Source organism: Kitasatospora sp. NPDC004240, from assembly GCF_053603215.1.
Window position 1 is genome coordinate 1 of the sequence record NZ_JBSGFD010000052.1, and the last position, 48,161, is coordinate 48,161.

Genomic DNA, 48,161 nt, shown 5'->3' on the forward strand with positions numbered 1-48,161 from the left:
GTGCGGCGGCCAGCGGCGGATCTGCGGGTCGTGCTCGACCCGGATGTCCTGGATGTCCAGGCGCTCCAGTCCGTGCTGGACGCCTGCGCCGCGGCCGTCACCGACGAGCGCGAGCGGGTGGACGCCGCCGCCCGGGCCTCGATGCGCGGTGCCACCTCCAAGATCCAGACGCTGCTGTACCAGATCCAGAGCCTGGTCCAGCAGGTGCAGCACGAGAACGACGACCCCCGGCTGCTGGAGGTCGACTTCCGCAACGAGCTCGCGCTGCGCCGCATCCAGACCATCGCGGTGCTCTGCGAGGCCTGGCCGGGTCTGGCCCGGACCGACTCGCCGCTGGCCGAGGTGGTGGCCGGGGCGCTGTCCCGGGTGCCCGGTTACGCGCGGATCAAGGTGGCCAACCACCTGCGGGAGTCCCGGCTGGCCGTGGTCGCCCGGGCCGCCGAGCCGCTGGCCATCGCGATCGCCGAGCTGATGGCCAACGCCACCGCGTACTCGCACCCGGAGACCGAGGTGCCGGTGACCGTCCAGCAGGGCGGCCGCAGCGCGCTGGTGATCATCGACGACAGCGGCATCGGCATGGAGGAGGACCAGCTCGGCCGGGCCCGACGGCTGCTGGCCGGCCCGTCCGAGGTGCTGCTCACCGAACTGGGCAACCCGCCGAAGACCGGCTTCGCGGTGGTCGGCAAGCTGGCCCGGCAGTACGGTTTCGCCTGCCACATCGAGCCCTCCCCGTACGGCGGCATGCGGATCATGGTGCGGATCCCGGCCGCGCTGCTGACCGTGGTGGCCGAGGAGCAGCCGCTGTCGGTGCTCAGCCCGCAGCCGCTGCGGGCCACCCCGGAACCCGCCGTCCCCGCGGCGATCGCGCCGCTCTCCCCGCCCGCGCCGCTCTCCCCGGCCACCCCTTCGAACGTCCACGCGATGCCCATCGGGCCCGCCGACGGCAGCGGCCTGCCCAGCCGACGCCGGCGCCAGCCCGTCCAGCAGCAGTCCCAGCCCCACACCACCACCCCCGAAAGCCTGCCCGGGCGCACACCCGACCGCACGCCCGAACAGGCGGCGGAGCGCTGGCAGGCGCTGCAGCAGGGCACCGGCTCCGGCCGGGCCGCCGTCGCGGAGGCCGAGCGGCACGCCGCCGCGGGCCCCGGCCCGGACCCCGCGACGGACGCAGCAGATCCCGAGGCCCCCGAAGGAGCACAGCAGTGAGCACCCCCAGCCGTACCGCCGCCGACGAGATCTCGTGGGTGCTGACCCCGCTGCTGGAACTGCCGGGGGTGCTGCACGCGGTCATCGCCACCGGTGACGGTCTCGTCGAGGGCGCCTCGGAGCGGCTCGGCCGGGACTCCGCCGAGCGGGTCGCCGCCATGACGGCCACCGTGCACGCCGCCGCCCGCGCCTTCACCACCGCCTTCACCGACGTCGAGCAGCCGAAGCTGTCCCAGACGGTGGTGGAGTCCGATCTGGGCTTCGCCGTCGTGGTGCCGGCGGGGGAGAACACCTCGCTCGCGGTGTTCACCACGCCGGAGGCCCAACTCGGCAACGTGGCCTACCAGATGCAGGTCCAGGTGGCCGCCCTCGCGCGCGCCATGGCCTCCCCCGCCCGGCACCAGGACAGCGCCGCCGCCCGGTCATGACCGGCGTCCCCCGTCGGCGGATGGTGCCGGCCTACCTGGCCACCGGCGGCCGCAGCCGGCCCAGCAAGGACAGCTTCGACCGGCTCACCGTGCTGTACGCGGCGGCGGCCGAGGCCCCCGCGGACCTCGGCGGTGAGCACCGCCGGCTGTGGGAGCTGCTGCGGCCGGGCGCGCTGACCGTGGTGGAGGCGGCGGCGCACCTGGGGCTGCCGGTCAGTGCCACCGTCTTCCTCGCGGCGGACCTGGTGGACGCGGGCTGCCTGCAGGCCCGTAGCCCCATCCCCCGCGCCCAGCAGACCGACCGCTCCGTCGTCGAGAGGCTCCTCGTTGGACTCCGTGCCCTCCGCTAAGCACATCGGGTACCTGCCCGACCGGGACCAGACCCTGATGAAGCTCGTGGTGGCCGGCCCGTTCGGGGTCGGCAAGACCACGCTCATCAGGACGCTGTCCGAGATCGCCACCCTGCACACCGAGGAGGCGATGACCGAGGCCGGCGCCCCGGTGGACGACAACGCCGGGCTGCCGGACAAGTCCACCACCACGGTGGCGGTGGACTTCGGCCGCCTCACCCTGCCCGGCAACGTGGTGCTCTACATGTTCGGCACCCCGGGGCAGCGCCGGTTCTTCCCGCTCTGGCACGACATCGCGCGCGGCGCCCTGGGCGCGCTGGTGCTGGTGGACACCCGGCGGCTCGGCGACTCCTTCGAGATCATGGACATGGTGGAGGAGCGCGGCCTGCCGTACGCGGTGGCGGTCAACCGCTTCCCCGACGCGCCCGAGCACTCGCCCGAGGTGCTCCGCGCCCACCTCGACCTGCACCCGGACACCCCGCTGCTGCTCTGCGACGCCCGCGAGCGCGAGGCCAGCCTCGACGCGCTGATCGCGCTGGCCGAGCACGTCCTGGACCGTCTGCCCACCCCTCAGGAAGTGTCATGACCTCCCCGGGAACCACCCTGCCCGCCGACGGCGGCACCCGTCCGACCCAGCTCTACGGGCCGCTCTTCGCGGCCGACCCCCGGCTCGTCTACGAGCGGCTGCGCAAGCGCCACGGGGCCGTCGCCCCGGTGGAGATCGCGCCCGGCGTCGAGGCGTTGCTGGTCGTCGACTACCAGGCCGCGCTGGACCTGCTGAAGGACACCGACACCTTCTCCAAGGACTCCCGGGAGTGGCAGCGGACGGTCTCGCCGACCAACCCGGTGCTGCCGGTGCTCGGCTACCGGCCGACCGCCTTCTTCAGCGACGGCGACGTGCACGCCCGCTACCGCAAGGTGATCACCGACGGGCTGGCGCTGATCGAGCCGCACGTGCTCCAGCGCCGGGTGACCGAGGTCGCGCACGCGCTGATCGACCGCTTCGAGGGCACCGGCAGCGCCGACCTGATCGCCGAGTACGCGCGGCAGCTGCCGGTGTTCGTCTTCAACACCTGGTTCGGGGTGCCGGAGGAGCACGCGGACCGGCTGGTGGCCGGCATCTCCGGGATGATCGAGTCCACCGAGAAGGCCGTCGCCGCGTACGGGGACCTGGTCGCGGTGGTCACCGGGATGGTCACCGAGCGGCGCGAGCGGTCCCGGCGGGACCTGACCTCCTGGTTCGTCGACCACCCGGCCGGGCTGGACGACGACGAGGCGGTCCGGCAGATCACCCTCACCATGATCGCCGGGCACGAGCCCACCACCAACCTGATCGGCAACGCCCTGCTGCGGGTGCTCACCGACGCCCGGTACGCGGGCTCGCTGTTCGGCGGCGCGATGACGGCGTACCAGGCGATCGACGAGGTGCTCTGGCACGAGCCGCCGATGGCCAACCTCTCCGCCCACTACCCGCGTTACGACCTCACCTTCCACGGCCGGGAGCTGAAGGCGGGCCAGCTGGTGCTGGTCTCGTACGCGTCCGCCAACGCCCAGGCCGCCCCCGACCCGGAGACCGTCCAGCGGCAGAGCGGCGCCAGCGCCCACCTCGCCTGGGCGGCCGGGCCGCACGCCTGCCCGGCCCGGGACCCCGCGCTGCTGATCGCCATCACCGCGATCGAGCAGTTGACCAGCCGGCTCACCGACCTGGGGCTCGCCACCGCGGCGGAGGAGCTGCTGTGGCGGCCGGGCCCGTTCCACCGGGCCCTGGTGCACCTGCCGGTGAACTTCGCGCCGGTCCGGCGGTGACCGCCCGCCGGTGAGAAAGGGCCGTCGCCCGCCGGTGACGAGAAGCCGTCGCCCGCCGACGACGAAGGGCCCGGGACGGATCCCGGGCCCTTCCTCGTGCGCGGACGCTACTCGGCCGGCCGCAGCGTCAGCGAGACGCTGTTGATGCAGTACCGCTGGTCGGTCGGGGTGCCGTAGCCCTCGCCCTCGAAGACGTGCCCGAGGTGCCCGCCGCAGCGCGCGCAGCGGACCTCCACCCGGCGCATGCCGAGCGAGGTGTCCTCGATGTACTGCACCCGGTCCTCGGCCAGCGGCGCGTAGTACGAGGGCCAGCCGCAGTGGCTGTCGAACTTGGTCTCCGAGCTGAACAGCTCCGCCCCGCAGGCGCGGCAGCCGTACACGCCCACCGTCCTGGTGTCGGTGTACTCACCGGTGAACGGGCGCTCGGTGCCGGCCTCGCGGAGGACGTGGTACTCCTCGGGGCTCAGCTGGGCGCGCCACTCGGCGTCGGACTTCTCGATCTCGTAGCTCATGGTCGCTCCAGGGACGACGAGGACGTCTCGGACGACGTCTCAGACGTTGGTGGCAACGTTCGCGAGGCGGCCCAGAATTTCGGGGCCGAGGTTGGTGACGTCGCCGGCGCCCATGGTGAGCAGCAGGTCGCCCGGGCGGGCCAGCGAGGCCAGCAGGGCGGGGGCGGCGGCGAAGTCGTGCTCGGCGGTGACCTCGGCGCCGGCCCGCTTCGCCGCGTCGATGATCAGCTCGCTGGTCACGCCGGGGATCGGGTCCTCGCGGGCCGGGTAGATGTCCAGCACCACCGAGGCGTCGGCCAGCGCCAGGGCCTGTCCCATCTCCTCGGCCAGCTGCTGGGTGCGGCTGAACAGGTGCGGCTGGAAGACCACCAGCACCCGGCCCTCGGCCGCCTCCCGGATCGCCTCCAGGTCGGCCGCCATCTCGGTGGGGTGGTGGGCGTACGAGTCGATCACCTGGACGCCGGCCGCCTCGCCCTTGAGCTGCAGGCGCCGGCGCACGCCGGTGTACGCGCCGATCGCCTTGGCCAGGTCGGAGGCGGGCACGCCCAGCGCCACGCCGGCGGCCAGCGCGGCCACCGCGTTGTGCGCGTAGTGGCGGCCGGGCACCGAGACCGTGAAGGCCAGCTCGACGCCGTCCAGCAGCACGGTGACCTCGCTGGTCATGCCGCGGGCGGTGACCGAGAGCACCCGGAGGTCGGCGTCCTCGGCGGCGCCGACGGTGACCACGTTCAGGCCCTCGCGGCCGGCCAGCCGGGCGGTCAGCTCGCGGGCGCCGTCGTGGTCGGCGGAGATCACCAGGGTGCCGCCGGGGACGATCCGGCCGGCGAAGACCTCGAAGGACTCGTAGATCTCCTCGATCGAGGCGTAGTTGGCGTGGTGGTCGAGCTCCACGTTGAGCACGATCGCCACCTCGGGCGCGTACTTGTGGAAGCTGCGGTCGCTCTCGTCCGCCTCGGCGACGAAGATCTCGCCGGTGCCGTGGTGGGCGTTGGAGCCGGGCGCGTCGAGGTCGCCGCCGATCGCGTACGAGGGGTCCAGGCCCAGCTCGCCGAGGGCGACGGCGAGCATGCTGGTGGTGGTGGTCTTGCCGTGGGTGCCGGCCACGGCCAGCGCCCGGCGGCCGCCCATCAGCGCGGCCAGCGCGTCGGAGCGGTGCACCACCGGGATCCCGCGCTCGCGGGCGGCGGCCAGCTCCGGGTTGTCGGCGCGGATCGCGCTGGAGACGACGATGCTGCTGGCACCGTCCGGGACGTGCTCGGCGGCGTGGCCGATGTGCACCCGGGCACCGAGGGCGCGCAGCGCGAGGACGGTCTCGGACTCCTTGGAGTCACTGCCGGAGACCGTGGCGCCGCGCACCGCGAGGATCTTCGCCAGTCCGGACATGCCGGCCCCGCCGATGCCGATGAAGTGCGGGGCGTGCAGGTCGTGCGCGGCGTCGTTCAAGGCGGGGCTCCGTACGGGCGGGGACAGGCGAGGGGTACTGCGGGGTACTGCGAACCGTCCTCGCGGCCGCGCGGACGCGCGGGCACGTGGACCCCCGGCCGGGCCGGGGCGGACCGAGCCGGGCCCAGACGGACCGGGACGAACCGCAAGGACGATTCTGCACCACCGGCGACGGGCCCCTCGCCTCCCGCCTCCGGCCGGGAGGCGCCCCCGGCCCGAGGGCGGGCGGGGAGGCGGGCCCCAGGCCCCCGCCTCCGGCCGGGAGGCGGGGGGAGAGGGTCAGGAGTCGCTGGCGAACAGCCGCAGCACCGGCACCCCGACCTTGTGCCGGGCCTGGGAGGCCCAGTCGCGGTGGAAGAACTCCTCCACGAAGTGCGGCGAGGTGAGCACCACCACCTCGTCGGCGTCGTGCTCCTCGACCACCGACCGCAGACGGTCCAGCGGTTTCTCCTCGACCAGTTCGCCCACCGCCTCGGCCCCCGCCTGTCGCAGGTGGCGCAGGCTGTGCTCCAGCGACTCGCCGGCCACCGTCGGGCCGGTCCCGGTCTCGTCGTGCTCGTGCACCACCTTGTCCAGGTGGCCGAGGGCGACGTCGTCGAGGGCCCGCAGCAGCTCGTCCTGCTTGCCGCGCGGCTGCATCAGGACGACGAAGGAGACCTTCTCCTCGCTGTGGAGGGTGGTGACCAGCTCCACGTCGGCGTCGGAGAGCGCCTTTTCGATCATCAGTACCGTCTTGAACACGTGAGTCCCTTCCAGTGGCCGGCCCCCGGGCCCGGCTTCGGATCCCATACTGCCCAGCGGAAGCTTTCCGCACGCTGCGCACACGGCACTCGGGCCACACCGGCACCGGCGGCGGGTGGGAGCGGGATCAGGGTCCGGAGGGGACCGGCTGACGCAGGTAGCGGGTGAAGAGGAATCCTTTCTGCTCGATCAATGAGACCAGTCGCATCCGCTGCACGTCCGGCATGTGCGCCTCGTGGACGATGCGCGGCGCGTCGCCGGCCGTGATCAGAGGGGCGACCGACAGGCACAGCTCGTCCACCAGCTCCGCGGCCGCCAGCTGCCCCAGCAGCCGCGGCCCGCCCTCGGTCAGCAGCCGGGTCCAGCCGCGCTCCGTCAGCGCGGCCACCGCCGCCCGCAGGTCCACCGAACCGCGGCCCGCCGTGATCACGTCCGCCACCTCGGCCACCGCGGCCACGCTCGGCCCCGGCGCGTCCTCGGTCGTGATCACCACCGTCCGCACCAGCGGCTCGGTGAACAGCGGCGCCGCCAGGTCCAGGCCCAGCGACCGGGTGACGATCGCGATCACCGGCACCGGCGCCCGGCCGGCCGCCGCCCGGGCCGCCGCGAACTCGGCCCTGACCCGCGCCGGCCGGTACCCCTCGGCGCGGACCGTCTCCGCGCCCACCAGCACCACGTCCGCCAGCGCCCGCAGCACCCCGAAGATCCGCTTGTCGGCCTCCGAGGAGAGCCCCTCCGACAGGCCGTCCAGCCGCGCGCCGCCGTCCAGCCCGGCCACCATGTTGGCCCGCAGCCACGGCCGCCCGTGATTCACCTGGTCGGGGTACGCGTACACGGCCGCCAGCGACTCCAGCGAGGCCGGATCGTCGACGGGATGGCCCAGCGGGCTGATCAACTGCTGCATGCCCCCAGTGTTCCACCGGGGCCTCCACCAGGGCTTCCGGCCGGGCGGCCCCGCGGCAGGCGTACCCTCTACTACCGTGCCCGCAGCCCCACGCCCCGACTCCATAGCGACCGTGACCGCCACCCCCGTCGCGCTCACCGACCGCAGCCCGGTCGTCGCCCCCGAGCGCCTGGTCGCCGAGATGGTCCCCCCGCCGCGCTTCTCCGACGTCAGCTTCGGGACGTACATCCCGGACAGCGGCCAGCCCAGCCAGTACGAGGCCGTCCAGGTCCTCGAACAGTTCGCCGGCACGCTCAACGGCGGAAACGGTTCGGCGCCCAGGCGCAGCTGGTTCCGCCGCGGCGCCCCCGCGCCCACCGGACCGGCCGGCGTCTACCTCGACGGCGGCTACGGCGTCGGCAAGACCCACCTGCTCGCCTCGCTCTGGCACGCCGCCCCCGGCCCCAAGGCCTTCGGCACCTTCGTCGAGCTCACCAACCTGGTCGGCGCGCTCGGCTTCCAGCAGGCCGTCGTGACCCTCTCCGGGCACCGGCTCCTGTGCATCGACGAGTTCGAGCTCGACGACCCGGGCGACACCGTCCTCGTCTCCACCCTGCTCGGGCGCCTCGTCGAGAACGGCGTCAAGCTCTGCGCCACCTCCAACACCCTGCCCGAGAAGCTCGGCGAGGGCCGCTTCGCCGCCGCCGACTTCCTGCGCGAGATCCAGGGCCTGTCCGCGCACTTCCGCCCGCTGCGCATCGACGGCCAGGACTACCGCCACCGCGGCCTGCCCGACGCCCCGCCGCCGTACGCCGACGCCGAGGTCGACGCGGTCGCCGCCCGCACCCCGGGCGCCTCCCTGGACGACTTCGGCGCCCTGCTCGCCCACCTCTCCGCCGTCCACCCCAGCCGCTACGGCGCGCTGCTGGACGACGTCACCGCGGTCTGCCTGCGCGGCGTCCAGCAGGTCCAGGACCAGTCCACCGCGCTGCGCCTGGTCGTCCTCGCCGACCGGATGTACGACCGCGAACTGCCCGTCACCGCCTCCGGGATCCCCTTCGACCAGGTCTTCCCCGAGGAGATGCTGCGCGGCGGCTACCGCAAGAAGTACCTGCGGGCGGTCTCCCGACTGGTCGCCCTCGCCCGGGACAGCGCCAAGTAGGCCACCCGTGTCAGTGGTGGGTCGTACGGTGGACACGTGCGACCCATCACGAGCATTGAGCGGTCAGTGGCGCCCTTCGAGGTCGTCAGCCCCTACCAGCCCAACGGCGACCAGCCGGCGGCCATCGCCGAGCTGGAGCGCCGGATCCGGGCCGGCGAGAAGGACGTCGTCCTGCTCGGAGCCACCGGCACCGGCAAGTCGGCCACCACGGCCTGGATGATCGAGAAGCTCCAGCGCCCCACCCTGGTGATGGCGCCGAACAAGACCCTGGCCGCCCAGCTGGCCAACGAGTTCCGCGAGCTGCTGCCCAACAACGCCGTCGAGTACTTCGTCTCGTACTACGACTACTACCAGCCCGAGGCGTACGTCCCGCAGACGGACACCTACATCGAGAAGGACTCCTCGATCAACGAGGAGGTCGAGCGGCTGCGCCACTCCGCCACCAACTCGCTGCTCACCCGCCGCGACGTGATCGTGGTCGCCTCCGTCTCCTGCATCTACGGCCTCGGCACGCCGCAGGAGTACGTCGACCGCATGGTGCGGCTCAAGGTCGGCGAGGAGATCGACCGCGACGCCCTGCTGCGCCGCTTCGTCGACATCCAGTACACCCGCAACGACCTCGCCTTCACCCGCGGCACCTTCCGCGTCCGCGGCGACACCATCGAGATCTTCCCGGTCTACGAGGAGCTCGCCGTCCGGATCGAGATGTTCGGCGACGAGATCGAGGCGCTCTACACCCTGCACCCGCTCACCGGCGAGATCATCAGCCAGGACGACTCGGTGTACGTCTTCCCCGCCTCCCACTACGTCGCCGGCCCCGAGCGCATGGAGCGCGCGGTCAACGACATCGAGAAGGAGCTGGAGCAGACCCTCGCCCGCATGGAGAAGCAGGGCAAGCTCCTGGAGGCCCAGCGGCTGCGGATGCGCACCACGTACGACCTCGAGATGCTCCGCCAGATCGGCACCTGCTCCGGCGTCGAGAACTACTCGATGCACTTCGACGGCCGCGAGCCGGGCTCCCCGCCCAACACCCTGCTCGACTACTTCCCGGAGGACTTCCTCCTGGTGATCGACGAGTCGCACGTCACCGTGCCGCAGATCGGCGCCATGTACGAGGGCGACGCCTCCCGCAAGCGCACCCTCGTCGAGCACGGCTTCCGGCTGCCCTCCGCCATGGACAACCGCCCGCTCAAGTGGGAGGAGTTCCTGGGGCGGATCGGCCAGACCGTCTACCTCTCCGCCACCCCCGGCAAGTACGAGCTCTCCCGCGGCGACGGCCAGGTCGAGCAGATCATCCGCCCCACCGGCCTGATCGACCCCGAGGTCATCGTCAAGCCCACCGAGGGCCAGATCGACGACCTGGTGCACGAGGTCCGCAAGCGCGTGGAGAAGGACGAGCGCGTCCTGGTCACCACCCTGACCAAGAAGATGTCCGAGGACCTCACCGACTACATGCTCGGCCTCGACATCCGGGTCCGCTACCTGCACAGCGACATCGACACCCTGCGCCGGGTCGAGCTGCTGCGCGAGCTGCGCGCCGGCGAGTACGACGTCCTGGTCGGCATCAACCTGCTCCGCGAGGGCCTCGACCTCCCCGAGGTCTCCCTGGTCGCCATCCTCGACGCCGACAAGGAGGGTTTCCTGCGCTCCGGGACGTCCCTCATCCAGACCATCGGCCGCGCCGCGCGCAACGTCTCCGGCCAGGTCCACATGTACGCCGACCGGATCACCCCCGCGATGGAGCTCGCCATCGAGGAGACCAACCGCCGCCGGGCCGTCCAGCAGGCCTACAACGAGGAGCGCGGGATCGACCCGCAGCCGCTGCGCAAGAAGATCGGCGACATCCTCGACACCCTCACCCGCGAGGACCTCGACACCGACGAGCTCCTCGCCACCGGCTACCGCGGCCAGGGCAAGGGCAAGGCGCCCGTCCCGGCCCTCGGCAAGGAGCGCAAGGCGCCCACCAGCATGCCGGCCACCGAGCTCGCCGACCTCGTCCAGTCCATGACCGAACGCATGCACGCCGCCGCGGCCGACCTCCAGTTCGAGGTCGCCGCCCGGCTGCGCGACGAGATCAAGGAGCTCAAGCGGGAGCTGCGCCAGATGCGCGAGGCCGGCCTGGCCTGACGGCCCGGTCGTCGGGACGCGGTGCGGCGGCGCGCCGGGCTTGGCCGGATCCGGCACCGGTCAAGCCCGGGGGTGTCTCAGCCTTGCCACAAACGGGTACGCCCGCGACGAAGTGCCGCCGTCCAGGCCCTAGGCTGGCCTGCGGATGCGGCTCCACCGAGGAGCCGAGAGCATCAGGGGGGCCTCAGCCGGGGGACGGCAACGGGGTGTTCCACCGTGTGTTCCACCGTGGAGCCGTCGCGGGGCCGATCGCGCGGCCGGACTGAGAGGAAAGCACCAGTGTCGGTGAACCTGGCCAAGGGCCAGCGGGTCAGCCTGCAGAAGGGTTCGGGCGAGTCGCTGACCGTCGTACGGATGGGACTCGGCTGGAAGGCGGCGCCCAAGCGCGGCCTGTTCGGCAGCCGGACCCGGCAGATCGACCTGGACGCCTCGGCGCTGCTCTACGCCGAGAGGACCCCGTCCGACGTGGTCTTCTTCCAGCACCTGGAGAGCAACGACGGCTCCGTGCGCCACACCGGGGACAACCTGGTCGGCGGCGCGGGCGCCGGCGGCGACGACGAGTCCATCCTGGTCGACCTGGCCCACGTCCCCGACCACATCACGCAGATCGTCTTCACCGTCAGCTCCTACACCGGCCAGACCTTCGCCGAGGTGCAGAACGCCCACTGCCGTCTCGTCGACGAGTCCACCGGCACCGAACTCGCCCGCTACGAGCTCGCCGGCGGCGGCCCCCACACCGGTCAGATCATGGCCAAGGTCTTCCGCGAGCCCGAGGGCGGCTGGGGCATGCAGGCCATCGGGGCGCCCGCCCGCGCCCGCACCTTCCAGGACATGCTGCCCGCCATCGAACCGTTCCTCTGATCCCCCGGCGGCGCGCCGCCGCGGTCCAGGGCCTGTCCGGGGAGGGCGTCCCGTCCACCGGCAGGCCCTTCTCGTCACCGCTACGGTTCCTGTACGAACCATCGGCGGTCGGATGATCTCCGGACCGCCGCCGACCGGGTGTGCCCTTTACCTTCTTTACCTTCTCTTGGGCTGTCTGTTATTGTCGACGGGAGCGGAGGGGAGTATTCCCTCGCAGTTGTCCCGTCATCACGGACGTCCTCGAAGCGACGTCCCGGGGCGCTGGTCCGTCGGCCCCGGTGGGTCCGGCGGGCGGAAGAGACCTCCGGCAGTGACGATGAACTGTCTCGCCTACCTGCCGGAGGAGCAGTAGTGGACGTTTCCGTAAGCCTGTGGGTCGGCACGATCGGGGTGCTGGTCGCACTGATCGTGGCCGATTTCTTCATCGGCGGACGCAAGCCGCACGAGGTCTCGATCAAGGAGGCCGGGATCTGGACCGCGGTCTGGGTCGCGCTCGCGCTGATCTTCGGCGGGTTCCTCTGGTGGCACTCGGGCGGCACGCCCGCCGGTGAGTTCTTCGCCGGGTACATCACCGAGAAGTCGCTCAGCGTCGACAACCTGTTCGTGTTCATCCTGATCATGGGCAAGTTCGCGGTGCCGAGGGTGTACCAGCAGCGGGTGCTGATGTTCGGCGTGATCATCGCGCTGGTGCTGCGCGCGGTCTTCATCGCCGGCGGCGCCGCCCTGGTCTCCAACTTCTCCTGGATCTTCTACTTCTTCGGCGCGTTCCTGGTGTGGACGGCCTGGAAGCTGATCAAGGAGGCCCGCGCCGACGAGGAGGAAGAGGAGTTCGAGGAGAACCGCCTGCTCAAGTCCATCGAGCAGCGCTTCCCGTCCACCGACGTCTACCACGGCACCAAGCTCTTCATCCGGGAGAACGGCCGCCGGCTGATGACCCCGATGCTGATCGTGATGCTGGCGATCGGCACCACCGACGTCCTGTTCGCCCTGGACTCCATCCCCGCGATCTTCGGCCTCACCCAGGACCCGTACATCGTCTTCACCGCCAACGCCTTCGCCCTGATGGGCCTGCGCCAGCTGTACTTCCTGATCGGCGGCCTGCTGAAGAAGCTGGTCCACCTCTCGTACGGCCTGTCGGTGATCCTCGGCTTCATCGGCGTGAAGCTCGTCCTGCACGCGCTGCACGAGAACGGCGTGCCGGTCCCCGAGATCTCCATCCCGGTCTCGCTGGGCGTCATCGTCGTGGTCCTCGCCGTCACCACGGTCACCAGCCTGATGGCCTCCCGCAAGCAGTCCGAGGAGCCCGAGCCGACCCCCGAGCGCATCGAGGCCTGACCGCCCTCCCGCACCCCACGAGCGCCCGGCCGGAGCCCCTCCGGCCGGGCGCTCGCGCGTCCGGGGTCGGGCGGGGCTCACCAGCCGCGGTCGCGCCAGGTGGGGAGGTGGGGGCGTTCGGCGCCGAGGGTGGTGTCATTGCCGTGGCCGGGGTAGACCCAGGCCTCGTCGGGGAGGACGTCGAAGATCTTCTCGTTGACGTCGCGGAACAGGCTGTCGAAGGCGGCCGGGTCGCCCCAGGTGTTGCCGACGCCGCCGGGGAAGAGGCAGTCGCCGGTGAAGACGTGCGGGTGGCCCTGCGGGTCGTCGTAGACCAGCACGATCGCGCCCGGGGTGTGGCCGACCAGGTGCCGCACGGTCAGCTCGACCCGGCCGACGGTGACGGTGTCGCCGTCGTCCAGCGGCAGGTCGGTCGCCACCTCGATAGCCTCGGCGTCGATCCGCCCGGCGGCGGTCCGGGCGCCGGTGGCCGCGACCACCTCGGCCAGCGCGCCCCAGTGGTCGTGGTGGCGGTGGGTGGTGACCACCGTGGCGAGGCTCTCGCCGACGGTCTCCAGCAGCACCGGCGCCTCGGCCGCCGCGTCGATCAGCAGTTGCTCGTCGGTGGCCCGGCAGCGCAGCAGGTAGGCGTTGTTGTCGTACGGGCCGACGGCCACCTTGGTGACGATCAGGTGGGCCAGCTCCCGGACGTCCGGCGGTCCGCCGACCTTCACCGCTCCGTGGTACGTCATCCGTGCGCTCCTCGTGGTGTGGGTGTGCTGGGGCCCTCCAAGCATCGTCGCGCGCTCAGCCCAGCGGGGGAAGTCGGGGCAGTGCGGCGCGGGCGTCGGCGAGCTGGACGCCGCCCCGGTGGACCTGGAGGCCGTCGCCGCCGGAGCGGCCGGAGAGCCAGGCGGTGAGCTCCCGCAGCGGGCCCCGCGCGGTGAGCGCGTCCGCCGCGTCACCGCCGCCGATCAGGGCCCGGTGGGCGGTGTCCTCGGCGACCAGCTCGACCGCGGGCAGGTCGGGGGAGTCGGCCAGCCGGGCCGCCAGGCGGCGGAACTCGGCCGCCGCGAACCCCTCCGGCCAGTGCGCCGGGGTGTAGCCGGCGGCCAGGTCGACGTGGTGGTACTCCAGCTCGGCGTAGCGCTTCCAGGGGATCTCGGAGGCCTCGAAGACGTACCCGCTGCGGTGGCGCACCGGGGCCGTCCAGGCCTCGTCCGGCAGCAGCGCGGCGGCCGCGGTGAAGCGTGCGTCGGAGTCCCGCAGGTCGGCGAGCTGGACCTCGACCGGGCGGGGCGCGCCGGCGTCGATGTCCCCGTCGCGGGCGGCGTCGGAGGCGTACTGGGGGATGTCGGTGCCGGTGCGGGCGCCGTCCAGCAGGTTGACCAGCGAGTCGGCGTTGCGGGCGAGGTGGGCCAGTACGTGGCCGCGGGTCCAGCCGGGCAGCGGGGAGGGCTCGGCGACGGCCCCGGGCTCCAGCCCGGCGACGGTGTGCAGCAGCCGCCCGGTGGCCGCGGCGACCTCGCGCAGCCGTACGGTGGCGACGGCGGACGCGGCCGCGGCGGCCTCGTCGGGGGTCCTGGACTCGGTCATGCGCTCTCCCGGCGGAGGGTGGGGGACGTCGGGCGGCGCCGGGGCGTTGCCCCGGCGGGGGCTCGTTCGTTGACGTGGTGACGCTATCGCCGATCCCCGGCCCGAGCAGGGGCTTTTCCGGATCGTTCGAACGGCCGTCGGGGCGGGCCCTCACTCGTTCGGGTGGTCTCCACTGGACGAGCTCGATAATCGAACGCCTGAGCTATAGGCTGGCTGCCGCATCCTGGAAGAAGCACGCATCACTTTCGCAAGCCGTCTCGCACCGGAGAAAGGCGCCAGAAGCAGTGGCCGACCGCCTCATCGTCCGCGGTGCTCGCGAGCACAATCTCAAGAACGTCTCGCTCGACCTGCCCCGCGACTCCCTCATCGTCTTCACGGGCCTCTCCGGCTCCGGCAAGTCCTCGCTGGCCTTCGACACGATCTTCGCCGAGGGACAGCGCAGATACGTGGAGTCGCTGTCCTCCTACGCCCGCCAGTTCCTGGGCCAGATGGACAAGCCCGACGTGGACTTCATCGAGGGCCTCTCCCCGGCCGTCTCGATCGACCAGAAGTCCACCAACCGCAACCCCCGTTCCACCGTCGGCACCATCACCGAGGTGTACGACTACCTGCGCCTGCTGTTCGCCCGGATCGGCAAGCCGCACTGCCCGCACTGCCGGCGCCCGATCGCCAAGCAGTCCCCGCAGGCGATCGTCGACAAGGTGCTGGAGCTCACCGAGGGCACCCGGTTCCAAGTGCTCAGCCCGGTGGTGCGCGAGCGCAAGGGCGAGTTCGTCGACCTCTTCGCCGACCTGCAGTCCAAGGGCTACGCCCGCGCCCGGGTGGACGGCGCGACCGTCCAGCTCACCGAGCCGCCGAAGCTCAAGAAGCAGGAGAAGCACACCATCGAGGTGGTCATCGACCGCCTCACCGTCAAGGAGAGCGCCAAGCGCCGCCTGACGGACTCGGTGGAGACGGCCCTGCGGCTGAGCGGCGGCATGGTCGTGCTCGACTTCGTCGACCTCCCCGAGGACGACCCGGAGCGCGAGCGGATGTACTCCGAGCACCTCTACTGCCCGTACGACGACGTGTCCTTCGAGGAGCTGGAGCCGCGTTCGTTCTCCTTCAACTCCCCGTTCGGCGCCTGCCCGGACTGCTCGGGCCTGGGCAACCGGATGGAGGTGGACCCGGAGCTGGTGATCCCCGACGAGGAGCGCTCGCTGGACGAGGGCGCCATCCACCCGTGGTCGGGCGGTCACACCAAGGAGTACTTCCAGCGGCTGATCGACGCGCTGGCCGGGGAGCTGGGCTTCCGCACCGACATCCCCTGGGCGGGGCTGCCGGCCCGCGCCAAGAAGGCGCTGCTGTACGGCCACAAGCACCAGGTCGAGGTCCGCTACCGCAACCGCTACGGGCGCGACCGCTCGTACACCACGGGCTTCGAGGGCGCGGTGCCGTTCATCCAGCGCCGGCACACCGAGGCGGAGAGCGACAGCAGCCGCGAGCGCTTCGAGGGCTACATGCGCGAGGTGCCCTGCCCGACCTGCGAGGGCACTCGGCTCAAGCCGGTGGTGCTGGCGGTCACCGTCGAGGACCGCTCGATCGCGGACGTCTCGGCGATGTCGATCAGTGACTGCGCCGAGTTTCTCGGGGCGATGCGGCTGAACGACCGGGACAAGCAGATCGCCGAGCGGGTCCTGAAGGAGGTCAACGAGCGGCTGCGCTTCCTGGTCGACGTCGGCCTGGACTACCTCTCGCTCAACCGCGCGGCCGGCACCCTGTCCGGCGGCGAGGCCCAGCGCATCCGGCTCGCCACCCAGATCGGCTCCGGCCTGGTCGGCGTGCTCTACGTGCTGGACGAGCCCTCCATCGGCCTCCACCAGCGGGACAACCACCGGCTGATCGAGACCCTGGTCCGGCTGCGGGACATCGGCAACACCCTGATCGTCGTCGAGCACGACGAGGACACCATCAAGACCGCCGACTGGGTGGTCGACATCGGCCCCGGCGCCGGCGAGCACGGCGGCAAGGTGGTGCACTCCGGGTCGCTCAAGCAGCTGCTCACCAACAAGGAGTCGCTGACCGGCCAGTACCTGTCCGGCAAGCGCAGCATCCCGATCCCGGCGGCCCGCCGCCCACGGGACCGCAAGCGCCAGCTCACCGTGCACGGCGCCCGCGAGCACAACCTCAAGGACGTCACGGTCGGCTTCCCGCTGGGGACCTTCACCGCGATCACCGGGGTCTCCGGCTCCGGCAAGTCCACCCTGGTCAACGACATCCTCTACACCCACCTCGCCCGGGAGCTGAACGGCGCCCGCAGCGTGCCCGGCCGGCACACCCGGATCACCGGCACCGACCTGGTGGACAAGGTGGTGCACGTCGACCAGTCGCCGATCGGCCGGACCCCGCGGTCCAACCCGGCCACCTACACCGGGGTGTTCGACCACGTCCGCCGGCTCTTCGCGGAGACCCAGGAGGCCAAGGTCCGCGGCTACCTGCCCGGCCGGTTCTCCTTCAACGTCAAGGGCGGCCGCTGCGAGAACTGCTCGGGCGACGGCACCATCAAGATCGAGATGAACTTCCTGCCGGACGTCTACGTCCCGTGCGAGGTCTGCCACGGCGACCGGTACAACCGGGAGACCCTGGAGGTCCACTACAAGGGCAAGTCCATCGCCGAGGTGCTGAACATGCCGATCGAGGAGGCGCTGCACTTCTTCGAGGCCGTCCCGGCGATCGCCCGGCACCTGCGGACGCTCAACGACGTCGGCCTCGGCTACGTCCGCCTCGGCCAGTCGGCGCCGACCCTCTCCGGAGGCGAGGCCCAGCGCGTCAAGCTCGCCTCCGAGCTGCAGAAGCGCTCCACCGGCCGCACGGTCTACGTGCTCGACGAGCCCACCACCGGCCTGCACTTCGAGGACATCAGCAAGCTGATCAAGGTGCTCTCCGGCCTGGTGGAGAAGGGCAACACGGTCATCGTCATCGAGCACAACCTCGATGTGATCAAGACCGCCGACTGGATCGTCGACATGGGCCCCGAGGGCGGCTCCGGCGGCGGCACCGTGGTCGCCGAGGGCACCCCGGAGGAGGTCGCCGCCGTCCCGCAGAGCCACACCGGCAAATTCCTGCGGGACATCCTGCCCGGCGACTTCGCGGACGCCCCGGTCGTGCCCGCCCCGGCGAAGACCCCGCGCAAGCGGGCCGCCGCCAAGCGGTAACGGGCTCCTCCTCCGCCCGGCCGTACCGTTCCCCGGTACGGCCGGGCGGCCGCCCCGTAGACTGCCGCAGTCGTACGACCCCGCCCGCCCCGGGCGCCGACCCCCAGGAGCAGCCACCGATGTCCGAGGCCCCCGACAGCCCTGTCGCCTCCCGTCGCACCGTGCTCTGCGGCGCCGCCGCCCTCGCCGCCGCCGGCGGGACCGCGGCGCTCTCCGGCTGCGCCTCCAGCAGCCCGTCCGGCACGGGCTCGGCCGGTTCCAAGCCCGCCGCCAGCCCCAAGCCGCCCGTGGTCGTCGGCCCGGCCGCCGACGTGCCGGTCGGCGGCGGCAAGGTCTACCGCGAGCAGAAGATCGTGGTCACCCAGCCCACGCAGGGCCAGTACGAGGCCTTCAGCGCGGTCTGCCCGCACGCCGGCTGCGTGGTCGACAAGGTCGAGGACCAGCTGATCAAGTGCCCGTGCCACGGCAGCAACTTCAACTTCTCCACGGGTGCCCGCGTCGAGGGCCCGACGGTCAAGCCGCTCCCCGAGTACCAGGTGGTCGTCGAGGGCGCGGACCTCAAGGTCACCCCCCGCTGAGCGTGTCGGGTCCCGCGTGTTGATCTCCGCCCCACACCGTCGGTGCGACTCGGTACGGTGGACCCATGGCTGACCCGTCCACCTACCGACCGTCCCCGGGAGCGATTCCGACCTCGCCCGGGGTCTACAAGTTCCGCGACGCCCACGGGCGGGTCATCTACGTCGGCAAGGCCAAGAGCCTGCGCCCCCGGCTCTCCTCCTACTTCCAGGACATCGCCAACCTCCACCCGCGCACCGCGACGATGGTCACCACCGCCGCCTCGGTGGAGTGGACGGTGGTGGCCACCGAGGTCGAGGCGCTCCAGCTGGAGTACTCCTGGATCAAGGAGTTCGACCCGCGGTTCAACGTCAAGTACCGCGACGACAAGAGCTATCCGGAGCTCGCGGTCACCCTCAACGAGGAGTTCCCGCGCGTCCAGGTGATGCGCGGGGCCCACAAGAAGGGCGTGCGCTACTTCGGCCCGTACGGGCACGCCTGGGCGATCCGCGAGACGGTCGACCTGCTGCTGCGGGTCTTCCCCGTCCGCACCTGCTCCAACGGCGTCTTCAAGCGCGCCCAGCAGGTCGGCCGGCCCTGCCTGCTCGGCTACATCGGCAAGTGCGCGGCCCCCTGCGTCGGCAAGGTCGATGCCGAGGAGCACCGCGAACTCGCCGAGGAGTTCTGCGACTTCATGGCCGGGCGGACCGGCAACCACCTGCGCCGCCTGGAGCAGCAGATGCAGGACGCGGCCGCCGAGATGGAGTACGAGAAGGCCGCCCGGCTGCGCGACGACATCGGGGCGCTCAAGCGCGCGATGGAGAAGAACGCCATCGTGCTCGCCGACGCCACCGACGCCGACCTGCTCGCCCTCGCCGAGGACGAACTGGAGGCCGCCGTCCAGATCTTCCACGTCCGCGGCGGCCGGGTGCGCGGCCAGCGCGGCTGGGTCACCGACAAGGTCGAGGACATCGACACCCCGGCCCTGGTCGAGCACGCCCTCCAGCAGCTGTACGGCGCCGGCGAGGGGGTGCCCCGCGAGGTGCTGGTCCCCGCGCTGCCCGAGCCCGCCGGGCCGGTCCGCGAGTGGCTCACCGGGCTGCGCGGCGCCCAGGTCGACCTGCGGGTGCCGCAGCGCGGCGACAAGAAGGACCTCATGGCCACCGTGCAGCGCAACGCGCAGCAGGCGCTGGCCCTGCACAAGACCAAGCGGGCCTCCGACCTCACCACCCGCAGCCGCGCCCTCCAGGAGATCGCCGACGCCCTGGAGCTGGACTCGGTGCCGCTGCGCATCGAGTGCTTCGACATCTCCCACCTCCAGGGCGACGACGTGGTCGCCTCGATGGTGGTCTTCGAGGACGGCCTGGCCCGCAAGGGCGAGTACCGCCGGTTCCAGATCAAGGGTTTCGAGGGCCAGGACGACGTCCGCTCGATGCACGAGGTGATCACCCGGCGCTTCCGCCGCTACCTCCAGGAGCGCGAGCGCACCGGCGAGTGGGCCGTCCCGGAGGCGGACGACCCGGCCGCCGCGGTGGACGGCACGGTACCGGTGGACGGCACGGTACCGGCCGACGGAACCACCCCGACCGGAACCGCCCCGGTCGCCACCGCCGCCGAAGACGCCGACGCCCCGGCCGGCCCCGTCGACCCGGAGACCGGCCGTCCGCGCCGCTTCGCCTACCCGCCGCAGCTGCTGGTGGTCGACGGCGGCCAGCCCCAGGTCGCCGCCGCCAAGCGGGCGCTGGACGAGCTCGGCATCGACGACGTGGCGCTCTGCGGCCTCGCCAAGCGGCTGGAGGAGGTCTGGCTGCCCGGCGAGGACGACCCGGTGGTCCTGCCGCGCAGCAGCGAGGGCCTCTACCTGCTCCAGCGGGTCCGCGACGAGGCCCACCGCTTCGCGATCACCTACCAGCGCGCCAAGCGTTCCAAGCGACTCACCGCCGGGGAGCTGGACTCCGTCCCCGGCCTCGGCGAGACTCGCCGGCAGGCGCTGCTCAAGCACTTCGGCTCGCTGAAGAGGCTGCGGGCGGCCACGGTCGACGAACTCTGCGCGGTCCCCGGCATCGGCAGGCGGACGGCGGAGACCGTTGCGGCAGTGTTGTCGTCCCGTACACCGTCCGCACCGGCCGTGAACACCGCCACGGGGGAGATCATCGAGGACGACGTCGTCGACGATGCCGCCGTGACCGGCGCGGTACCCCCGCCCGGCGCGCAGGCGCCGGCGGACGCCGTCCCGTCGCCGGGCGGCCGGGAGCCACGCGCCCGGGAGCCACGTGCCCCAGAGCCACCGACCGCAACGCCCCTGGAGACGCCATGACGGCCGACGCCGCCCGTCAGCCGGCGCGCCCCCGGTTCGCTCGTCCGAGTGAGCGGGGGAAGCGCCGCCGCGCCGCGCGCGTTCTCCTCAGCAGAACCACCGAGAGCGGGGAACCGAAGTGACCATGTCCGAATACGGCGGCGCCTCCCGGCCGGAGGCCGGGGCGGAGAACGCCCCGGAGCTGGTGATCATCTCCGGCATGTCCGGAGCCGGCCGCTCCACCGCGGCCAAGTGCCTGGAGGACCTGGGCTGGTTCGTGGTGGACAACCTGCCGCCGGCCCTCATCCCGACCATGGTCGACCTCGGCGCCCGCTCCCAGGGCAACGTCGCCCGGATCGGCGCCGTGGTCGACGTCCGCGGCCGGCAGTTCTTCGACGACCTGCTCACCTCGCTCGACGAGCTGGAGAAGCGGGGCGTGCGGCTGCGGGTGGTCTTCCTGGACTCCTCGGACGACGCCCTGGTGCGCCGCTTCGAGAGCGTCCGCCGCCCCCACCCGCTGCAGGCGGACGGCCGGATCGTGGACGGCATCGCCCAGGAGCGCGACCTGCTGCGCGACCTCCGCGGCGAGGCCGACCTGGTGATCGACACCTCCAACCTCAACGTCCACCAGCTGCGCGCCAAGCTCGACGCCCAGTTCGCCGGGCACGACGAGCCCGAGCTGCGGGCGACCGTGATGTCCTTCGGCTTCAAGTACGGGCTACCGGTCGACGCCGACCTTGTGGTGGACTGTCGCTTCCTGCCGAACCCGCACTGGGTCCCCGAGCTGCGCGCCCGTACCGGCACCGACAGCGATGTCGCCGACTACGTGTTCGAGCAGCCCGGGGCCAACGAGTTCCTCAACGGTTACGCGGAGCTACTCCGGATCGTGACCGAGGGGTACCGCCGCGAGGGGAAGCGGTACATGACGCTTGCCGTAGGCTGCACCGGTGGCAAGCACCGCAGCGTGGCGATGTCCGAGCGCCTGACGAAGCGTCTCATCGCGGACGGCGTCGAAACGGTGCTCGTCCACCGTGACATGGGACGGGAGTAGCCGCCGACCCCTGCCGGGACCGCCGGTGGAGGCCGGCGGCGGGTAAGAGGAACGCGAGGTAGGTGTGACGGGATTCGTGCCCGGACGGCAGCTCCAGAACAAGGCCGACCGGTCGGTGGTCCCGTCCTTGCCCTCACGCGCCTCGGCGCCGGGCAGAGCACGCGGCGGCGGCAGGCCGGCGCCCAGGATCGCCGCGCTCGGCGGCGGCCAGGGGCTGTCGGCCTCGCTCTCGGCGCTGCGCCGGCTCACCACCGACCTGACCGCCGTGGTCACGGTCGCCGACGACGGCGGCTCCAGCGGCCGGCTCCGCGCCGAGCTGGGCGTGCTGCCGCCGGGCGACCTGCGCAAGGCGCTGGCCGCGCTCTGCGGGGACGACGACTGGGGCCGCACCTGGTCCGAGGTGATCCAGCAGCGCTTCTCCGGCAGCGGCGAGCTGGGCGGCCACGCGGTCGGCAACCTGCTGATCGTCGCGCTCTGGGAGAAGCTGGGCGACCCGGTCACCGCCCTGGACTGGGTCGGCCGGCTGCTGAACGTCCAGGGCCGGGTGCTGCCGATGTCGGCCGTCCCGCTGGACATCGAGGCCGTGGTCCGCGGCCACGACCCGGCGCGGCCCTGCGAGCTGAGCGCCGTCCGCGGCCAGGCCAGCGTGGCGGTCACCCCCGGCACCGTCCAGTCGATCCGGCTGCTGCCGGACGGTCCGCCGGCCGTGCCGGAGGCGGTCACCGCGGTGCGGGAGGCGGACTGGGTGGTGCTCGGCCCGGGCTCCTGGTTCACCAGCGTGCTGCCGCACCTGCTGGTGCCCGAGCTGGCCGCGGCGCTCGTCGAGACCCGCGCCCGCCGGCTGCTCACCCTGAACCTGGCCCCCCAGCCCGGGGAGACCGAGGGCTTCACCCCCCAGCGTCATCTGGAGGTCATCGCCGACCACGCCCCCGGGCTCGCCGTGGATGCGATCCTGGTGGATGAGCGGGCCGTCACCGGCGGGGCCTTCGGGCAGGCCGACCTGGACGGTCTGGAGAAGGCCGCCGCGCGGATGGGCGCCGCCCTGGTCCTCGGCCGGGTGGCCCGCACCGACGGTACGCCGCGACACGACCCGGAGCTCTTGGCTGCCGCGTACGACCGGATTTTCCGGACACATGGAAGGATCGGGGCATGGCGATGACTCCAGCGGTTAAGGACGAAATCAGCCGGCTCCCGGTCACCCGGGCCTGCTGCCGCAAGGCGGAGGTCTCGGCGATCCTGCGCTTCGCGGGCGGGCTGCACATCGTGAGCGGCCGCATCGTGATCGAGGCGGAGCTGGACACCGGAGCGGCGGCACGCCGACTGCGCAAGGACCTGCTGGAGATCTTCGGACACTCCTCGGACCTCGTCGTGATGGCTCCCGGCGGCCTGCGCAGGGGCAGCCGCTACGTGGTCCGCGTGGTCAAGGACGGCGAGCTGCTGGCCCGCCAGACCGGTCTGGTGGACGGCCGCGGCCGTCCGATCCGCGGGCTGCCCCCGGCGGTGGTCTCCGGGGCGACCTGTGACGCCGAGGCGGCCTGGCGCGGGGCGTTCCTGGCCCACGGCTCGCTCACCGAGCCGGGCCGGTCCTCCTCTCTGGAGATCACCTGCCCCGGTTCCGAGGCGGCCCTCGCCCTGGTCGGCGCGGCCCGCCGGCTCGGCATCCCGGCCAAGGCGCGCGAGGTCCGCGGCGTCGACCGGGTGGTCATCCGGGACGGTGACGCCATCGGCGCGCTGCTGACCCGGCTGGGCGCCCACGAGTCGGTGCTGGCATGGGAGGAGCGCCGGATGCGGCGCGAGGTCCGCGCCACCGCCAACCGGCTGGCCAACTTCGACGACGCCAACCTGCGCCGCTCGGCCCGCGCCGCGGTCGCGGCCGGCGCCCGGGTGCAGCGCGCGCTGGAGATCCTCGGCGAGGAGGTGCCCGAGCACCTGGCGGCCGCCGGCCAGCTGCGGATGCAGCACAAGCAGGCCTCGCTGGAGGAGTTGGGCGCGCTCGCCGACCCGCCGCTCACCAAGGACGCGGTGGCCGGCCGGATCCGCCGGCTGCTCGCGATGGCCGACAAGCGCGCCTCCGAGCTCGGCCTGCCCAGCACCGAGGCCAACCTGACCGACGAGATGGCGATGAACTGAGCCGACGGCGGCCGACCGGAAGGGTGTCACGGGCGTCCCACGAAGCGCCCCGCGTCCCATCCGTCTCATCCGTTGAACGACCGGCGTCCTGGATGGCGGACGCCGGTCGTTCCGTGTCCGAACCCAGTCGTCGGCCGGCGGCTCCGGGGGAGCCCGTCAACTCCCTCCGAGGGCAAGGACGGAAGGCCTGATCAGGCCGTATTACCGCGCCACGCCGGGGCTTGCGGCGGTGGACGGATGTGCTCCGGCGGGCCCAGGAGGGGTAGGGTCGGACCTGGTCGGGGAAAGCCCAAATTCCAACCCCGTCGGCAATAGCGCCGGCGTACCTACATGAGGAGATCGGTTTCGTGACGATCCGGGTAGGCATCAACGGATTCGGCCGCATCGGTCGCAACTTCTTCCGAGCGGTTCAGGCCCAGGGCGCGGACATCGAGATCGTCGGTGTCAACGACCTGACCGACACCAAGACCCTGGCTCACCTGCTCAAGTACGACTCGATCCTGGGCACCTTCCCGGGCGAGGTCTCGCACACCGAGAACAGCATCACCGTCGACGGCAAGACCTTCAAGGTCATCGCCGAGCGCGACCCGGCCAACCTCCCCTGGGGCGAGCTGGGCGTCGACATCGTGATCGAGTCGACGGGCATCTTCACCAAGGCCGAGGCGGCCAAGAAGCACGTCACCGCCGGTGCCAAGAAGGTCATCATCTCGGCGCCCGCCAGCGACGAGGACGTCACCATCGTCATGGGCGTCAACGACCACAAGTACGACCCGGCGAACCACACGGTCATCTCCAACGCCTCCTGCACCACCAACTGCGTGGCGCCGCTGGCGAAGGTGCTGAACGAGAACTTCGGCATCGTCAAGGGTCTGATGACCACGGTGCACGCCTACACGAACGACCAGGTCACCCTCGACTTCCCGCACAAGGACCTGCGTCGCGCCCGCGCCGCGGCCCTCAACATCATCCCGACCTCCACCGGTGCCGCCAAGGCGACCGCGCTGGTCCTGCCCGAGCTGAAGGGCAAGCTGGACGGCACCTCGCTGCGCGTCCCGGTCCCGACCGGCTCGATCACCGACCTGGTCGTCACCCTGGAGCGCGAGGTCACCGTCGAGGAGGTCAACGCGGCCTTCCAGAAGGCGGCCGAGGGCGACCTCAAGGGCATCCTGCAGTACACCGAGGACCCGATCGTCTCCTCCGACATCGTGAACTCGCCGTTCTCCACGATCTTCGACTCGCTGATGACCATGGCCCAGGGCAACCAGGTCAAGGTCTTCGGCTGGTACGACAACGAGTGGGGCTACTCCAACCGACTCGTCAACCTGACCACCCTCGTCGGTGGCCAGCTCTGACGCAGCGGGAGCTGACGTGAAGTGAGGGGGAGGGGCCCGGAAGGCGGTCGAGCCGTCCGGGCCCCTTCTCTGCGCACCCTCGAACGTGACTCCCCGGGTGGCCCGCCGGTGTGCCGCCCACAGCCGCCCTTCTTGGGGCGCGCCCCGCGCGGTACCTTTCGTGGCCGCCTTCTCTTGAGCAACGCCTCTCCCCGGGAGACCAGAAGATCGTGAAGACCATCGAAGACCTCGACGTCGCCGGCAAGCGGGTGTTCGTCCGAGCCGACCTGAACGTCCCGCTGTCGGACGGCAGGATCACCGACGACGGCCGCATCCGCGCCGTCGCGCCGACCATCGCCAAGCTGGTGCAGGCCGGCGCCAAGGTCGTCGTCGCCTCCCACCTGGGCCGTCCCAAGGGCGAGCCCGACCCGCAGTTCTCCCTCGCCCCGGTGGCCGTGCGCCTCGGCGAGATCCTCGGCCGGCCGGTCGCCTTCGCGACCGACACCGTGGGCGAGAGCGCGAAGGCCACCGTCGCCGCCCTGGCCGACGGCGAGGTCACGCTGCTGGAGAACCTGCGCTTCAACGCCGGCGAGACCAGCAAGGACGACGCCGAGCGCGGCGCCTTCGCGGACGAGCTGGCGGGTCTGGCCGACCTGTACGTCGGCGACGGCTTCGGCGCCGTGCACCGCAAGCACGCCTCGGTGTACGACCTGCCGGCCCGCCTGCCGCACGCGGTCGGCGACCTGATCGCCGCCGAGGTGGGCGTCCTCAAGCGCCTCACCGAGGAGGTCGAGCGCCCGTACGCGGTGGTGCTCGGCGGCTCCAAGGTCTCCGACAAGGTCGGCGTGATCGACAACCTGCTCGGCAAGGCCGACCGCATCCTGATCGGCGGCGGCATGGCGTACACCTTCCTGTACGCGCTGGGCCACGAGGTCGGCATCTCGCTGTTGCAGAAGGACCAGGTCCCCACCGTCCTGGAGTACCTGGAGCGGGCCAAGGCCAACGGCGTCGAGTTCGTGCTGCCGGTGGACGTCGCGATCTCCGCGAGCTTCCCCGACACCAAGACCCACGCCCCGGTCCTGGACTACGAGGTCGTCGACGCGGACGCCATCCCGGCGGACAAGGAGGGCCTGGACATCGGCCCGAAGACCCGGGCGCTGTTCGCCGAGAAGCTGGCCGACGCGAAGACGGTGTTCTGGAACGGCCCGCTGGGCGTGTTCGAGCACCCGACCTTCGCCGAGGGCACCAAGTCCGTCGCCCAGGCCCTGCTGGACAGCGACGCGTTCACCGTGGTCGGTGGCGGCGACTCCGCCGCGGCCGTCCGCATCCTGGGCTTCGACGAGACGAAGTTCGGGCACATCTCTACCGGCGGTGGCGCGAGCCTCGAGTACCTGGAGGGCAAGACCCTCCCCGGTCTCGCCGCCCTGGAAGGCTGAAAGCATGAGCGAGCGTCTCCCGCTGATGGCGGGCAACTGGAAGATGAACCTCAACCACCTTGAGGCCATCCAGCACACCCAGAAGCTGGCCTTCGCGCTGGCCGAGAAGGACTACGAGGCCGTCGAGGTCGCCGTCCTGGTGCCGTTCACCGACCTGCGTTCGGTCCAGACCCTGGTCGACGGCGACAAGCTGAAGATCAAGTACGGCTCGCAGGACATCTCCAAGCACGACTCCGGTGCCTACACCGGCGAGATCTCCGGCCCGATGCTGGCCAAGCTGAAGTGCACCTACGCGGTGATCGGCCACTCGGAGCGCCGCCAGTACCACGGCGAGGACGAGGCGATCGTCAACGCCAAGGTGAAGGCCGCCTACCGCAACGGGATCGTCCCGATCCTGTGCATCGGCGAGCCGCTGGAGATCCGCAAGGCCGGCACCCACGTCGAGTACACCCTGGCCCAGCTCGACGGCGCCCTGGAGGACGTGTCGGCCGGCCTGGCCGAGTCCGTCGTGATCGCCTACGAGCCGGTCTGGGCGATCGGCACCGGCGAGGTGGCGACCCCCGAGGACGCCCAGGAGGTCTGCGCCGCGATCCGCAAGCGGCTCGCCGAGCTGTACGACGCCGAGCTGGCCGGCAAGGTCCGCGTGCTGTACGGCGGCTCGGTGAAGTCCTCCAGCGCGGCCGGCCTGATGGCCAAGCCGGACGTCGACGGTGCGCTGATCGGCGGTGCCTCCCTGGACGCCGAGGAGTTCGTCAAGATCGTGCGCTACCGTGAGCAGGCAGTAGGCTAACGCCGCCGCAGCAACGTAGGCTTTGGGGCCGGACCGCTTCGTCGTGGTCCGGCCCCTTGGCCGAAGATAACGAGAGAGTTGGTCCCGTCGTGGTTATCGGGTTCTCGATTGCCCTGATCATCTTCAGCATGCTGATGATCCTCCTTGTGCTGCTGCACAAGGGGAAGGGCGGCGGCCTGTCCGACATGTTCGGCGGCGGCGCGATGTCGACCGGCGGCGGTTCGGCGGTGGCCGAGCGCAACCTGGACCGCATCACGGTCGTCGTGGGCGTCGGCTGGTTCGCCTGCATCATCGTGCTCGGCCTGGTGATGAAGTACCAGGGTGTCGAGTAAGCCTGACACCCCGTAGCCCGGCGGCCTATCCTGGTGCGGTCCGGGGCGGAGGCGGTGGGTGGCGCAACCTTAACTCCTGCTTACACTAGGACGACTTTCGCCACCGACGCGCACCGCGGCGGGTCGGCGCACCAGCACGCAGGGAGTCAGACCGTGGCAAGTGGCAACGCCATCCGTGGCAGCAGGGTCGGAGCGGGCCCGATGGGCGAGGCGGAGCGCGGCGAGTCCGCCCCGCGCAACCGGATCTCCTTCTGGTGTGCCAACAAGCACGAGACCCGCCCGAGCTTCGCCGCCGAGGCCGTCATCCCGGACACCTGGGACTGCCCGCGCTGCGGATTCCCGGCCGGGCAGGACGAGCACAACCCGCCCGCCCCCTCGCGCAACGAGCCGTACAAGACCCACCTCGCCTACGTCCGTGAGCGGCGCACCGACGCCGACGGAGAGGCGATCCTCGCCGAGGCGCTCGCCAAGCTGCGCGGCGAGATCTGAGCCCCCGCGGAGGCTCACCGGTCCTGAGCGTGTAAGCCGAAGGGCGTCACCGTCATCGCGACGGTGACGCCCTTCGGCTTACCCGTGCCTCAGGCCGAGGCGGGAGGATACAGCTGCGGGGGGATCCGCTCCGCCGCGGCGCGGTCCAGCAGCCACAGGGTGCGGGCCCGGCCGTACGCGCCGGAGGCCGGGGCCTGGAGCTCGCCGGGGCCGGACAGGGCCAGCGCGACCGCGCCCGCCTTGTCCTCGCCGGCCGCCAGCAGCCAGACCTCGCGGGCCGAGCGGATCGCCGGCAGGGTCAGCGAGACCCGGGTGGGCGGGGGCTTGGGCGCACCGCGCACCCCGACCACGGTCAGCTCGGCCTCCCGGACGCCCGGGTGCTCGGGGAAGAGCGAGGCGACATGGGTGTCCGGGCCGACGCCGAGCAGCAGCACGTCGAAGGTCGGCACCCCGAGCCGGTCGCCCGGCCCGGCGGCCTTGGCCAGTTCCTCGGCGTAGCGGGCGGCGGCCGCCTCCACGTCCGAGCCGTCCACCCCGTCCGAGGCGGGCATCTCGTGCACCCGCGCCGGGTCCAGCGGGACGGCGTCCAGCAGCTCCGCGCGGGCCTGGACGACGTTGCGCTCCGGGTCGCCGGAGGGCAGGAAGCGCTCGTCGCCCCACCAGAGGTCCAGCCGGGCCCAGTCGACCGCGTCCCGCGCCGGGGAGGCGGCGATGGCGGCCAGCAGGGCGTTGCCGTTGCGCCCGCCCGTGAGCACCACCGAGGCGGTGCCGCGGGCGGCCTGGGCGTCCACGATCCGGGTGATCAGCCGGGCCGCGGCGGCCTGCGCCATCAGCTCCTTGTCGCGGTGGACGACCAGCTGCGGAGTGGCCGCGGTCATGCGCCGGCCTTCCCGCCGGCGCGCTTGGCGGGCGCCTTCTTCGCCGGGGCCGCCTTCCGGCCCGCCTTCGCGGCGGAGTCCTTCCGGGCGGCGTCCTTCTCGGCCGTGGCGGCGTCGGCGGGCAGCTTGGCCGTCACCCGGGCCGGGTTGGCGACCGCGGCCTCGACCACGGCCGGGCTCGCCGGCTCGGAGAGGGGCTCGGAGACCGGCTCGGGCGCGTGCCCGGCCGGGGAGGCCTCGACGGCGGGCTCGCGCAGCCGGTCGACCGGGGTGCGGACGGCCGTCGCGTAGATGTCGTCCGGGTCGAGCCGCCGCAGCTCCTCGGCGATCAGCTCGGACGTCTCGCGGCGCTTGAGCGCCACCTGGCGGTCCGGGGCCTCCGGCATGGACAGCGCGCCCATCAGGCCGTCCGGGCGGTCCAGGGTGATGTCCCCGTCCGCGGTGCGCAGCCGCACCGCGGTGATGCCGGGGCCACCGGTGACCACCCGCTCGACCGGGACGTGCAGCCGGGTGTACAGCCACAGGCCGAGCAGCTCGACGCTGGGGTTGTAGGATTCGCCCTCGACCACCGCGGAGGTGATCGTGGCGGGCCGCTGGTCCAGCGCGGCGGCCAGCATCGAGCGCCAGCCGGTGATCCGGGTCCAGGCCAGGTCGGTGTCGCCGGGGGTGTAGCTCTGCGCCCGCTGGGCGAGCTGGCCCACCGGGGACTCGGCGGTGACCGCGTCGGTGATCCGGCGCTGGGCGATGGCGCCCAACGGGTCCTGGCCGGGGTGCAGCGGCGCGTTGTCCGGCCACCAGACGACCACGGGGGCGTCCGGCAGCAGCAGCGGCAGTACGACCGACTGGGCGTGCGCGGCCAGCTCGCCGTGCATCCGCAGGATGACCGTCTCACCGGAGCCGGCGTCGGAGCCGACCAGGATCTCGGCGTCCAGGCGGGTCTCGGCGCGGGCCCGGGGCGAGCGCCCGGCGCGCTTGATGACCGCCAGGGTGCGCGAGGGGTGCTCGCGGGAGGCGTCGTTGGCGGCCTTGAGGGCGTCGTAGGCGCTGCCCTCGTCGGTCACGATCACCAGCGTGAGCACCATGCCGGCGGCGGTGGCGCCGCTCGTCCGGCGGGCCTCCATGAGCGCGGCGTTGATCTTGCTGGAGGTGGTGTTGGTGAGGTCGATCTTCATGGCCGGCGCCAGCTCCTGCCGTCTCGTGCGAGCATCTCGTCCGCCTCCACCGGGCCCCAGGTGCCGGCCGGGTACTGCGCCGGCTTGCCGTGGGTGTCCCAGTACTTCTCGATCGGGTCGAGGATCTGCCAGGAGAGCTCGACCTCCTGGTGACGCGGGAAGAGGTTGGCGTCGCCGAGCAGCACGTCCAGGATCAGCCGCTCGTACGCCTCCGGGGAGGACTCGGTGAAGGACTCGCCGTACGCGAAGTCCATCGTGACGTCCCGGACCTCGAAGGAGGTGCCCGGCACCTTGGAACCGAACCGCACGGTGACGCCCTCGTCCGGCTGGACCCGGATGACCAGGGCGTTCTGCCCGAGCTCCTCGGTCGCGTAGGAGTCGAACGGCAGGTACGGGGCGCGCTGGAAGACCACCGCGATCTCGGTGACCCGGCGGCCCAGGCGCTTGCCGGTGCGCAGGTAGAACGGCACGCCCGCCCAGCGGCGGTTGTTGATCTCCAGCTTGATGGCCGCGTAGGTGTCGGTCTTGGAGTCCGGGTTGATGCCGTCCTCGTCGAGGTAGCCGCCGACCTCCTCGCCGCCCTGCCAGCCGGCCGCGTACTGGCCGCGCACGGTGTGCTCACCGAGGTCGGCCGGGAGCTTGACGGCGCTGAGCACCTTGAGCTTCTCGGCCACCAGCGCCTTGGGGTGGAAGGACGCCGGCTCCTCGATGGCGGTGAGCGCCATCAGCTGGAGCAGGTGGTTCTGGATGACGTCCCGGGCCGAGCCGATGCCGTCGTAGTAGCCCGCGCGGCCGCCGATGCCGATGTCCTCGGCCATGGTGATCTGCACGTGGTCGACGTACGAGCGGTTCCAGATCGGCTCGAACATCTGGTTGGCGAAGCGCAGCGCCAGGATGTTCTGGACGGTCTCCTTGCCCAGGTAGTGGTCGATCCGGAAGACCTCGTCCCGGGGGAAGACCTCGTGGACGATCCGGTTCAGCTCCTGGGCGCTCTCCAGGTTGTGGCCGAAGGGCTTCTCGATGACGGCGCGCCGCCAGGAGCCCTTGGGCGGGTCGGCCAGGCCGTGCTTCTTCAGCTGCTGGACGACGGTGGGGAAGAACTTCGGCGGGACGGACAGGTAGAAGGCGAAGTTGCCGCCCGTGCCCTGCGCCTTGTCGAGCTCGTCGATGGTCTCGCGGAGCTTGTCGAAGGCGTCGTCGTCGTCGAAGGTGCCCTGGATGAAGCGCATGCCCTTGGCGAGCTGCTGCCAGACCTCCTCGCGGAAGGGGGTGCGGGCGTGCTGCTGGACGGCGTCGTGCACCTCCTTGGCGAAGTCCTCGTCCTCCCACTCGCGGCGGGCGAAGCCGACGAGCGAGAAGCCCGGCGGCAGCAGGCCGCGGTTGGCCAGGTCGTAGATGGCCGGCATCAGCTTCTTGCGGGACAGGTCGCCGGTGACCCCGAAGATGACCAGGCCCGACGGCCCCGCGATGCGCGGGAGCCGTCGGTCTGAGGGGTCACGGAGCGGGTTGACGGGCGCCGGCGGGGGGTCGCCCGCGTCCGATTCGGCCGTCAACTCGGGGAATTCAGTGCTCACTGAAGGTGGCTCCGCTTTCGTGCGCTGAACTGTGTGAGCAGGGGGTCACTTCTCGTCGGCGTGCGCGGCCAGCGAGGCGGTGACGGTGTCGAGCAGCTCGTTCCACGACTGCTCGAACTTCTCGACGCCCTCGTCCTCCAGCACCTGCACCACGTCGTCGTAGTCCACGCCGGCGGCGGCGATGGCGGCCATGACGGCCTCGGCGTCGGCGTAGTTGGGGACGATGGTGCCGCCGGTGACCACGCCGTGGTCGCCGGTGGCGTCCAGGGTGGCCTCGGGCATGGTGTTCACGGTGCCCGGGGCGACGAGCTCGGTGACGTACAGGGTGTCCGGCAGGGCCGGGTCCTTGACGCCGGTGGAGGCCCACAGCGGACGCTGCGGCTTGGCGCCGGCGGCCTCCAGGGCCTTCCAGCGGTCGCTGCCCGCGCTCTTGCCGTCGACCGTGCCGAAGACCTCCTCGTACGCCTGGTAGGCGAGGCGGGCGTTGGCGAGGGCGGCCTTGGAACGCAGCTGCTTGGCGTCACCGCCGATCTTGTCGAGACGCTTGTCGATCTCGGTGTCCACGCGGGACACGAAGAAGGAGGCGACCGACTCGATCTGGGAGAGGTCCAGGCCCTTGGCCTTGGCGGCCTCCAGGCCGGTCAGGAAGGCGTCGATGACGGCCTTGTAGCGCTCCAGCGAGAAGATCAGGGTGACGTTGACGCTGATGCCCTTGCCGATGACCTCGCTGATCGCGGGCAGGCCGGCCTTGGTGGCGGGGATCTTGATGAACACGTTGGGGCGGTCCACCAGCCACCACAGCTGCTTGGCCTCGGCGACCGTCGGGGCGGTCCTGTGGGCCAGGCGCGGGTCGACCTCGATGGAGACCCGGCCGTCGCGGCCGTTGGAGGCGTCGTAGACCGGGCGCAGCACGTCGGCGGCGTCGCGCACGTCGGAGGTGGTGATCATGCGGATCGCCTCGTCGGTGGTGACCCCGCGGACGGCGAGGTCGCGCAGCTGGCCGTCGTAGGAGCTGTGGCCGCCGCCGATGGCCTTCTGGAAGATGGTCGGGTTGGTGGTGACGCCCACCACGTGCTTGTTCTGCACCAGCTCGGCGAGGTTGCCGGTGTTCAGCCGCTCGCGGCTGAGGTCGTCCAGCCAGATCGCCACGCCTTCGTCGCTGAGGCGCTTCAGTGCGTCGGTCATGGTGCTTCAGTCCTTCTTCTTCTGTTGCGGTGAGGTCTGCGGGGCGGGGCCGCGCGCCCGCGTGCGGGCGGGGTGCGCGGCCCCGGGGCCGTCAGCGGTTGACGGCTTCGAGCGAGCGCAGGGCGTTGTGGGCCTCGGCGACGACCCGCTCGGCGGTCAGGCCGAACTCCTCGAAGAGCACCTTGTAGTCGGCGGAGGCGCCGAAGTGCTCCAGCGAGACGATCCGGCCGTGGTCGCCGACCAGCTCGCGCCAGCCCTGGGCGATGCCGGCCTCGACCGAGACGCGGGCCTTGACGGTGGGCGGCAGGACGCTGTCGCGGTACGCCTGGTCCTGCTCCTGGAACCACTCGAAGGACGGCAGCGAGACCACGCGGGTGGCGATGCCCTCGCCCTCCAGCACCTCGCGGGCCTTGACGGCCAGCTGCACCTCGGAGCCGGTGCCCAGCAGGATCACCTGCGGGTCGCCGTTCGAGGCCTCGGCCAGCACGTAGCCGCCCTTGGCCGTGCCCTCGGCGGAGGCGAACACCTCGCGGTCGAAGGTGGGGACGTTCTGGCGGGTGAGCGCCAGGCCGACCGGGCCGGGGTGGGTGGTCTGCCGCTCCAGGACGGTGCGCCAGGCGACGGCGGTCTCGTTGGCGTCGGCCGGGCGGACCATGGCCAGGCCCGGGATGGCGCGCAGCGAGGCCATGTGCTCGACCGGCTGGTGGGTCGGGCCGTCCTCGCCGAGGCCGATGGAGTCGTGCGTCCACACGTAGGTGACCGGCAGCTTCATCAGCGCGGCCAGGCGCACGGCCGGGCGCATGTAGTCGGCGAAGACCAGGAAGGTGCCGCCGAAGACCCGGGTGCGGCCGTGCAGGGCGATGCCGTTCATGGTCGAGCCCATGGCGTGCTCGCGGATGCCGAAGTGGATGGTCCGGCCGTACGGGCTCGCCGTCTTGAGGGGGTTGCCCTCGGGGAGGAAGGAGCTGTCCTCGTCGATGGTGGTGAGGTTGGACTCGGCGAGGTCGGCCGAGCCGCCCCACAGCTCCGGGATGACCGCGCCGAAGGCCTTGAGGGTCTCGCCGGAGGCCTTGCGGGTGGCGACCTCCTTGCCCGGCTCGAAGACCGGCAGGGCCTTCTTCCAGCCCTCGGGCAGCTCGCCGGCCTGGATGCGGTCGAACTCGGCGGCGCGGTGCGGGTGGGCCGCGCGCCAGGCGGTGATCTCGCGGTCCCAGGCGTCACGGGCAGCCTTGCCGCGCTGGATGACCCGGCGGGAGTGCTCGATGACCTTGTCGCTGACCTCGAAGGTCTTCTCCGGGTCGAAGCCCAGGACCTTCTTGGTGGCGGCGATCTCGGCGGCGCCGAGCGCGGAGCCGTGGGCCTTGGCGGTGTTCTGGGCGTCCGGGGCCGGCCAGGCGATGATCGTGCGCATAGCGATCATCGACGGGCGGGAGGTCTCGGCGCGCGCGGCCTCCAGGGCCTCGGCCAGCGCGGCGACGTCGATGTCACCGTTGGACTTCGGGACGACCCGCTGGACGTGCCAGCCGTACGCCTCGTAGCGCTTGAGCACGTCCTCCGAGAAGGCGGTCTCGGTGTCGCCCTCGATGGAGATGTGGTTGTCGTCGTACAGGGCGACGAGGTTGCCCAGCTTCTGGTGGCCGGCCAGCGAGGAGGCCTCGGCGGAGATGCCCTCCTCCAGGTCGCCGTCGGAGACGACGGCCCAGACGGTGTGGTCGAACGGGCTCTCGCCGGCCGGGGCGTCCGGGTCGAACAGGCCGCGCTCGAAGCGGGCGGCCATCGCCATGCCGACCGCGTTGGCGATGCCCTGGCCGAGCGGGCCGGTGGTGGTCTCGACGCCGGCGGTGTGGCCGTGCTCGGGGTGGCCGGGGGTGCGGCTGCCGGCGACGCGGAAGGCCTTCAGATCGTCCAGCTCCAGGCCGTAGCCCGACAGGTAGAGCTGGGTGTACAGGGTCAGGCTGGTGTGCCCGGGGGAGAGGACGAACCGGTCGCGGCCCGGCCAGGACGGGTCGGTCGGGTCGTGGCGCAGGAAGCGCTGGAAGATGAGGTAGGCCGCGGGGGCCAGCGACATGGCCGTCCCGGGGTGTCCGTTACCGACCTTCTGGACCGCGTCCATGGCCAGTACGCGGGCGGTGTCGACCGTGCGTTCGTCCAGCTCGGACCACTCGAATGGCGTGCTCACCCTGTCTCAGGGCTCCTTCCGTTGTGAAGAGTGACCCCGTGAATGGGGACCGGGTCGGCCACGTCGCTGTGGCCCGACGCTTGGGTGGTGCCGGTCACGGAGGGTAGATCCCGCTTCTGCACGGGAGCCTACCGCTCGGGCAGGGGCTCACCCTTCGTGCTTGGACAACCCGTCTCCTCCGAGCCTGATTCCCCCTGGTTGATCCCACGAGGGGATCACTGGAACTTTTGTCCCACCCTCTCCTGGTCCGAACGGGTTTGCCCGCCCGGTGGTCAGGACGGGGGAGCGGGGTCGCCCGAGGTCAGCTTCGTCGGTTCACCCAGGGGTGTGCGTTCCGCCCCGCCGGGGGACCCCGGAGCCGGTGGGGAGATATGGAGCGTCTAAGGTGGCGTGGTACGCGCAGAGCGGACGAATCGGGGAGCTCCGTTCCCGTGGTCGCCTGCGAAGCTTCATCTTCAGTTGGGGTGTTAGTGACCGCCGTCGAATCCCGTCCCGCCGGGGTCACCGGGGCGACGCCTGCGCACCGGCCGTTCGGGGCCCGTGTCGGCGCTTTCGTCGCACTGACCAAGCCTCGGATCATCGAGCTGCTGCTGATCACCACCGTGCCGGTGATGTTCCTGGCACAGCGCGGTGTCCCGGACCCGCTGCTGGTGCTGGAGGTCGTGGTCGGCGGCTACCTGTCGGCCGGCGGTGCCAACGCCCTCAACATGTACATCGACCGGGACATCGACGCGGTGATGTCGCGCACCGAGCGCCGTCCGATCGTCACCGGGATGGTCTCGCCGCGCGAGGCGCTGGTCTTCGGCATCGCGCTGGGCGTCGGCTCGACGATCTGGCTGGCCTACCTGGTCAACCCGCTGTCCTCGCTGCTGGCGCTGACGGCGCTGCTCTTCTACGTGTTCGTCTACACGCTGGGCCTGAAGCGGCGCACCGCGCAGAACATCGTCTGGGGCGGCATCGCCGGCTGCATGCCGGTCTTCGTCGGCTGGGCCGCGGTGACCAACTCGGTGTCCTGGTCGGCGCTGGTGCTCTTCCTCGTCATCTTCTTCTGGACGCCGCCGCACTACTGGCCGCTGTCGATGAAGGTCCGCGAGGACTACGCCCGGGCCGGCGTGCCGATGCTGCCGGTGATCAAGGGCAACCTGGCGGTCGCCCGCCAGATCGTCGCCTACTCCTGGGTCATGGTCGGCGTCTCGCTGCTGCTGTGGCCGCTGGCCGAGACCAGCTGGCTGTACCCGGTCTCCGCGGTGGTGCTCGGCGCGGCCTGGCTGAAGGAGGCGCACGGGCTGCACGCCCGCGCCAAGGCCGGGGTCGTGGGCGCCAAGCTCAAGGAGATGCGGCTGTTCCACTGGTCCATCACCTACCTGACGCTGCTGTTCGTGGTGATCGCGGTGGACCCGTTCGTGAAGTAGCGGCACCCGTCGTCGCAGGGGCCCCGGTCTTCGGACCGGGGCCCTTCGCGTTCCCCGAGCCGCTACCGGCGGGGCGGCAGCCCGCTCGGCCCGACGTGGTCGTCCAGCCAGTCCCTGAGCGGCTGGGAGGCCCGCAGGAAGTCCGTGATCCGCCGGTACGCGGTCCGGGTGCCCAGCCACTGCGCCGGGGGCCACTCCTGCCAGGCGACCAGGCCCTTGTGCCGCAGCAGCTCGATCCGGGGGTGGTCCTTGGGCCAGCCGCGCGGGGCGCTCCTCAGGGAGTCCCGGCCGACCACCTGCGGGCCGTCCGCGCGGACGGCGGCGATCACCCGCTCCAGCTCCGCGCCGGAGACGTCCTCGGCGACCGCGGCCCGGTAGCGCTCCAGCTGGTCGCTCGCCAGCCGGTACATCCCGTTGCCGCAGGCCAGGCCGTCGGCGGAGAGCTGGACGTAGCCGCCGGCCTCCAGATGGGCGCCGATGTGCGTCTTGTACGGGGACTTGTCGGCGCTGAAGCGGACGTCCCGGTTGGGTCGGAAGATCTTGCCCGGCCCGAACTCCGGCTCCAGCTCGGCGAGCAGGTCCTCCATCGGGCCGCGCACCGCCTGCTCGTACCAGCCTTTGTGGGACTGCCAGAAGGTCTTGGAGTTGTCGGCCTCCAGCTGCTCGTAGAAGTCGAGCGCCTCGGCCGGCCAGCCATGGAAGGTCACCCCACCAGTATGTGGCCCGGTGCACACGCCGCCCCCGTCGCCAGCTCCGCTACCGCTCGGTAGGCTGCGCTCATGAGCAGCGCAGAGACCGCCACCCCCGCCGCGCCGGACGCCCGTGCCGAGCGCCGGGCCAAGCGCATCGCCAAGAACCTGACCGCCTTCGCGAAGCAGCACGGCGGCAGCGCCGAGGGCGTCGTCGAGTACGTCGGCTCCATGGCCACCCGGATCGTCGTGGTCGGCGCGGACGGCGCCTGGGGCGACCAGGTCGCGCCCAGCTACGCCGTCGGCCGCCGGGCCGCCGAGCTCGCCGGGGTCACCCTGCACGACGACTTCGAGGGCGAGCTGGGCCTGAAGGTGAAGACCGGCGCGTACGAGTGGAAGCGGATGGCTGGCATCCAGATCGGCGGCTGAGACCGCACACGGGCAGCGACGCGGAAGGGCCCCGGGGATCACCCCGGGGCCCTTCCCGTGCGTACGGCGTGCGGGTTACGGCCTGCGGTGCTCAGGCGGCGGCGGCCTGCGGCTCGCGCCGCTGCGCCGGGGTCTGGGGCGCCCCGTCGGCGGGACGCTCGCGCAGCGCCAGCGGGATCCGCAGCGCGGCGATCCAGGTCAGCGTGGCGCCCAGCATGTGCACCCCGACCAGCAGCTCGGGCACGTCGGTGAAGTACTGGACGAAGCCCAGCACGCCCTGGACCAGCAGGACCACCAGCAGCTGGACCGCCCGGGAGCGGGCGGCGGCCGGGGCCTTGACGGCCGCCAGGGTGAAGATCACCGCGATCGCCAGGCCGACCGAGACGAACGCGAGGTCCGCGTGGACCTGGGCGAGCCGGTCGTAGTCCAGCGGGATCCGCGGCACGATCTTGTTGTCCCGGGGTGTCCCGGGGTGGTGCCCGGCGCCGGTGACCAGGGTCCCGGCCGCGACCAGCAGGCCGATCGCCAGCACCAGCACGTACGACAGCTGGATCACCGGCCTGGCGACCAGCGGCCGCGGCGGGCCGTCGCCCTCCGGGGCGCGCTCCCACATCAGCAGCGCGACCGTGACCAGGGCCATCGCGGCGATCAGGTGCACCGCCACTGTGTACGGGTTCAGGCCGGTCAGCACGGTGATGCCGCCGATCACGGCGTTGGACATCACCAGCCAGAACTGCGCCCAGCCGAGCCGGGTCATCGGACGCCGCCACGGGCGGGTGCAGCGGGCGGCCAGGATGGCCCAGCCGACCGCCGCGCTCAGCACGTAGGTGAGCATCCGGTTGGTGAACTCGATGACGCCGTGCAGGCCCATCTCGGGCGTGGGCGTCAGGCTCTCGTCGGTGCAGCGGGGCCAGGTGGTGCAGCCGAGGCCGGAGGCGGTGAGCCGGACGGCGCCGCCGGTGACCACGATCACGACGCTCATCACCAGTGCGGCGAGGGCGGCGCGGCGGACCACGGCGGCGGACGGCTGCCAGCGCTCGGCGAGCCAGGAGAAGGGGTTAGGCACGCGCTCAATCGTAGGCGTCCTTACAGGCGATCTTCGGGCGGGGCGCGGGCCGGGCGGGTGCGGGGTGACCGGAGGGGCGGGGGCCGGACGGAGGCGGGGTGACCGGTGGGGTGCGCGGGACCAAACGGGACTGTTCGGGCAAGGCGGTCAATGGTCTTGACCAATTACCCGCCCGGCCGAAAGAGTGCGGTTTGGTCCATACCATTTTCGGGCCGCCACCCACCCCCGCCCCTGACGCGGAGATCCAGCACATGCGCATACGCAAGCCCGCCGCAGCCCTCGCGCTCGGCGGCTCCCTCGCCCTGGCCGCCCTCATCGCCCCGGGCGCCCACGCGAACCCCCAGCCCGGCGAGACGTGCCGGAGCCTCGGCGTCGCCAACCTCTACGGCGAGTTCATCGAGGGCGACGACACCCACACGCCCGACGCCGAGGGCGCGGTCGCGGTCGGCGGCAACGCCGACTTCACCGGAGGCTTCTCGGTCGGCCAGGAGCTGACCCCCGAGCAGATCAAGGCCCTGCCGGGCGGCAACGCCCTGGTCGTGGCCGGAAAGCTCACCGGCCACAACACCCAGGTGATGAAGGGCAACGGCGTCTACGGCGCCAAGGACGCGGCCGCCGTGATCCAGGCCCACCAGGGCACCGTCGGCCAGGGCGCCTCCCCGATCGACTTCGCGGCCGAGTTCGCCAAGCTGCGCGCCGCCTCCACCGCGCTGGCCGCCACGCCGCAGACCGCCGGCGCCACGGTCGAGGCCAAGGGCGCCGCGCTGTACCTGACCGCCGGCGACGCCAAGCTGAACAGCTTCACGCTCACCGCCGCTACCCTGCAGGGCGCCAAGGACGTCTACCTCAAGGTCCCGGCCGGCTCGGTCACCGTGGTGAACGTCACGGGTGACGCGTACGACATGGCCGCCGCCAAGACCACCGGCTTCCACCTGTGGGACGACGGCAAGAAGGCCTACGTCCTGGACGACAAGCTGCAGAGCGCGGCCGGCGGGGCGATCCGGGCCAAGCTGCTGTGGAACTTCCCGACCGCCACCAAGGTCGTCAAGAACAGCCAGGCCGCCTGGGCCGGCACCGTGCTCTCGCCGAACGCCCACTTCGACCTCGGCACCGGCGGCCCGGTCAACGGCTCGGTCATCGCCAAGTCGCTCAAGGGCAGCGGCGGCGCCGAGACCCACCACTACCCCTTCACCGGCTGCCTGCCCGGCGAGGTGCCGACCACGCCGCCCACGGTGCCGCCGACCGGGCCGACCGGCTCGCCCTCGGCCACGCCGAGCACCCCCGGTGGCACGCCGACCACCCCGGGCTCCTCCACGAGCCCGTCCGCCCCGACAAGCCCGGGTGCCACGCCGTCCGCGAGCGCCTCCACCAGCGCGCCCGTCACCCCGGGCGCCTCCGCGAGCCCCTCGGCGACCAGCACCGGCGGCGGCCTGGCCACCACCGGCTCCGGCCCGGTGCTGCCGCTGGCGATCGGCGGAGCCGTCGTGATCGCGGCCGGCGGCGCGATCGTGGTGGCGACCCGTCGCCGCCGGGCGGGCGGGCAGGCCTGACGTTCCCCCGGGGCTGGCCGTTCGGTCGGCCCGGTGCCCCCGGCGGTCGGAAGCGATCGCCGGGGGCATTCCTGTTTCCGCCAATGTGACCGGAACCGATCAAGTCCACCGGGGCGGTGTTCCACGAGGTGACGGGTGTGATGGGCTGCCGATGCACATCAGGGGCCGGACGGGACAGGCGAATTCCGGTCGTACGGCGGGGGTGGCACGGTGCGGGAGTGCCGGTAGAGTCCCCCGCACAGTCGTAGCGGGCCACCGCTGATCACTCAACGCGCCTGCTGCACAAGACCGTTCGGAGGGAACTACGAAATGGCGCGACAGCAGCGGCACGTCGGTGCGCGTACGGCGGCCCTGGCCGGGACGGCGGCAGCGGCCGTCCTGCTGCCCCTGGCACTGGCGACCGGCGCCTCGGCGCACACGCCCAAGTGGCAGGTGACCTGCGACAAGGTCTCCATCGACCTGACCAACTACAGCGACGCCAAGGGCGTGAAGAACTCGGTCAGCCTGACCATCGACGGCCAGAAGGTGCTGGACCAGCACGAGTTCGGCAAGTCGTACCAGGCGACCTTCCCGGTGAAGGACCACAACGCGCCGATCACCGCGACCTTCGTGGTCACCACCACGGAGGACCCGAAGAACTCCGACTGGAACAAGACGGAGACCAAGACGATCGAGGTCTGCCACACGCCGACCCCGACCCCGACGCCCACCCCCACCAAGACCCCCACGCCCACCCCGACCACCACCACAACGGCCACGCCGAGCCCGACCGCCACGCCGACCACCTCGCCGTCGGCCACCCCGAGCCGGACCCCGTCGCCCACGGTGAGCCCGGCCCACTCGGCCACCCCGTCGGCGCCCGCGCTGGCCCAGACCGGCTCCAGCGACTCCACCCCGCTGATCGCCGCGGTCGGCGGCGGCGTGGTCCTCCTCGGCGGCGCCCTCGTGCTGGTCGCCCGCAAGCGCCGCGGCGGCGACGCGGGCTGACGCACCCGATCGGCAACCACGGCGGCCCCCTCGCTCGCACCGTCGAGCGAGGGGGCCGCCGTGCTGCGCGCCGGCCGGGTCCGCCATGGCTCAGTTGGGCTGCCCGGTCGGCATGACGGTGACCTGCTGCAGGTTGACGCGCGGCGGCAGCGCGGCCAGGAAGCCGATCGTCTCGGCGATGTCCTGCGGGGTCAGCCACTCCATCGCCTCCTTGGAGCCCGCCAGCCACTGCAGGGCGCCCGTGTCGGTGACGTGGTCCTGCAGCTCGGTGCCGACGATCCCCGGCTCCAGGGCCGAGACCCGTACGTTCTTCGCGCCCAGCTCGGCCCGCAGGTGCCGGGACAGGTGGGTGACGTAGGCCTTGGTGGCGGAGTAGACGGCGAAGGTGGGGAAGATGTTCTGCGCCGCGATCGAGGAGGTATTGATCAGGTCGGCCACGCCGCGTTCGGCCGCGCCCGCCACCAACTGCGGGGTGAAGGCGCCGATCACGTTCATCAGGCCGGTGATGTTGAGATCGATCTGCCGCTGCCACTGGTCGGTGGCCAGTTCCTCGACCGGGGCCGGGAGCATCACCCCGGCGTTGTTGAAGAGCAGGTCGGCGGTGCCGAGTTCGACCTCGACCTGCTCGGCGGCAGCCTGCACCGCGGCGGCGTCCGTGACGTCCACGGCGATCGCCAGCGCGGTGCCGCCGTCCTTGCGGATCCGGGCCGCCAGCTCGTCCAGGCGGTCCGCGCGCCGGGCCAGCAGGGCGACCCTGGCGCCGAGCGCGGCCAGTTTCCCGGCGGTGGCCTCACCGATGCCGCTGGAGGCACCGGTGATCACCGCGACGCGACCGGCGAGCGGGCGGGCAGGGATGTGCGGGGTGTGAGAGGACATGTGAATGCACCTTCGTCGCAGAGGGGTTGAGTGTTCGGCCGGGACTCTCCACCGGCCGCACATCCATCAGACCACCGCTCGGCGGCCCCGGAAGTGCCGTTACCCGGCCCGCCCCGGGCAGGTACTGACAGGGCCACCCTGAGCCCACCACCGCGCCGATCCGCCGTCGGAGAATGGGGCTCATGGACCGCAGCAGCGAGCTCGCCGACTTCCTTCGCTCCCGCCGGGCCCGGATCACCCCCGAGCAGGCGGGCCTGCCGGCCGACGGCCGGACGCGGCGCGTGCCCGGCCTGCGCCGGGACGAGGTCGCCCGGCTGGCCGGGATGAGCACCGAGTACTACACCCGACTGGAGCAGGGCCGACCCGGCCGCCCGTCCCCCGAGGTGGTGGACGCGCTGGTCCGCGCCCTGCGGCTCGACCCGGCCGAACGCGAGCACCTGGACGACCTGCTGGCCCGCCCCGCCACGGCCAGGCAGGCCGGAGCCGCCCCGCAGCGGGTGCGCCCAGGGCTCCATCTGCTGCTGCAGACCCTGGAGCACGTCCCGGCCTTCATCGTCGGCCGGCGCACCGATGTGCTGGCCGCCAACCGGCTGGCCCGCGAGGTGCTGACCGACTTCGACGCGCTCCCGGCCACCCGGCGCAACCTGGCCCGCTACTACCTGCTCGACCCCACCGCCCGGGAGAAGGTCGGCGACTGGCCCCGGCTCGCCGCTGAGACCGTCGCGATGCTGCGACTGGAGGCCGGCCGCCACCCGAACGACCGCCGGCTGGCCGATCTGGTCGGCGAACTCACACTGCGCTGCCCCGAGTTCACCACCTGGTGGAACGACCACCGAGTGCTGCGCCGCACCCACGGCAGCAAGACCTACATACACCCCGAGGTCGGCGAGCTGCACTTCGCCTATGAGGCCCTCCAGCCGCCGGGCGACCCCGATCAGACCCTGTGCGTCTACAACGTCGAACCGGGCTCGCCCACCGCCGACGCCCTGCGCCTGCTGGCCAGCTGGACGGCCGACCCGGCCACCCGGTGACAGCCCGGCGGCCCCCTTCCGCAGTGCAACGCGGCCGAAGCCCCATGGTCGCCCAGTGCTCAGCGGGTCTCCGCGTCGTCTGCTCGCGTGGATCCGGTATTGCGGCGTACTCCCGTAACGCCGTCGGCGACAGCCGTTGTGCTCTGGGAAAGCAGTACGGTCTTCTCGCTGGATCGCGTACTGATCAGACCGGCGGCGAACAGGAGGACGGCCCCGGCGTAGAAGGGGGCGCGCAGTCCGAAGGCATGGGCGGTGAAGCCGGCTGCCACGGCACCCAGTGCGGTGCCGCTGCCGATGACCATCTGGTAGGCCGTGGCGACGCGCCCCAGCAGCTCGGCAGGCACGAGTGACTGGCGCAGCGATACCGCGGTGACGTTCCATGCCAGGCTTGCCGTTCCGTATGCGGCGATGCCCATGCCGGCCATAGGGCCCGAGGTCGCACCACCTGCGACTACGGCAGCGACGGCGGTGCCCGCGGCGGTCAGTTTGAGGACCCGTGGAGCACCGAAGCGTGCGGTCAGGCGCGGGGTCGACATCGCCCCGGCCACGCCGCCGAGCGCGAAGGAGGCGACCAGCAGGGCGAAGCCCAGGTTGCCCAGACCCAGGGTTTGCCGGGCGTAGAGCACCAGGATGGCGATCAGGCCACCGCCGACGAGGTTGGTGATCCCGGATGCCAGGCAGAGCCGGCGCAGCAGGTGGTGGCGCCAGAGCCAGCGGGCGCCCTCGGTCGTGTCGCGGCGCAGGGTCGTCCACGTTTTCGATGCCGGCTGGGAATGGGGCTGGAAGCTCCCGCGGAGGATGTATACCAATGCGGCAGCGGCGGCGAAGGACACCGCGTCGACAGCGAAGGGGAGCGCGGCGGCGATGCCGAACAGCAGCGCGCCCAAGGGGGTTCCGAGCAGGGTGTCGGCTATGAGGGAGCTGGACTGCAGACGGGCGTTGGCCCGTGTGAGTTCGCCGGGGGCAACCAGTGCGGGGACCATGCCGGCCCAGGCGCCGCTGTAGAGCGTCCGCCCACAGCCGAGCAGGAAGGCGACGAGCGCCAGGAGCGTGATCGTCACCATGTCGGCTGCCATCGCCGCGGCGAGCGCTCCGACGAGCAAGGCCCGGGACGCGTCGACGAGCCACAGGATGCGGCGGCGGTCGAAGCGGTCCGCCAGAACGCCGGAGGGCAGGCCGAGGAGCAGCCAGGGCAGTTGCTCCGCCATGGACACCAGCGCGATCTGCCGCGGATCGGCGGCCAGTTGCGCCGCGAGGAGCGGCAGAGCGACGAAGCTCATGCCGTCACCGAGGCTGGATACGGTGACCGAGGCCCAGACCCGATTGAAGCTCGGCCCGAGCCGTGTGCGGGGGATCCCTCCGGCGAATAACATGAACTAGACTCTGGTTCTGGTTCTGGAAGATGTCAAGGAGTCAGATGACCGAGCAGGTCCACCAACCGCAGCAGCAGCGCAGCCGGGAGAAGGTGGCCCGCATCCTCGAAGCGACGGCCACGCTGCTGGAGACGACTTCCTACGAAGAGCTGGGCACCAAGCTGATCGCCGCCGAAGCGGGAGTCTCGGTGGGCGTGCTCTACCGGTACTTCGCCGACAAGGAGGCAATCGTCGCCTCCCTGGTTCACCGTTGGTTCCAGACGGACGTGCAGATTGCCGAGCGGATCACTGAGGAGCCCTTGCCCCAGCGCTCGCAGGAGCTGCTGGAGAAACTGCTCAGCGCCTACGCGGACCGCCTCCGTACCGAGCCCGGCTACCGGCGTGTCTGGTACCACGGGCCACGTATCGCCGCGCTGCGCGCGGATGGCCGACAGGCGGACCAGGCCATCGCCGAGCGGGTCCACAAGGCACTCGTCCGCGGCTACGCGATGCCGGACACCGAGCAGTTCCGGCGACGCGCTCGACTCGCCGTGGAAGTCGGGGGCAATCTGCTCGACCTGGCCTTCCGCGAGAGTGCCGAAGGCGACCCCGAGATCCTCGCCGACGCCGCGCTCATGATGGACCGCTACCTCTTCGCGCCGTCCGTCGACTCGGGGTTTCCAGGAACCGGGTGAAGCTGCGGCAGAAGCCCTTCGGCGCGGGTGGTCAGGCGGCCTGACCGAGGACGGCAGCAGTCAGGTTGCACGACTATCGCCCCGGCCGCCGGCCAGTGCAGGGGGCGCCGGGCCGAGCAGTGAGAAGTCCCGCCCCGGCATCGAACGGGCATGCGGGAGTCGATCGCCCCTCGCGCGTCTGTGCGTCGGCGGCCCCTCGCGTGGAGCAAGGGGCCGCCGGAACGATTCGCTACGCGTCGGGGATGAGGTGGTCGAACTCGCCTGCCTTGATGCCTTGGAGGAACGTGGCGAACTTGGTGGGGGTGGTGCGGACGATGACGTCGCCGTCCTCGGACTCGCGGAGTTCGACCAGGCCGTCGACCGTGCGCACCTCGACGCATTCGTTGTTCGCGGCGTTGTAGCTGGACTTCTGCCACCTTGATTTAGCTTGTGATTTATCCAGCGGCCTCGAACAAGCCACGCCATGGCCTGTGACTGTCGCCGATTGCCATCTGATCTTGAACTGCGACTCCCCCTTGCCTGTGGGCCTGGGGGCCTGTGGCAGGGAATCTCTGCTGCGCTGGTGTACATGGCGGGGCTAGCGTGGTGGCTTTGCGAGTGGGAGGGGATCGCGGTGCTGGTCATGCCCGGGCGGCGGACGTCGACGATGGAGCTGTTGGCCGTAGCGGCGGCGGAGCGTGGGATGTCGGTCAGGGCCGCTGAGGAGCCCGGCCTGGTGGGACCCGCGTACTGGTACGGCGGGCCGGTCGCAGGTGCCAGGCTGGCGGGCCAGCTCGGGTTCGCGCTACTGGAGCCCACGGATGACTGGCTCGCCGATCTGTCCGAGGAGTTCACCGGCCGCCAAATCCGGGCTGCGACAGTGGCGGACGCGTGGGCGCTCGACGGGCCGACGTTCGTCAAGCCGCCCCGTGATAAGTCCTTTCCCCCCGGTGTCCACGCCGACGGCTCGCGGCTGCCCTCCGAGCTGGACCCGGCGACGCCAGTTTTGCTGTCCGAGGTGGTGACCTTCGCCGCGGAGTACCGGCTGTTCCTGCTGGAAGGCCGGATCGCTGCGGCGAGTCGCTACGCGGTTTTCGGCCGGCTTGACCCCTGCCCGCTCGGAACGGATCTGGCGGAGCGGGCGATCGCAGCGGAGATCACGGAGTTCGCCGACCGGCTGGTCGCCGCAGCCGGACGCACGCTTCCGAGCGCCGTCGTTGTGGACGTTGGTCAGCTGCTCGACCCGTACCGCCCAGGCCACCGCTGGGCCGTGGTGGAGGCCAACATGGCGTGGTTCTCGCACGCCTACGCCGCCGATCCGGCACGGGTGCTGGACGTGGTCCTGCGGGCGGCGGGCCCGCGCGAGCACGTACGGCCGAGGGATCTGGCGTTCGAACGGCGCTGATCCGCGCCGGGCGACCAGGGCTTCCCGCAGTCAGCCCTGGTCCGGCCTCATTCCGGGAACTGGCGCTTCCAGCCTGGCCAAGATCACCGGTCGGAGGGCACAAGCGGCCAGGTAATCACTCCCGACGCCAGCACGAGCGATGCCCGCTCGTTCTGCCACACCTACGGCCGGGGCGACGCCAGGCACCAGATGATCCCGGGGTGGCCTTACTCGTGGGTCGTTGCCCTGGAATCGGGCCGGACCTCGTGGGTTGCCCCACTGGACGCGGTACGGCTGCGGCCCGGTGACGACCTCGCCGCGGTCACCGCTGTGCAGCTGCGGAACTTGGTCGAGCGCCTGGTCGCCGCCGGTCAGTGGAGTCCGGGCGACCCGTCGGCCCGCTGCCAACCCCGCAGAGACCGATCTGGCCTGGTAGACCTTCCTGCGGCGCTCCAAGTTCAGGCATGCGCGGCTTTCACACAGACCCTGTGCGTCTACAACGTCGAACCGGGCTCGCCCACCGCCGACGCCCTGCGGCTCCTGGCCAGCTGGACGGCCGACCGGCCACGGGCCGCAGATCGTCCTCCTGATCGCCCTGGGGCGTCACGGGGTGGTCCGGTCGGCCTCGGCCGCACGGTTGTGGAAGTGCTCGATCCCGTACCAGGGCGACGGCCCGCCGAGCTGCCAGGAGAAATCGCCGCTGGAGGGGTCGAGGGAACGGCGCGCGGCGTTGACGAAGGTCATCTGCGCCTGGACCAGGCCGCTGTGTATCTCCTTGAGCTCGGCCAGAGTCTTGGGGCGCCCGTCGAGAATGAGCGTGAACTGCTCGATGAGCTCGCCGATGCGTGCGGCGGCCGCCCCGACGTCGCCGTCCGCGACCAGGCTGACGGACACCAGGACCGCGTTGAACCGCTCCCAGCGGATATCCGGTTCGCGGTCGTCCATGTACGCCTGCCGCAGTTCGATCTCGACCGCCGTGAACTCCTGGAGGAAGGCCTCGTACGCGCCGGTCTTCTTGTCGCGCATCCACTGACGGTCCTGGTTGCGCCGGCCGACGGAGGCCCCCAGCAGGACGCCCAGGACGGTGGTGCCGGCGCCGACGGCCGTGGGTATGAGCGCCTCCCAGAGGGTCGCCATGTCTCTCCCTGTCTCGGTGGTACCTGCGATGGCCGAGGACTGACGTTACGTCATATCGCGTATGGTGGCGGCTCCTTCGGTGCAGGTCCCGTCGGACCCGGTCGTCGCGCCCGCCGGATGGCCGGGAGTTTCGAAGGCCCCTCGCTCGCAGGCTTGAGCGAGGGGCCGCCGCTCTGAGGTGGGCGGCCGGGGCGAGGAGTTCAGGCCAGGAGTGGCACGGGACTTCCCGGGCTGTCCAGCCAGACCGTGTGACCGTCCTGCGTGACGGTGAGGCCGAACCGGCCCAACCCACGGCGGCCCCGGTCGTCCCACCAGCGCCACGCGGCCTCCACCTCGTTCCAGAGGCTTCGCGGGCCGGACTGGTACACCTCGTACTCCGTGCGGCCCTGCTCGCGCCGGGAACGGACATGATGCTCAGGCCGGTTTGTAGTCCTGGTGCGGAGTGGCTCGCTCCCACACCAGGGGCATTGCATGTTCGAGATCGGTCCGGTTCGCCGGTCTTGTGATGTGATGTCATGTCTCGTTCTGGGGATGGTTGTTCCCCGGAACGCAG

General features: G+C 71.8%; 44 protein-coding genes and 1 pseudogene. 28 read left to right on the forward strand and 17 right to left on the reverse strand.

Features of this window, described 5'->3' with window-relative positions; genetic code table 11:
- From ACWEQL_RS16435 to ACWEQL_RS16455, 5 genes are all read left to right on the forward strand, one after another.
- The coding region (locus tag ACWEQL_RS16435; protein WP_452150940.1) for an ATP-binding protein at positions 1-1,206 on the forward strand (1,206 nt) is incomplete at its 5' end.
- Positions 1,203-1,634, forward strand: a complete 432-nt coding sequence (locus ACWEQL_RS16440) for a roadblock/LC7 domain-containing protein (RefSeq protein WP_452150941.1) — start codon at positions 1,203-1,205, stop codon at positions 1,632-1,634. The genes ACWEQL_RS16435 and ACWEQL_RS16440, both read left to right, overlap by 4 nt.
- Entirely contained in the window at positions 1,631-1,984 is a 354-nt protein-coding gene (locus ACWEQL_RS16445; protein ID WP_452150942.1) for a DUF742 domain-containing protein, read from the forward strand. The genes ACWEQL_RS16440 and ACWEQL_RS16445 overlap by 4 nt, the downstream gene beginning before the upstream one ends.
- Complete coding sequence (locus ACWEQL_RS16450) at positions 1,962-2,570, forward strand: GTP-binding protein (RefSeq protein WP_452150943.1); 609 nt, start codon at positions 1,962-1,964, stop codon at positions 2,568-2,570. The genes ACWEQL_RS16445 and ACWEQL_RS16450 overlap by 23 nt, the downstream gene beginning before the upstream one ends.
- On the forward strand, positions 2,567-3,790 hold the full coding sequence (locus ACWEQL_RS16455; RefSeq protein ID WP_452150944.1) for a cytochrome P450: 1,224 nt from the start codon (positions 2,567-2,569) through the stop codon (positions 3,788-3,790). Before ACWEQL_RS16450 ends, ACWEQL_RS16455 begins: the two co-directional genes overlap by 4 nt.
- A 107-nt stretch (positions 3,791-3,897) precedes the next feature.
- On the opposite strand, the gene msrB is transcribed toward ACWEQL_RS16455, so the two are convergent.
- The 4 genes from msrB to ACWEQL_RS16475 all read right to left on the reverse strand — a co-directional run bounded on the left by msrB (position 3,898) and on the right by ACWEQL_RS16475 (position 7,390).
- Positions 3,898-4,302 (reverse strand): peptide-methionine (R)-S-oxide reductase MsrB, encoded by a 405-nt coding sequence (msrB, locus tag ACWEQL_RS16460; RefSeq protein WP_452150945.1) that lies wholly within the window; start codon positions 4,300-4,302, stop codon positions 3,898-3,900.
- Positions 4,303-4,341: 39 nt separating this feature from the next.
- On the reverse strand, positions 4,342-5,724 hold the full coding sequence (gene murC / locus ACWEQL_RS16465) for a UDP-N-acetylmuramate--L-alanine ligase (protein WP_452150976.1): 1,383 nt from the start codon (positions 5,722-5,724) through the stop codon (positions 4,342-4,344).
- 300 nt (positions 5,725-6,024) lie between these two features.
- Positions 6,025-6,486: an indole-3-glycerol phosphate synthase gene (locus ACWEQL_RS16470; protein WP_452150946.1), complete on the reverse strand. Its 462-nt coding sequence runs from the start codon at positions 6,484-6,486 to the stop codon at positions 6,025-6,027.
- Positions 6,487-6,613: 127 nt separating this feature from the next.
- Entirely contained in the window at positions 6,614-7,390 is a 777-nt protein-coding gene (locus ACWEQL_RS16475; protein ID WP_452150947.1) for a pyrimidine reductase family protein, read from the reverse strand.
- Positions 7,391-7,502: 112 nt separating this feature from the next.
- Here ACWEQL_RS16475 and zapE point away from each other — a divergent pair, with 112 nt between their 5' ends.
- From zapE to ACWEQL_RS16495, 4 genes are all read left to right on the forward strand, one after another.
- The gene (zapE, locus tag ACWEQL_RS16480) at positions 7,503-8,531 is read left to right on the forward strand and encodes a cell division protein ZapE (protein WP_452150948.1); all 1,029 of its coding nucleotides are present in this window, start codon (positions 7,503-7,505) and stop codon (positions 8,529-8,531) included.
- Positions 8,532-8,567: 36 nt separating this feature from the next.
- The gene (gene uvrB / locus ACWEQL_RS16485; protein ID WP_452150949.1) at positions 8,568-10,658 is read left to right on the forward strand and encodes an excinuclease ABC subunit UvrB; all 2,091 of its coding nucleotides are present in this window, start codon (positions 8,568-8,570) and stop codon (positions 10,656-10,658) included.
- 279 nt (positions 10,659-10,937) lie between these two features.
- The gene (locus tag ACWEQL_RS16490; protein WP_452150950.1) at positions 10,938-11,519 is read left to right on the forward strand and encodes a TerD family protein; all 582 of its coding nucleotides are present in this window, start codon (positions 10,938-10,940) and stop codon (positions 11,517-11,519) included.
- A 351-nt stretch (positions 11,520-11,870) separates the two neighbouring features.
- Positions 11,871-12,854, forward strand: a complete 984-nt coding sequence (locus ACWEQL_RS16495; RefSeq protein ID WP_452150951.1) for a TerC family protein — start codon at positions 11,871-11,873, stop codon at positions 12,852-12,854.
- A 77-nt stretch (positions 12,855-12,931) separates the two neighbouring features.
- On the opposite strand, the gene ACWEQL_RS16500 is transcribed toward ACWEQL_RS16495, so the two are convergent.
- Positions 12,932-13,585 (reverse strand): MBL fold metallo-hydrolase, encoded by a 654-nt coding sequence (locus ACWEQL_RS16500; RefSeq protein WP_452150952.1) that lies wholly within the window; start codon positions 13,583-13,585, stop codon positions 12,932-12,934.
- A gap of 55 nt (positions 13,586-13,640) precedes the next feature.
- Positions 13,641-14,429 (reverse strand): maleylpyruvate isomerase family mycothiol-dependent enzyme, encoded by a 789-nt coding sequence (locus tag ACWEQL_RS16505; protein WP_452150953.1) that lies wholly within the window; start codon positions 14,427-14,429, stop codon positions 13,641-13,643.
- Between the two features lie 284 nt (positions 14,430-14,713).
- On the opposite strand from ACWEQL_RS16505, the gene uvrA reads away from it, so the two are divergent.
- The 11 genes from uvrA to ACWEQL_RS16560 all read left to right on the forward strand — a co-directional run bounded on the left by uvrA (position 14,714) and on the right by ACWEQL_RS16560 (position 28,033).
- A complete protein-coding gene (gene uvrA / locus ACWEQL_RS16510) occupies positions 14,714-17,623 on the forward strand; it encodes an excinuclease ABC subunit UvrA (protein WP_452150954.1) in 2,910 nt (969 codons plus the stop codon).
- Between the two features lie 119 nt (positions 17,624-17,742).
- Positions 17,743-18,201, forward strand: a complete 459-nt coding sequence (locus tag ACWEQL_RS16515) for a Rieske (2Fe-2S) protein (RefSeq protein WP_452150955.1) — start codon at positions 17,743-17,745, stop codon at positions 18,199-18,201.
- A 65-nt stretch (positions 18,202-18,266) separates the two neighbouring features.
- Positions 18,267-20,495 carry an excinuclease ABC subunit UvrC gene (gene uvrC, locus ACWEQL_RS16520; RefSeq protein ID WP_452150956.1) on the forward strand — a complete coding sequence of 743 codons (2,229 nt, stop codon included), beginning with the start codon at positions 18,267-18,269 and terminating at the stop codon, positions 20,493-20,495.
- A gap of 124 nt (positions 20,496-20,619) precedes the next feature.
- A complete protein-coding gene (gene rapZ, locus ACWEQL_RS16525) occupies positions 20,620-21,525 on the forward strand; it encodes an RNase adapter RapZ (protein ID WP_452150977.1) in 906 nt (301 codons plus the stop codon).
- 127 nt (positions 21,526-21,652) lie between these two features.
- Complete coding sequence (locus tag ACWEQL_RS16530) at positions 21,653-22,684, forward strand: gluconeogenesis factor YvcK family protein (protein ID WP_452150978.1); 1,032 nt, start codon at positions 21,653-21,655, stop codon at positions 22,682-22,684.
- Positions 22,675-23,655 (forward strand): DNA-binding protein WhiA, encoded by a 981-nt coding sequence (gene whiA, locus ACWEQL_RS16535; protein ID WP_387941660.1) that lies wholly within the window; start codon positions 22,675-22,677, stop codon positions 23,653-23,655. The genes ACWEQL_RS16530 and whiA overlap by 10 nt, the downstream gene beginning before the upstream one ends.
- A 347-nt stretch (positions 23,656-24,002) precedes the next feature.
- Positions 24,003-25,007, forward strand: a complete 1,005-nt coding sequence (gene gap / locus ACWEQL_RS16540; RefSeq protein ID WP_452150957.1) for a type I glyceraldehyde-3-phosphate dehydrogenase — start codon at positions 24,003-24,005, stop codon at positions 25,005-25,007.
- Positions 25,008-25,216: 209 nt separating this feature from the next.
- Positions 25,217-26,422 carry a phosphoglycerate kinase gene (locus tag ACWEQL_RS16545; protein ID WP_452150958.1) on the forward strand — a complete coding sequence of 402 codons (1,206 nt, stop codon included), beginning with the start codon at positions 25,217-25,219 and terminating at the stop codon, positions 26,420-26,422.
- Positions 26,423-26,426: 4 nt separating this feature from the next.
- Positions 26,427-27,212, forward strand: coding sequence for a triose-phosphate isomerase (gene tpiA / locus ACWEQL_RS16550; protein ID WP_452150959.1), 786 nt, complete (start codon positions 26,427-26,429; stop codon positions 27,210-27,212).
- An 89-nt stretch (positions 27,213-27,301) separates the two neighbouring features.
- Positions 27,302-27,544, forward strand: a complete 243-nt coding sequence (gene secG / locus ACWEQL_RS16555; RefSeq protein ID WP_452150960.1) for a preprotein translocase subunit SecG — start codon at positions 27,302-27,304, stop codon at positions 27,542-27,544.
- A gap of 201 nt (positions 27,545-27,745) precedes the next feature.
- On the forward strand, positions 27,746-28,033 hold the full coding sequence (locus ACWEQL_RS16560) for an RNA polymerase-binding protein RbpA (protein WP_030308030.1): 288 nt from the start codon (positions 27,746-27,748) through the stop codon (positions 28,031-28,033).
- A gap of 89 nt (positions 28,034-28,122) precedes the next feature.
- On the opposite strand, the gene pgl is transcribed toward ACWEQL_RS16560, so the two are convergent.
- The 5 genes from pgl to tkt form a co-directional block, all read right to left on the reverse strand.
- Positions 28,123-28,911: a 6-phosphogluconolactonase gene (gene pgl, locus ACWEQL_RS16565; protein ID WP_452150961.1), complete on the reverse strand. Its 789-nt coding sequence runs from the start codon at positions 28,909-28,911 to the stop codon at positions 28,123-28,125.
- Positions 28,908-30,083 carry a glucose-6-phosphate dehydrogenase assembly protein OpcA gene (opcA, locus tag ACWEQL_RS16570; protein WP_452150962.1) on the reverse strand — a complete coding sequence of 392 codons (1,176 nt, stop codon included), beginning with the start codon at positions 30,081-30,083 and terminating at the stop codon, positions 28,908-28,910. The genes pgl and opcA overlap by 4 nt, the downstream gene beginning before the upstream one ends.
- Positions 30,080-31,636, reverse strand: a complete 1,557-nt coding sequence (gene zwf / locus ACWEQL_RS16575; protein WP_452150979.1) for a glucose-6-phosphate dehydrogenase — start codon at positions 31,634-31,636, stop codon at positions 30,080-30,082. Before zwf ends, opcA begins: the two co-directional genes overlap by 4 nt.
- 66 nt (positions 31,637-31,702) lie before the next feature.
- Positions 31,703-32,842: a transaldolase gene (gene tal, locus ACWEQL_RS16580; protein ID WP_452150963.1), complete on the reverse strand. Its 1,140-nt coding sequence runs from the start codon at positions 32,840-32,842 to the stop codon at positions 31,703-31,705.
- 91 nt (positions 32,843-32,933) lie between these two features.
- Positions 32,934-35,021, reverse strand: coding sequence for a transketolase (gene tkt, locus ACWEQL_RS16585; protein WP_452150964.1), 2,088 nt, complete (start codon positions 35,019-35,021; stop codon positions 32,934-32,936).
- Positions 35,022-35,491: 470 nt separating this feature from the next.
- Here tkt and ACWEQL_RS16590 point away from each other — a divergent pair, with 470 nt between their 5' ends.
- Positions 35,492-36,433: a heme o synthase gene (locus tag ACWEQL_RS16590; RefSeq protein ID WP_452150965.1), complete on the forward strand. Its 942-nt coding sequence runs from the start codon at positions 35,492-35,494 to the stop codon at positions 36,431-36,433.
- 62 nt (positions 36,434-36,495) lie between these two features.
- On the opposite strand, the gene ACWEQL_RS16595 is transcribed toward ACWEQL_RS16590, so the two are convergent.
- Complete coding sequence (locus ACWEQL_RS16595) at positions 36,496-37,140, reverse strand: DUF2461 domain-containing protein (protein WP_452150966.1); 645 nt, start codon at positions 37,138-37,140, stop codon at positions 36,496-36,498.
- Between the two features lie 72 nt (positions 37,141-37,212).
- Here ACWEQL_RS16595 and ACWEQL_RS16600 point away from each other — a divergent pair, with 72 nt between their 5' ends.
- Positions 37,213-37,551 carry a hypothetical protein gene (locus tag ACWEQL_RS16600; RefSeq protein WP_452150967.1) on the forward strand — a complete coding sequence of 113 codons (339 nt, stop codon included), beginning with the start codon at positions 37,213-37,215 and terminating at the stop codon, positions 37,549-37,551.
- A gap of 91 nt (positions 37,552-37,642) precedes the next feature.
- On the opposite strand, the gene ACWEQL_RS16605 is transcribed toward ACWEQL_RS16600, so the two are convergent.
- Positions 37,643-38,626: a COX15/CtaA family protein gene (locus ACWEQL_RS16605; RefSeq protein WP_452150980.1), complete on the reverse strand. Its 984-nt coding sequence runs from the start codon at positions 38,624-38,626 to the stop codon at positions 37,643-37,645.
- 242 nt (positions 38,627-38,868) lie between these two features.
- Between ACWEQL_RS16605 and ACWEQL_RS16610 the strand changes: the two genes are divergently transcribed.
- Together ACWEQL_RS16610 and ACWEQL_RS16615 are read left to right on the forward strand one after the other, a co-directional pair.
- Complete coding sequence (locus ACWEQL_RS16610; RefSeq protein ID WP_452150968.1) at positions 38,869-40,167, forward strand: choice-of-anchor A family protein; 1,299 nt, start codon at positions 38,869-38,871, stop codon at positions 40,165-40,167.
- A gap of 309 nt (positions 40,168-40,476) precedes the next feature.
- Positions 40,477-41,154, forward strand: a complete 678-nt coding sequence (locus ACWEQL_RS16615) for an LAETG motif-containing sortase-dependent surface protein (protein WP_452150969.1) — start codon at positions 40,477-40,479, stop codon at positions 41,152-41,154.
- A gap of 90 nt (positions 41,155-41,244) precedes the next feature.
- On the opposite strand, the gene ACWEQL_RS16620 is transcribed toward ACWEQL_RS16615, so the two are convergent.
- Complete coding sequence (locus tag ACWEQL_RS16620) at positions 41,245-42,030, reverse strand: SDR family oxidoreductase (protein WP_452150970.1); 786 nt, start codon at positions 42,028-42,030, stop codon at positions 41,245-41,247.
- Between the two features lie 182 nt (positions 42,031-42,212).
- Here ACWEQL_RS16620 and ACWEQL_RS16625 point away from each other — a divergent pair, with 182 nt between their 5' ends.
- Positions 42,213-43,061 carry a helix-turn-helix transcriptional regulator gene (locus tag ACWEQL_RS16625; protein ID WP_452150971.1) on the forward strand — a complete coding sequence of 283 codons (849 nt, stop codon included), beginning with the start codon at positions 42,213-42,215 and terminating at the stop codon, positions 43,059-43,061.
- Between the two features lie 59 nt (positions 43,062-43,120).
- Here ACWEQL_RS16625 and ACWEQL_RS16630 read toward each other — a convergent pair whose 3' ends face one another.
- Complete coding sequence (locus ACWEQL_RS16630) at positions 43,121-44,434, reverse strand: MFS transporter (RefSeq protein WP_452150972.1); 1,314 nt, start codon at positions 44,432-44,434, stop codon at positions 43,121-43,123.
- A gap of 44 nt (positions 44,435-44,478) precedes the next feature.
- On the opposite strand from ACWEQL_RS16630, the gene ACWEQL_RS16635 reads away from it, so the two are divergent.
- Positions 44,479-45,108, forward strand: a complete 630-nt coding sequence (locus ACWEQL_RS16635) for a TetR/AcrR family transcriptional regulator (protein WP_452150973.1) — start codon at positions 44,479-44,481, stop codon at positions 45,106-45,108.
- Positions 45,109-45,337: 229 nt separating this feature from the next.
- Here the strand turns inward: ACWEQL_RS16635 and ACWEQL_RS16640 are convergent, their stop codons facing one another.
- On the reverse strand, positions 45,338-45,568 hold the full coding sequence (locus ACWEQL_RS16640; protein WP_452150974.1) for a DUF397 domain-containing protein: 231 nt from the start codon (positions 45,566-45,568) through the stop codon (positions 45,338-45,340).
- A gap of 186 nt (positions 45,569-45,754) precedes the next feature.
- On the opposite strand from ACWEQL_RS16640, the gene ACWEQL_RS16645 reads away from it, so the two are divergent.
- Together ACWEQL_RS16645 and ACWEQL_RS16650 are read left to right on the forward strand one after the other, a co-directional pair.
- Positions 45,755-46,492 (forward strand): ATP-grasp domain-containing protein, encoded by a 738-nt coding sequence (locus ACWEQL_RS16645; RefSeq protein ID WP_452150981.1) that lies wholly within the window; start codon positions 45,755-45,757, stop codon positions 46,490-46,492.
- A gap of 123 nt (positions 46,493-46,615) precedes the next feature.
- Positions 46,616-46,864, forward strand: a pseudogene (locus ACWEQL_RS16650) (transposase); the annotation flags it as partial.
- Between the two features lie 210 nt (positions 46,865-47,074).
- Here ACWEQL_RS16650 and ACWEQL_RS16655 read toward each other — a convergent pair.
- Positions 47,075-47,608 (reverse strand): hypothetical protein, encoded by a 534-nt coding sequence (locus ACWEQL_RS16655; protein ID WP_452150975.1) that lies wholly within the window; start codon positions 47,606-47,608, stop codon positions 47,075-47,077.
- Positions 47,609-48,161 lie beyond the last annotated feature (553 nt).

Coding starts and splice junctions, on each gene's coding strand:
- ACWEQL_RS16560 (WP_030308030.1), top strand. CDS start 27,746: ATGGGCGAGGCGGAGCGCGGCGAGTCCGCCCCGCGCAACCGGATCTCC.
- msrB (WP_452150945.1), bottom strand. CDS start 4,302: ATGAGCTACGAGATCGAGAAGTCCGACGCCGAGTGGCGCGCCCAGCTG.
- ACWEQL_RS16475 (WP_452150947.1), bottom strand. CDS start 7,390: ATGCAGCAGTTGATCAGCCCGCTGGGCCATCCCGTCGACGATCCGGCC.
- ACWEQL_RS16515 (WP_452150955.1), top strand. CDS start 17,743: ATGTCCGAGGCCCCCGACAGCCCTGTCGCCTCCCGTCGCACCGTGCTC.
- ACWEQL_RS16630 (WP_452150972.1), bottom strand. CDS start 44,434: ATGTTATTCGCCGGAGGGATCCCCCGCACACGGCTCGGGCCGAGCTTC.
- ACWEQL_RS16500 (WP_452150952.1), bottom strand. CDS start 13,585: ATGACGTACCACGGAGCGGTGAAGGTCGGCGGACCGCCGGACGTCCGG.
- ACWEQL_RS16635 (WP_452150973.1), top strand. CDS start 44,479: ATGACCGAGCAGGTCCACCAACCGCAGCAGCAGCGCAGCCGGGAGAAG.
- ACWEQL_RS16655 (WP_452150975.1), bottom strand. CDS start 47,608: ATGGCGACCCTCTGGGAGGCGCTCATACCCACGGCCGTCGGCGCCGGC.
- ACWEQL_RS16620 (WP_452150970.1), bottom strand. CDS start 42,030: ATGTCCTCTCACACCCCGCACATCCCTGCCCGCCCGCTCGCCGGTCGC.
- tpiA (WP_452150959.1), top strand. CDS start 26,427: ATGAGCGAGCGTCTCCCGCTGATGGCGGGCAACTGGAAGATGAACCTC.
- ACWEQL_RS16610 (WP_452150968.1), top strand. CDS start 38,869: ATGCGCATACGCAAGCCCGCCGCAGCCCTCGCGCTCGGCGGCTCCCTC.
- ACWEQL_RS16645 (WP_452150981.1), top strand. CDS start 45,755: ATGGAGCTGTTGGCCGTAGCGGCGGCGGAGCGTGGGATGTCGGTCAGG.
- tal (WP_452150963.1), bottom strand. CDS start 32,842: ATGACCGACGCACTGAAGCGCCTCAGCGACGAAGGCGTGGCGATCTGG.
- ACWEQL_RS16615 (WP_452150969.1), top strand. CDS start 40,477: ATGGCGCGACAGCAGCGGCACGTCGGTGCGCGTACGGCGGCCCTGGCC.
- ACWEQL_RS16455 (WP_452150944.1), top strand. CDS start 2,567: ATGACCTCCCCGGGAACCACCCTGCCCGCCGACGGCGGCACCCGTCCG.
- ACWEQL_RS16445 (WP_452150942.1), top strand. CDS start 1,631: ATGACCGGCGTCCCCCGTCGGCGGATGGTGCCGGCCTACCTGGCCACC.
- whiA (WP_387941660.1), top strand. CDS start 22,675: ATGGCGATGACTCCAGCGGTTAAGGACGAAATCAGCCGGCTCCCGGTC.
- uvrC (WP_452150956.1), top strand. CDS start 18,267: ATGGCTGACCCGTCCACCTACCGACCGTCCCCGGGAGCGATTCCGACC.
- pgl (WP_452150961.1), bottom strand. CDS start 28,911: ATGACCGCGGCCACTCCGCAGCTGGTCGTCCACCGCGACAAGGAGCTG.
- ACWEQL_RS16600 (WP_452150967.1), top strand. CDS start 37,213: ATGAGCAGCGCAGAGACCGCCACCCCCGCCGCGCCGGACGCCCGTGCC.
- ACWEQL_RS16625 (WP_452150971.1), top strand. CDS start 42,213: ATGGACCGCAGCAGCGAGCTCGCCGACTTCCTTCGCTCCCGCCGGGCC.
- opcA (WP_452150962.1), bottom strand. CDS start 30,083: ATGAAGATCGACCTCACCAACACCACCTCCAGCAAGATCAACGCCGCG.
- ACWEQL_RS16505 (WP_452150953.1), bottom strand. CDS start 14,429: ATGACCGAGTCCAGGACCCCCGACGAGGCCGCCGCGGCCGCGTCCGCC.
- rapZ (WP_452150977.1), top strand. CDS start 20,620: ATGTCCGAATACGGCGGCGCCTCCCGGCCGGAGGCCGGGGCGGAGAAC.